This is a genomic window from Actinomadura macra NBRC 14102 (assembly GCF_001552215.1).
Taxonomy (GTDB): domain Bacteria; phylum Actinomycetota; class Actinomycetes; order Streptosporangiales; family Streptosporangiaceae; genus Spirillospora; species Spirillospora macra.
The window spans coordinates 1-57,671 of sequence record NZ_BCQT01000014.1; the positions used below are offsets into that span (position 1 = coordinate 1).

Annotated in this window: 46 protein-coding genes, 1 pseudogene and 1 riboswitch; of the genes and pseudogenes, 32 read left to right on the top strand and 15 right to left on the bottom strand. The window is 71.9% G+C overall.

Translation table 11 applies throughout. From position 1 onward, the window contains the following. Positions 1 to 293 (bottom strand): maltotransferase domain-containing protein (locus tag AMA02S_RS22900; protein WP_169806875.1); only part of this gene is annotated, 293 nt, incomplete at its 3' end. 297 nt (positions 294 to 590) lie between these two features. On the opposite strand from AMA02S_RS22900, the gene glgP reads away from it, so the two are divergent. Then, positions 591 to 3,203 (top strand): alpha-glucan family phosphorylase, encoded by a 2,613-nt coding sequence (gene glgP, locus AMA02S_RS22905; RefSeq protein WP_067461451.1) that lies wholly within the window; start codon positions 591 to 593, stop codon positions 3,201 to 3,203. Here glgP and AMA02S_RS22910 read toward each other — a convergent pair. The 4 genes from AMA02S_RS22910 to AMA02S_RS22925 are packed head-to-tail and all read right to left on the bottom strand — an operon-like array spanning position 3,200 to position 7,907. Continuing rightward, complete coding sequence (locus AMA02S_RS22910; protein ID WP_067461452.1) at positions 3,200 to 3,748, bottom strand: hypothetical protein; 549 nt, start codon at positions 3,746 to 3,748, stop codon at positions 3,200 to 3,202. The two genes, glgP and AMA02S_RS22910, sit on opposite strands and share 4 nt — an antisense overlap. A 26-nt stretch (positions 3,749 to 3,774) precedes the next feature. Next, positions 3,775 to 4,014, bottom strand: a complete 240-nt coding sequence (locus tag AMA02S_RS22915; protein WP_245667752.1) for a helix-turn-helix transcriptional regulator — start codon at positions 4,012 to 4,014, stop codon at positions 3,775 to 3,777. 51 nt (positions 4,015 to 4,065) lie between these two features. Next, on the bottom strand, positions 4,066 to 4,878 hold the full coding sequence (locus AMA02S_RS22920; protein ID WP_067461454.1) for an SWIM zinc finger family protein: 813 nt from the start codon (positions 4,876 to 4,878) through the stop codon (positions 4,066 to 4,068). Continuing rightward, on the bottom strand, positions 4,878 to 7,907 hold the full coding sequence (locus tag AMA02S_RS22925) for a DEAD/DEAH box helicase (protein WP_067461626.1): 3,030 nt from the start codon (positions 7,905 to 7,907) through the stop codon (positions 4,878 to 4,880). Before AMA02S_RS22925 ends, AMA02S_RS22920 begins: the two co-directional genes overlap by 1 nt. Positions 7,908 to 8,209: 302 nt before the next feature. Between AMA02S_RS22925 and AMA02S_RS22930 the strand changes: the two genes are divergently transcribed. Continuing rightward, entirely contained in the window at positions 8,210 to 8,992 is a 783-nt protein-coding gene (locus AMA02S_RS22930; protein WP_067461455.1) for an enoyl-CoA hydratase/isomerase family protein, read from the top strand. Here AMA02S_RS22930 and AMA02S_RS22935 read toward each other — a convergent pair. Then, complete coding sequence (locus tag AMA02S_RS22935) at positions 8,979 to 9,347, bottom strand: winged helix-turn-helix transcriptional regulator (RefSeq protein WP_067461456.1); 369 nt, start codon at positions 9,345 to 9,347, stop codon at positions 8,979 to 8,981. The genes AMA02S_RS22930 and AMA02S_RS22935 overlap by 14 nt on opposite strands. A 97-nt stretch (positions 9,348 to 9,444) precedes the next feature. Here AMA02S_RS22935 and AMA02S_RS22940 point away from each other — a divergent pair, with 97 nt between their 5' ends. The 8 genes from AMA02S_RS22940 to AMA02S_RS22975 all read left to right on the top strand — a co-directional run bounded on the left by AMA02S_RS22940 (position 9,445) and on the right by AMA02S_RS22975 (position 18,632). After that, entirely contained in the window at positions 9,445 to 10,122 is a 678-nt protein-coding gene (locus tag AMA02S_RS22940) for an NADPH-dependent F420 reductase (RefSeq protein ID WP_067461457.1), read from the top strand. 105 nt (positions 10,123 to 10,227) lie between these two features. After that, on the top strand, positions 10,228 to 10,995 hold the full coding sequence (locus AMA02S_RS22945) for an SDR family NAD(P)-dependent oxidoreductase (RefSeq protein WP_067461458.1): 768 nt from the start codon (positions 10,228 to 10,230) through the stop codon (positions 10,993 to 10,995). 204 nt (positions 10,996 to 11,199) lie between these two features. Next, a complete protein-coding gene (locus AMA02S_RS22950) occupies positions 11,200 to 12,150 on the top strand; it encodes an acyl-ACP desaturase (protein ID WP_067461459.1) in 951 nt (316 codons plus the stop codon). A 252-nt stretch (positions 12,151 to 12,402) separates the two neighbouring features. After that, positions 12,403 to 13,227 (top strand): serine/threonine-protein kinase, encoded by an 825-nt coding sequence (locus AMA02S_RS22955; RefSeq protein WP_067461460.1) that lies wholly within the window; start codon positions 12,403 to 12,405, stop codon positions 13,225 to 13,227. A 54-nt stretch (positions 13,228 to 13,281) separates the two neighbouring features. Further along, positions 13,282 to 15,207: a serine/threonine-protein kinase gene (locus tag AMA02S_RS22960; protein ID WP_084265500.1), complete on the top strand. Its 1,926-nt coding sequence runs from the start codon at positions 13,282 to 13,284 to the stop codon at positions 15,205 to 15,207. 72 nt (positions 15,208 to 15,279) lie between these two features. Continuing rightward, entirely contained in the window at positions 15,280 to 16,578 is a 1,299-nt protein-coding gene (locus AMA02S_RS22965; protein ID WP_157430785.1) for a protein kinase domain-containing protein, read from the top strand. A gap of 301 nt (positions 16,579 to 16,879) precedes the next feature. Further along, positions 16,880 to 17,659: an electron transfer flavoprotein subunit beta/FixA family protein gene (locus tag AMA02S_RS22970; protein ID WP_067461463.1), complete on the top strand. Its 780-nt coding sequence runs from the start codon at positions 16,880 to 16,882 to the stop codon at positions 17,657 to 17,659. Positions 17,660 to 17,681: 22 nt separating this feature from the next. Continuing rightward, positions 17,682 to 18,632, top strand: a complete 951-nt coding sequence (locus AMA02S_RS22975) for an electron transfer flavoprotein subunit alpha/FixB family protein (protein ID WP_067461464.1) — start codon at positions 17,682 to 17,684, stop codon at positions 18,630 to 18,632. A gap of 52 nt (positions 18,633 to 18,684) precedes the next feature. On the opposite strand, the gene AMA02S_RS42095 is transcribed toward AMA02S_RS22975, so the two are convergent. From AMA02S_RS42095 to AMA02S_RS22990, 3 genes are all read right to left on the bottom strand, one after another. Beyond that, positions 18,685 to 20,493 (bottom strand): serine/threonine-protein kinase, encoded by a 1,809-nt coding sequence (locus tag AMA02S_RS42095; protein ID WP_067461465.1) that lies wholly within the window; start codon positions 20,491 to 20,493, stop codon positions 18,685 to 18,687. A 64-nt stretch (positions 20,494 to 20,557) separates the two neighbouring features. Beyond that, on the bottom strand, positions 20,558 to 21,763 hold the full coding sequence (locus AMA02S_RS22985) for an MFS transporter (protein ID WP_084265501.1): 1,206 nt from the start codon (positions 21,761 to 21,763) through the stop codon (positions 20,558 to 20,560). 100 nt (positions 21,764 to 21,863) lie between these two features. Beyond that, positions 21,864 to 22,385 carry a TetR/AcrR family transcriptional regulator gene (locus AMA02S_RS22990; protein WP_067461466.1) on the bottom strand — a complete coding sequence of 174 codons (522 nt, stop codon included), beginning with the start codon at positions 22,383 to 22,385 and terminating at the stop codon, positions 21,864 to 21,866. An 84-nt stretch (positions 22,386 to 22,469) separates the two neighbouring features. Here AMA02S_RS22990 and AMA02S_RS22995 point away from each other — a divergent pair, with 84 nt between their 5' ends. Both AMA02S_RS22995 and AMA02S_RS23000 read left to right on the top strand, forming a co-directional pair. Next, positions 22,470 to 23,645 (top strand): cysteine desulfurase family protein, encoded by a 1,176-nt coding sequence (locus AMA02S_RS22995; protein ID WP_067461627.1) that lies wholly within the window; start codon positions 22,470 to 22,472, stop codon positions 23,643 to 23,645. 62 nt (positions 23,646 to 23,707) lie between these two features. After that, on the top strand, positions 23,708 to 24,535 hold the full coding sequence (locus AMA02S_RS23000; protein ID WP_245667754.1) for a DUF1206 domain-containing protein: 828 nt from the start codon (positions 23,708 to 23,710) through the stop codon (positions 24,533 to 24,535). 80 nt (positions 24,536 to 24,615) lie between these two features. Here AMA02S_RS23000 and AMA02S_RS23005 read toward each other — a convergent pair whose 3' ends face one another. Then, positions 24,616 to 25,698 (bottom strand): DUF695 domain-containing protein, encoded by a 1,083-nt coding sequence (locus tag AMA02S_RS23005; protein ID WP_067461468.1) that lies wholly within the window; start codon positions 25,696 to 25,698, stop codon positions 24,616 to 24,618. Positions 25,699 to 25,955: 257 nt separating this feature from the next. On the opposite strand from AMA02S_RS23005, the gene mnmA reads away from it, so the two are divergent. From mnmA to AMA02S_RS23030, 5 genes are all read left to right on the top strand, one after another. Further along, the gene (mnmA, locus tag AMA02S_RS23010; protein ID WP_084265502.1) at positions 25,956 to 27,032 is read left to right on the top strand and encodes a tRNA 2-thiouridine(34) synthase MnmA; all 1,077 of its coding nucleotides are present in this window, start codon (positions 25,956 to 25,958) and stop codon (positions 27,030 to 27,032) included. Positions 27,033 to 27,125: 93 nt separating this feature from the next. After that, entirely contained in the window at positions 27,126 to 28,136 is a 1,011-nt protein-coding gene (locus tag AMA02S_RS23015; protein ID WP_067461470.1) for a methionine synthase, read from the top strand. A gap of 119 nt (positions 28,137 to 28,255) precedes the next feature. Further along, complete coding sequence (gene ligA / locus AMA02S_RS23020) at positions 28,256 to 30,424, top strand: NAD-dependent DNA ligase LigA (RefSeq protein ID WP_067461471.1); 2,169 nt, start codon at positions 28,256 to 28,258, stop codon at positions 30,422 to 30,424. Positions 30,425 to 30,680: 256 nt separating this feature from the next. Next, positions 30,681 to 32,819, top strand: coding sequence for a putative bifunctional diguanylate cyclase/phosphodiesterase (locus AMA02S_RS23025; RefSeq protein ID WP_067461472.1), 2,139 nt, complete (start codon positions 30,681 to 30,683; stop codon positions 32,817 to 32,819). Positions 32,820 to 32,906: 87 nt separating this feature from the next. Continuing rightward, entirely contained in the window at positions 32,907 to 33,248 is a 342-nt protein-coding gene (locus AMA02S_RS23030; protein ID WP_157430786.1) for a hypothetical protein, read from the top strand. Positions 33,249 to 33,410: 162 nt separating this feature from the next. Here the strand turns inward: AMA02S_RS23030 and AMA02S_RS23035 are convergent, their stop codons facing one another. Then, a complete protein-coding gene (locus AMA02S_RS23035) occupies positions 33,411 to 33,668 on the bottom strand; it encodes a DUF6458 family protein (protein ID WP_067461474.1) in 258 nt (85 codons plus the stop codon). A gap of 163 nt (positions 33,669 to 33,831) precedes the next feature. Here AMA02S_RS23035 and gatC point away from each other — a divergent pair, with 163 nt between their 5' ends. From gatC to AMA02S_RS23055, 4 genes are all read left to right on the top strand, one after another. Continuing rightward, positions 33,832 to 34,131 carry an Asp-tRNA(Asn)/Glu-tRNA(Gln) amidotransferase subunit GatC gene (gene gatC, locus AMA02S_RS23040; protein WP_067461475.1) on the top strand — a complete coding sequence of 100 codons (300 nt, stop codon included), beginning with the start codon at positions 33,832 to 33,834 and terminating at the stop codon, positions 34,129 to 34,131. A gap of 5 nt (positions 34,132 to 34,136) precedes the next feature. Continuing rightward, positions 34,137 to 35,633 (top strand): Asp-tRNA(Asn)/Glu-tRNA(Gln) amidotransferase subunit GatA, encoded by a 1,497-nt coding sequence (gene gatA, locus AMA02S_RS23045; protein ID WP_067461476.1) that lies wholly within the window; start codon positions 34,137 to 34,139, stop codon positions 35,631 to 35,633. A gap of 14 nt (positions 35,634 to 35,647) precedes the next feature. Beyond that, a complete protein-coding gene (gatB, locus tag AMA02S_RS23050) occupies positions 35,648 to 37,132 on the top strand; it encodes an Asp-tRNA(Asn)/Glu-tRNA(Gln) amidotransferase subunit GatB (protein WP_067461628.1) in 1,485 nt (494 codons plus the stop codon). 96 nt (positions 37,133 to 37,228) lie between these two features. Further along, positions 37,229 to 37,855, top strand: a complete 627-nt coding sequence (locus AMA02S_RS23055; protein ID WP_067461477.1) for a Uma2 family endonuclease — start codon at positions 37,229 to 37,231, stop codon at positions 37,853 to 37,855. Here the strand turns inward: AMA02S_RS23055 and AMA02S_RS23060 are convergent, their stop codons facing one another. Continuing rightward, positions 37,856 to 38,944, bottom strand: a complete 1,089-nt coding sequence (locus tag AMA02S_RS23060) for a PQQ-dependent sugar dehydrogenase (protein WP_067461478.1) — start codon at positions 38,942 to 38,944, stop codon at positions 37,856 to 37,858. 429 nt (positions 38,945 to 39,373) lie between these two features. Between AMA02S_RS23060 and AMA02S_RS23065 the strand changes: the two genes are divergently transcribed. The 4 genes and pseudogenes from AMA02S_RS23065 (at position 39,374) to ilvC (ending at position 45,784) form a co-directional block, all read left to right on the top strand. Continuing rightward, on the top strand, positions 39,374 to 42,226 hold the full coding sequence (locus AMA02S_RS23065; protein ID WP_067461479.1) for a putative bifunctional diguanylate cyclase/phosphodiesterase: 2,853 nt from the start codon (positions 39,374 to 39,376) through the stop codon (positions 42,224 to 42,226). Positions 42,227 to 42,457: 231 nt separating this feature from the next. Continuing rightward, positions 42,458 to 44,212 (top strand): annotated as a pseudogene (locus tag AMA02S_RS23070) (acetolactate synthase large subunit); the annotation flags it as partial. A gap of 5 nt (positions 44,213 to 44,217) precedes the next feature. Next, positions 44,218 to 44,742, top strand: coding sequence for an acetolactate synthase small subunit (ilvN, locus tag AMA02S_RS23075; protein ID WP_067461481.1), 525 nt, complete (start codon positions 44,218 to 44,220; stop codon positions 44,740 to 44,742). Positions 44,743 to 44,800: 58 nt separating this feature from the next. Next, entirely contained in the window at positions 44,801 to 45,784 is a 984-nt protein-coding gene (ilvC, locus tag AMA02S_RS23080) for a ketol-acid reductoisomerase (RefSeq protein WP_067461482.1), read from the top strand. 181 nt (positions 45,785 to 45,965) lie between these two features. Here ilvC and AMA02S_RS23085 read toward each other — a convergent pair whose 3' ends face one another. Beyond that, positions 45,966 to 46,745, bottom strand: a complete 780-nt coding sequence (locus AMA02S_RS23085) for a hypothetical protein (RefSeq protein ID WP_067461483.1) — start codon at positions 46,743 to 46,745, stop codon at positions 45,966 to 45,968. 139 nt (positions 46,746 to 46,884) lie between these two features. On the opposite strand from AMA02S_RS23085, the gene AMA02S_RS23090 reads away from it, so the two are divergent. The 7 genes from AMA02S_RS23090 (at position 46,885) to AMA02S_RS23120 (ending at position 56,404) form a co-directional block, all read left to right on the top strand. After that, positions 46,885 to 47,472 (top strand): PadR family transcriptional regulator, encoded by a 588-nt coding sequence (locus tag AMA02S_RS23090; protein ID WP_067461484.1) that lies wholly within the window; start codon positions 46,885 to 46,887, stop codon positions 47,470 to 47,472. After that, the gene (locus AMA02S_RS23095) at positions 47,469 to 48,185 is read left to right on the top strand and encodes an ABC transporter ATP-binding protein (RefSeq protein ID WP_067461485.1); all 717 of its coding nucleotides are present in this window, start codon (positions 47,469 to 47,471) and stop codon (positions 48,183 to 48,185) included. Before AMA02S_RS23090 ends, AMA02S_RS23095 begins: the two co-directional genes overlap by 4 nt. After that, complete coding sequence (locus tag AMA02S_RS23100; protein WP_067461486.1) at positions 48,182 to 50,764, top strand: FtsX-like permease family protein; 2,583 nt, start codon at positions 48,182 to 48,184, stop codon at positions 50,762 to 50,764. The genes AMA02S_RS23095 and AMA02S_RS23100 overlap by 4 nt, the downstream gene beginning before the upstream one ends. 39 nt (positions 50,765 to 50,803) lie before the next feature. After that, entirely contained in the window at positions 50,804 to 52,342 is a 1,539-nt protein-coding gene (locus tag AMA02S_RS23105; RefSeq protein ID WP_157430787.1) for a DUF2079 domain-containing protein, read from the top strand. Between the two features lie 381 nt (positions 52,343 to 52,723). Then, complete coding sequence (locus AMA02S_RS23110) at positions 52,724 to 53,362, top strand: thymidylate synthase family protein (RefSeq protein ID WP_067461487.1); 639 nt, start codon at positions 52,724 to 52,726, stop codon at positions 53,360 to 53,362. A 290-nt stretch (positions 53,363 to 53,652) separates the two neighbouring features. Next, the gene (gene serA / locus AMA02S_RS23115) at positions 53,653 to 55,242 is read left to right on the top strand and encodes a phosphoglycerate dehydrogenase (RefSeq protein WP_067461488.1); all 1,590 of its coding nucleotides are present in this window, start codon (positions 53,653 to 53,655) and stop codon (positions 55,240 to 55,242) included. A gap of 460 nt (positions 55,243 to 55,702) precedes the next feature. Next, positions 55,703 to 56,404: a (2Fe-2S)-binding protein gene (locus AMA02S_RS23120; protein WP_067461489.1), complete on the top strand. Its 702-nt coding sequence runs from the start codon at positions 55,703 to 55,705 to the stop codon at positions 56,402 to 56,404. Positions 56,405 to 56,437: 33 nt separating this feature from the next. Here AMA02S_RS23120 and AMA02S_RS23125 read toward each other — a convergent pair whose 3' ends face one another. Further along, a complete protein-coding gene (locus tag AMA02S_RS23125) occupies positions 56,438 to 57,178 on the bottom strand; it encodes a CbtA family protein (RefSeq protein WP_067461490.1) in 741 nt (246 codons plus the stop codon). 10 nt (positions 57,179 to 57,188) lie between these two features. Continuing rightward, positions 57,189 to 57,419 carry a CbtB domain-containing protein gene (locus AMA02S_RS23130; RefSeq protein WP_067461491.1) on the bottom strand — a complete coding sequence of 77 codons (231 nt, stop codon included), beginning with the start codon at positions 57,417 to 57,419 and terminating at the stop codon, positions 57,189 to 57,191. 31 nt (positions 57,420 to 57,450) lie between these two features. Then, positions 57,451 to 57,641: riboswitch (cobalamin riboswitch) on the bottom strand. Between the last annotated feature and the right edge of the window lie 30 nt (positions 57,642 to 57,671).

Below are 57,671 nucleotides of genomic sequence, written 5' to 3' on the forward strand. Positions count from 1 at the left end.
TCGCCCCACGCCTCCACCCGGAACGACCACGCCCCCGGCTCCGTCGGCGTCACCTCCGCCGCCCACCGGTCCAGACCATGACCGATCTCGGCCATCCGCGCGCCCGCGAGCTCCTCGCCACCCGGCGTCCGCAGCACCACCGCCGCCCCCAGCGACTCGTGCCCCTCACGGAACACCGTCGCGGCGACCTCCACCGTCTCCCCCACCACCGCCTTGGCGGGCCATCGACCGCCCCCCACCACCGGCGACACGTCCAGGATCGGTATCCGACCGAGCCTCGGAATGCCGGTCATTTGGGACGTTCCGGACTCGACCTGCATGTGCCACCCCTACCCGTTCGAGAAATCCAAAACGTCCCATGCCCGCGAACCGGCGCTTCCCTTCTCGTCGTTGTCCATAACTTTGCGCTGCGGATCGGATACCGGGAGCAAACACCACAAAACGATCATTTGCCTGGGAGTAGGGGGCGGCCTGGACGGTCCGCGGACGGTCGGGATTCCGTAAACGCCCGGCAGCGGATCGGTCTTCCGGGTGACGGTCCGGTCCCCGGTGTCGCATCCGTCCGAGGGCACCACATAGCGTGGTTCCGCGTGAAGGCAATCCGACGTTTCACGGTACGCACCGTCCTTCCCGAGCCGCTCAGGCAACTGGAGGAGCTCGTCCTCAACCTGCGCTGGTCCTGGCATCACGAGACGCTCGACCTGTTCCGCGCCGTGGACCCGGCGCTGTGGAAGGCCGTCCGCCACGATCCGGTGCGGTTGCTCGGCGAAGTCTCACCGGAACGCCTGGCGGCCCTCGCAGGTGACAGGAGATTCCTGCGCCGCCTCCAGGACACGGCCGACGACCTGCATGAATACCTGACGGCACCGCGCTGGTACCAGACGCGCTCCACGCCCCTCGCAGAGCGCGGGGAGGCTCCGTCCTCCATCGCCTACTTCTCGCCCGAATACGGGATCACCGCCGCGTTGCCGCAGTACTCCGGTGGCCTCGGCATCCTCGCCGGCGATCACCTCAAGACGGCGAGCGACCTCGGCGTCCCGATCATCGGGGTCGGGCTGCTCTACCGGCACGGCTACTTCTCGCAGTCGCTGTCGCCGGACGGCTGGCAGCTGGAGCGCTATCCGCCGCTCGACCCGAACGGGCTGCCGCTCACCCTGCTCCGCGATCACGACGGGACGCCCGTCCGGGTCAGCGTCGCCCTGCCGAAGGACCGCGACCTGCACGCGCAGGTGTGGCTCGCCCGCGTCGGGCGCGTCCCGCAGCTGCTGCTCGACTCCGACGTCGAGGACAACGACCAGGCCGCGCGGGACGTCACCGACCGGCTCTACGGCGGCGGCGGCGACCACCGGCTCCTCCAGGAGATGCTGCTCGGCATCGCGGGGGTGCGGGCGATCCGCGCCTACTGCGACATCACCGGGCACCCGGCGCCGGAGGTGTTCCACACCAACGAGGGTCACGCCGGGTTCCTCGGCCTGGAGCGCATCCGCGAGCTGGTGTCCGAGCAGGGCCTGACATTCGACGAGGCCCTGGAGGCCACCCGCGCGGGGACGGTGTTCACCACGCACACGCCCGTCCCGGCGGGCATCGACCGGTTCCCGCGCGAGCTGATCCAGCGATACTTCGGCGACCCGAACGAGGACGACGTCCCCGTGGAGCGGGTCCTCGCCCTCGGCGCCGAGGATTACCCGGGCGGCGACCGCACCGTCTTCAACATGGCCGTGATGGGTATGCGGTTGGCCCAGCGGGTCAACGGCGTCAGCGCCCTGCACGGCCGTGTCAGCCGGGAGATGTTCGGCGGGCTGTGGGGCGGCTTCGACACCGCCGAGGTCCCCGTCGGGTCGATCACCAACGGTGTGCACGCCGGGACGTGGGTGGCCCGGGAGGTCCTGGAACTGGCCGCCCGCGAGGTCCCGTCGGTCGTGGAGTCGGCGAGCGGCTGGGAGGGCGTGCGCAACGTCCGGAGCGGTGAGATCTGGCGGGTACGGCGGGTGCTGCGCGAGCGGCTCGTCGTGGACGCGCGGCGCCGGCTCCGCGAGTCGTGGCGGCAGCGCGGCGCGAGCGAGGCCGAGACGTCCTGGATCGACCAGGCGCTCGACCCCGATGTGCTGACGATCGGGTTCGCGCGGCGCGTCCCGTCCTACAAGCGGCTGACGCTGATGATGAGCGACCGGCACCGGCTCCGGTCGATCCTGCTGGACCCCGACCGGCCGGTGCAGATCGTCATCGCCGGCAAGGCGCACCCGGCCGACGAGGGCGGCAAGCGGCTGATCCAGGACATCGTGCGGTTCGCCGACTCCGAGGACATCCGGCACCGGATCGTGTTCCTGCCCGACTACGACATGGCGCTCGGGCAGCTCCTCGTCCAGGGCTGCGACGTGTGGATGAACAACCCGCTGCGGCCCCTTGAGGCGTGCGGGACGTCCGGGATGAAGGCGGCGCTGAACGGCGGGCTCAACCTGTCGATCCGTGACGGCTGGTGGGACGAGTGGTACGACGGGCAGAACGGCTGGGCCATCCCGTCCGCCGACGGGCTCGCCACCCCCGACCGTCGCGACGCGCTGGAGGCCGCCGCGCTGTACGAGCTGATCGAGGACCATGTCGCGGTCACGTTCTACGACCGGGACTCGGCGGGGCTGCCGCGCCGCTGGCTGGAGATGGTCAAGCACACGATCGCCACGCTCGGCCCGAAGGTGCTGGCGTCCCGGATGGTCCGCGACTACGTGGAGGGGTACTACGACCCGGCCGCCGCATCCGCCCGCGCCATGTCGACCGACAAGTACGCCGGGGCGCGCGCGCTGGCGGCCTGGAAGCAGCGGGTGTCCTCGGGGTGGCCGCGCGTCGCCGTCGAGCACGTCGAGTCCACCGGGGAGGAGAGCCCGCACGTCGGCGGGCGGCTGACCGTGCGGGTGCTGGTCGATCTCGGCGTCCTCGACCCGGGTGACGTCGCTGTGGAGGTCGCCTACGGCCGCGTCGACGACTCCGATGCGCTGGTTGCGCCGACCTACCTTGAGCTGCGCGGCGGCGAACCGGCCGAGGACGGCCGGCTCCGCTACGCGGGCGAGGTCCCGCTGGCGCGCAGCGGCGCGTTCGGGTACAGCGTCCGCGTCGTGCCGAGCCACCCCATGCTGTCCGGACGGGCGGAGATGGGGCTGGTCGCGCTGCCACCCGCGCCGCCCGGCATGACGAACGGCGACCTGCGCTAGAGGCCGTCCTCGTCGTCGGGCGGCGGGTCCGGCTGCCGCCATCCGGCGACGAGGACGGGCAGCAGCAGGTGCGTCAGGAAAAGCGCGACGACGCCGTCGGCGATGGCCGCCATCGGGATGTGCGCCTCCCGGCCCCCGCCGGTGTTGAGCACAACGGCGGCGACCACGACGATCACCCCGAGCATGATCCGGTGCGCGATCGTGTGGGCGCGGAGCCGCTCGGCCACCTGCCGCTCGTCCAGCCTCCGCTCCGACCGCGACGTCGTGCCGCGCGTCGCGGTGTTCAGCGCGCTGAACACCGGTATCGCCACCACGACCGACAGGCCCAGCAACGCGATCGACGCGTACATCGCGGGATCGCCCGGCGCGAGGTTCCACGACACCACGCAGCCCGCCCACGGCATCGCCACCGCCACCAGCCCGGCCACCACGACCCACCTGCGCCGACGCCGCGTCGCATACCAGGACGGCAGGACCTCGCGCTGGAGGGCCTCGTCCCATGCGCGCGCCCATCGGTCCCTGATGCGGGTGCGCCGCTCGCCCATTCCCCGGGGCTCCCCCCTCGGCGCGCTCATCGGGCGCTGCCCAGCGTGGGAAAGGGCGCCAGCGAGAACACGACCTCGACGGGCACCTCGAAGAACCGGGCGATGCGCAGCGCGAGGTGCAGGCTCGGGCTGTACTCGCCGCGCTCCAGGTAACCGACCGTCTGATAGTGAACGCCCAGCGCCGTGGCGAGCTCGCGGCGTGAGACGCCCCGCTCGGCCCTCAACACCGCGATCCGGTTGTAGACGCTCTCCTTCTCCGCGGACACCGTCACAGTCTTCCGCAGCCGGCGGAAGAAGGTGCGTCACGCGGGGCATTCTCAGGCGGGAGGTGGGGCCGCCAGCGACTCGTAGGCGGGGGCGAGGACGTCGGTCAGGTCCCGGCGGCGGACCCGGACCGGCGGGGGAGTCGCGACCCGCAGGACGAACCCCGGCGGGACGGGCGGGGCGGGCGGACGTTCGCGCAGCCCCGCCAGACCGGACGGCGGCGTCCAGAACCCGGCGGCGGTGAGCGGCTCGTCCGCCATCTCGAACGGGTCGGGCTCGGCGCCGGGGCCCGAGCCGCGCCGCAGCGCCGCGAGCAGCCGGTCCCGGCCGCGCCCGTTCCACTCCAGGATGAGGAACGGGTCGTCATCGAACGCCTCGGCCAGCAGGTACAGGACGGCCGCCGCGTGCTTGCACGGGTCGCCCCAGTCGGGGCAATCGCACATCAGGTGCAGGTCGGAGGCCGTCCCCGGGAACAGCGCCAGCCCCAGTTCGGCGAACACCCACTCGATCTCCGGCGGCATCTCACCCGCGAGCAGCCGCGCCCGGAACACCGCACGGGACGCCAGCTCCGCCTCCGCCGCGCGCCAGCCCGCGTCGTCGATCGCCTCGATGCCGAGCGCGACCTCGTACGGTTCGGGCGCCGACCCCCGCACCTTCGCGGTGACCTCGTACGGGGCGACCCGCAGGTCGAAGACGTTGCCCTTGCGCGCGTAGGTACGGCCGCGCTGGAGCCGGCCCTTGTCGGCGAACGACTCGACGAGGTCGATGAACCGCCGCGACCACCACCGCGCACCGATCGAGCCGCGCTTGGTGCGGGCCCTGACGCCCGTGTCCGCTTCCGCTTCCGCGTCGAAATCCTCGTGCATCAGTCGCTCACCGCATCCGGGGACAGGCGCAGAACGTCACGCAGCTCCGCGACCGACAGCTCGGTCAGCCACTCCTCGCCGGTGCCGACGATCGAGTCGGCCAGGGCCTTCTTGCGCTCGATCATCTCGTCCACCCGCTCCTCCATCGTGCCGATGCAGATGAACTTGCGCACCTGCACGTTGCGGGTCTGCCCGATGCGGAACGCCCGGTCGGTCGCCTGGTCCTCGACGGCCGGGTTCCACCAGCGGTCCACGTGGACGACGTGGTTCGCGGCCGTCAGCGTCAGCCCCGTGCCGGCGGCCTTGAGCGACAGCAGGAAGACCGCGGGCTCCGGGTCGTCCTGAAAGTGCCGGACGAGGTCGTCGCGCGCCTGCTTGGACGTGCCGCCGTGCAGCCACAGGACGGGCCGCTCCAGCCGCGCCGCGAGGTAGGGCTGGAGCATCGAGCCGAACTCGGCGTACTGCGTGAAGACGAGGATCTTCTCGCCCTGTTCCAGGACCTCGGCGCAGACCTCCTCCAGCCGCTCCAGCTTCCCCGACCGGCCGGGCAGCCGCGAGCCGTCCTTCAGCAGCTGCGCCGGATGGTTGCAGACCTGCTTGAGCTTGGCCATCGTCGCCAGGACAAGCCCGCGCCGCTGCTTGTCGTCGGCCTCGGCGATCTGGGCGAGCATGTCGTCCACCGTCGCCTGGTAGAGCGACGCCTGCTCGGTGGTCAGGTTGCAGTAGACCTTGATCTCCTGCTTCTCCGGCAGGTCCGAGATAATCGACTTGTCGGTCTTGAGACGGCGTAGGACGAACGGCTGCGTCGCCCTTTTCAGCGCCAGCGCGGCCTGCTCGTCGCCGTCCCGCTCGATCGGGATCGCGAACCGCTCCCGGAACGCGGCGCGCGGGCCGAGCAGCCCCGGGTTCGCGAACTCCATGATCGACCACAGTTCGGTCAGATGGTTCTCCACCGGCGTGCCGGTCAGCGCGATCCGGCTGCGCGCCGGGATGCTCCGCACCGCCCTGGCCTGCCGTGTCCCGCTGTTCTTGAGGGCCTGCGCCTCGTCGCAGACGACCCGCTCCCAGCCGATCTCCGCGAGCGTCTCGGCGTCGCGCGCGGCCGTCCCGTAGGTGGTCAGCACCAGGTCGGCCCCGGCGACGGCCTGACCCAGCCCCTCGCCGCGGTGCCGTCCCGTCCCGTGGTGGACGTGGACGCGCAGCTTGGGGGTGAACCGCGCCGCCTCACGCTGCCAGTTCCCCACCAGCGACATCGGCAGGATCGCGAGGGTCGGACCGGGGCGCGCGCCGCCCTCCCGCTCGTGGACGAGCAGCGACAGAATCAAGATCGTTTTGCCCAGCCCCATGTCGTCGGCGAGCAGCGCGCCGAGGCCGAGATCGTTCATGAAGGCCAGCCAGGCGAGCCCGCGCTCCTGGTACGGGCGCAACTCGGCGTCGAGCTCGTCGGGGGTCCGTAGCGGGGTGAGGCGGCGGTCGGCCTCGCCGGACAGCAGGTCACCGAGCGTCCCGCCCGCGTCGACCTCGGTGAGCGGAAGCGCGCCGTCGCCGGCGTGGATGATCGCGCGGATCGCCTCCGCGGCGGGCATCCGGCCCTGCCGCGGGTGGCGCAGGAAGTCGAGGGCGGCCTCCAACTGCTGCTCGTCCAGCTCCACCCACCGGCCGCGAAGCCGGACGAGCGGGGTCTTCAGCCGCGCCAGCTCCTCCAGCTCGGCCTCGTCGATGCTCTCGTCGCCGATCGCGAGGTCCCAGCGGAAGCGCACCATGCCCTTCAGGTCGAAACCCGAAGGCGCGGCGGCCCCGGACGAGGTCTCCGGGTCGTCCGGATCGGTGGTGAGCTTCATGCCGAGCCGGGCCTTGCCCGCCCACTGGGGGAGCAGGACCCCGAACCCGGCGGCGGCCAGCAGCGTGGCGGCCTGCCGCAGGAAACGGAACGCGCCCGCCGTATCGAGGACGAGTTCGTCCGGGGTGGGGCCGTCCAGAGCCGGGGCGAGGTCGGGGAACAGGCGCAGCGCGCGGCCGAGACCGGTGAGGAGCGTCTCTTCGGCATCGGGGATCGAGGTGGCCTCGCCCGCCCAGACCAGCGCTGCGGGGACGTAGAGACTCGGGTCGTCGGTGCCCTGCAAGGCGAACTCGACACGCCAGGTGTCCGCGTCCTCAGCCTCGTCCTGCACCTGCCCGGTGAGCTCCCGCAGTTCCGGATCGAACTCCGGCGCGCCCGGCTCGGCCAGCCGGAAGCAGACGCGCAGCGGCCCGGCCGGGCGGCGCGACGCGGCGGCCCAGGCGTCCAGCTCGGTGATCAGCTCGCCCGGGTCGTCACCGGGCTCGCGGGCCACCTCGGCGGACGGGCCGGTCAGCGCCGCGACCCAGCGCTCGGCGAGGGGCAGCCGGTCGGGGACCTTGCCGCGCCGGGGCGGCAGCAGCGGATGCGGCACGACGCCCCGGACCGCCGTGTCGACCAGACCGTGCAGGGCCTCGCGCAGCACCTCGGCGGAGGGACGGCCGCCGTCCGCGGCGCGGCACGCGGCGGGCATCGCCGCGGCGAGCGACCGGAACCGCGCCGGGTCGTCGACGACGGGCCGCCAGCGCGCGACGAGGGCGCCGTCCTCGCGCAGCAGCGCGGGCAGCACCTGGCCGCGCCCGGTGAGGTGCACGGCCTCGGCGGCCAGCAGGCACAGGAACCGCAGGTCGGTGCCGGCGACCACGTCGCCGCGGTTCTCGGCGGCCTGGAGCAGCGCCATCGCCGGGAAGGCTTCCAGTACGAGCGCGGGCACCCGCCACGGGCGCAGCTCGGGCTCGTCGCGCACGGGCTCGGGACCGAGCTCGGCGGACGGCAGCGGACGGTCGCCGAGGGTCGGCAGCGACATCGCCAACTCGACACGGAACGCGCCCCGCACTAGCGGTTCATAGGACGTGCCGGAGAAATCCCGTGTCGCGAACGGATGGACCCCAGGGGCGGGCTCGTCCGGACCCGTGCGTTCGGCCCACAGGCAGAGCGCACCACCATGCCACGTGGCGTGGGCGACAAGCATGGTCATCGAAGCTACCAGCAGCCTCGGACAGTGTTGATTGCAATCCCGGCTGTGTTCACTGCAATCCCGGCCCAAGGGACTCGCCTGGCGGCTCGCCCCTTGACCGTGCTCGGGCGAGCGCGACATCGCTTCGCGATCTTCCCGTTGGGGCTCGCCTTCGGCTTCGCCCCCCCCGGTCAGGTCACGCGCTCGCGTGACGGTTGAGGCCACACCGAGGTTGAGCCCACACGACGGTTGAGGTCCCACCGGAACAGAACACTAGGCTCGGGGCGTCACCGCCGAAGTTCTTCAGGAGGGTCGCCGTGGGAGAGTTCGTACGGGTCGAGGTCGAGGATGGGATCGCGACGATCAGGCTTGACCGTCCCAAGATGAACGCCCTGAACGCCCAAGTGCAGCGGGAGCTGATCGACGCGGCCGCGCAGGTCACCGGAGACGACGCCGTCGCCGCCGTCGTGCTGTACGGCGGGGAGCGGGTGTTCGCGGCGGGCGCGGACATCAAGGAGATGGCGCCGCTCGGCTACGCGCGGATGTCGGCGGGCCCCTCGCGCCTTCTCCAGGACTTCGCCAAGGCGCTCGCCGCCATCCCGAAGCCCGTCATCGCCGCGATCACCGGGTACGCGCTCGGCGGCGGCCTGGAACTGGCGCTGACCGCCGACTTCCGGGTGGCGGGCGAGGGCGCGAAGGTCGGGCAGCCGGAGATCCAGCTCGGCATCATCCCCGGCGCCGGCGGCACGCAGCGGCTGGCGCGTCTCGTCGGCCCCGCGAAGGCGAAGGACCTGGTGTTCTCCGGACGGCATGTCGCGGCGGACGAGGCCCTCGCGATCGGCCTCGTCGACCGGGTCGTCCCGGACACTGACGTCTACGCGGCGGCGAAGGAGTGGGCGGCGACGTTCGTGGGCGGCCCGGCGGTCGCCCTCCGTGCCGCCAAGCAGGCCATCGACGCGGGCCTGGAGGTCGACCTGGACACCGGCCTGGAGATCGAGCGGGTCCAGTTCTCGGCCCTGTTCGCCACCGAGGACCAGGCGAACGGCATGAAGAGCTTCATGGAACAGGGGCCGGGCAAGGCCGAGTTCACGGGTCGGTGAGCGCGCGCGCCTGTGCGTTCAGGATCTCGTCGGCGTAACGCTCGGTCCAACGGCCGAGGACAGCGAGCGGCTCCAGCAGCCCGCGCCCGGGGTCGGTCAGCTCGTACTCCACACGCGGCGGGGCCTCGGCGTAGCGACGGCGCGTCACCAGGCCGTTCTGTTCGAGGCGCCGCAGCGTCCCGTTGAGGACCTTGTGGCGGATGCCGCCGATCCGGGCCTGCAACTCGCCGGGACGGAGCGGGCCGTTGCGCAGCGTCCAGAGCACGACGCCCGTCCAGGTGCCCGCCAGCATGTCGAGGGCGAGCCGGGTCTGGCAGTCGGCGGCGAACTCGTGTGTCTGCACTGTGGTCCTCATGGTGTCGCCTGACATCCTGCCCCTCCCGATACGCACCAGATGGTGCGGAACGGACCGCCTAGCGTCCCGTCCGACGGTAGTCGAACGGGAGGTCGTCATGCGGATCGGAGTGCTGGGTGCGGGGGCCATGGCGGACGCGCTAGCGACGCAGTGGGTACGCGCGGGCCACGAGGTGCGGATCGGGGCGCGCACGCCCGCGAAGGCGGTCGCACTGGCGGAACGGATCGGCGCGGCGACCGGGGGCGCGGTCACCGGCGGCGGGCTGCGGGAGGCGGCGGAGTTCGGCGAGGCGGTGCTGCTCGCCGTCTGGTACGAGGGCGTCCAGGACGTGCTGCGCGCGGCGGGTCCGCTCGCGGGCCGGGTGCTGGTCGACTGCGTCAACCCGATGGAGCCGCCGTTCGAGCGGCTGAAGACGGCGGGCGGCCCCTCGGTGGCGCGGTGGATCGCGGACGCGACGGGGGCGCGCGTGGTCAAGGCGTTCTCCATGTGCCACGAGAGCGTGTGGCGGATGACGCCGCCGACGTTCGGCGGCCGCCCCCTCGGCGTCCCCCTGTGCGGCGACGACGCGGACGCCCTCACCGTCGTGCGCGCACTCGTGGCGGATCTCGGCTGTGTGCCCCTGGACGGCGGGAGCCTGGAGAGGGCCGGGCTGCTGGAGGCCGCGACCGCGTTCGTGGTCGGACTGTGGGTCGCCGGCGAGGACCCGGCCACGATGCTGCCGCCACCCGAGTACGCGGGCGGCGATCCGCGACGCACCTCGGAACCGGCGGGGTGACCGGGGCCAGCGGAATGACCGGGGCCGGCCGTCGCCGTTCTTCTTCGCGGCTTTTTTGGCGATGGCACCCGGCCGGGTGGAGATCCGCCGATAGCATCGGCCGCCATGCGACAGGCGTACCGAACCGCGCTGGTGACCGGCGCGTCCAGCGGGATCGGTGAGAGCTTCGCCCGCCTCCTGGCCGCCCGGGGCATCGATCTGGTGATCGTGGCTCGGCGCGCCGACCTGCTGGACGGGCTGGCGCGCGAGCTGGTCGAGCGGTACCGCGTCGCGGTGGAGGTGCTGGCCGCCGACCTCACCGACCCGGTGGAGCGCGACGAGGTCGAGCGGCGGTTGCGCGCCGAGCCGGTGGAACTCCTGGTGAACAACGCGGGGTACGGCGCGTTTGGAGCGTTCGCGGAACTGCCGCTGGACGAGCAGCTCGCGCAGATCGAGCTCAACATCACCGCGCTGGTGCGGCTCACCCACGCGGCGGTGCCCGGCATGGTCGCCCGGGGCCGGGGCGGTGTGCTCAACGTCGCGTCCATGTCGGGGTTCGCGCCGTCACCGGGCAGCGCGACCTACGGGGCGACCAAGGCGTATGTGATCGCCTTCTCCGAGAGCCTGCACGCGGAGGTCGCGGCCAAGGGCGTGCATGTGACCGCGCTGTGCCCCGGTTTCACCCGCACGGAGGACGAGGAGCCCGCCAACCTGCTGTGGTTGCGCCGCGACGACGTGGCCAGGGCGGGTCTGGTCGCGGTGTCGGCCGGGCGTGCGCTGTGCGTCCCCGGCGCCCAGTACAAGGCGGCGCTGCCCGCGCTGAAGCTCGTCCCGAGGTCGTTGCTCAGGGCGGCCGTCATCCGCATGTGGCAACAGGCCGCCGACAGCCGGTGACGGCGGGCAGCCCTTCTTCGCGCCGTTCTACAAACTGAGCCCCGGGTTGCTTGTGAACCGGGTTACTTGACGGGGTCCCTCTCCACTGGCGACGATCGAACCTACGCTTGAGTAGGTTAGTTGGGCCTGCTGGGCGGCCTGATCAGCGTGCCGCGGGTGCGGCGGCACCGCCCGGTAATCCCTGTCGTCCAGTGAAGGAACGGTATGTCCGTCACCCCCGAAGACAAGTTCCAGACCGGTCTCATGCTCGACCTGGAGCAGGTGGTCGCGAAGGAACTCGACCGGCACCTGTCGATGGCCAAGGAATGGTTCCCGCACCAGTACGTGCCGTGGGGCGAGGGACGCGACTTCGACGGGCCGCTGGGCGGCGAGGCGTGGGCGATCGAGCAGTCGAAGCTGAGCAACGAGGCGCGCGAGGCGCTGATCGTGAACCTGCTCACCGAGGACAACCTGCCCGGCTACCACAACGCCATCGCCACCGTCTTCGGCCGCGACGGCGCCTGGGGCACGTGGGTCAACCGCTGGACCGCCGAGGAGAACCGGCACGGCATCGTCATCCGCGACTACCTCACCGTCACCCGGGCCGTGGATCCCATCGCGCTGGAGCGCGCCAGAATGCTCCACATGGAGACGGGCTACGAGCCCACCCACGGTGAATCGTTCCTGCACGGCGCCGCATATGTGGCCTTCCAGGAGCTCGCGACCCGCGTCTCGCACCGCAACACCGGCAGGGCGTCCGGCGACCCGATCTGCGAGCAGATGATGTCCCGCGTCGCCGCGGACGAGAACCTGCACATGATCTTCTACCGGAACCTGCTCGCCGCCGCGCTGGAGCTCGCGCCGAACGAGACCATGCAGGCCATCACCGACGTCGTCAAGGCGTTCGAGATGCCCGGCGCCGGCATCGAGGGGTTCCTGCGCAAATCCGTCGTGATCGCCAACGCCGGCATCTACGACCTGCGCCTGCACCACGACGACGTGCTGACCCCCGTCCTGCGCAAGTGGGGCGTCTTCGACCTGACCGGCCTGAACGGCGACGGCGAGAAGGCCCGCGAGGATCTCGCCGGATTCCTGGAGCACCTCGACGCCGCCGCCACCAAGTTCGAGACCCGCCGCGAAGAGCGCCGCGCCCGCCAGGCCGCCAAAAAGGGCTGATCCCCGCCCCGGCATGGTCAAACCCCAGCCGGCGGTCACGGGACAGGCACGCGGAGCGAGTGCCAGCGAGCGCAGGGGCATGCCCGGCGCGCCGCGCCCCCGGAGCGAGCGCCAGCGAGCGAGGAGGTGGCGAGCCGCGCACCCGGGGTCTGGGGTCGCCCCCCAGACAAATAGGGAACGCGGATGCGAACCCTCACGTCAAAGAGGGCTCTCCGCGGGAACGCGGAGGGGGGTTTTGGCGTCAAAGGGGTCATGGGAAAGCATCGGCGGCTGGGCGGGTATCGGTTGCTGGGCGAGATCGGCCGGGGGAGCACCTGCGTCGTGTACCTCGCGTTGGACCCCCAGGGGCGCGAGGTGGCGGTCAAGGAGCTGTGCCCCGAACTGGTCGGGGAGCCGGAGGCGATCGGCCGGCTGGCGCGCGAGATGTCCGCTCAGGCCCGGATCCGCAGTTCCTACGTGGCGCGGCTGCTGGACGGTCAGGTCACGGCGGAACGGCCGTACGTGGCCATGCAGTACGTGCCGGGATGCCCGCTCGCCGATCTGGTCCCCGCCTACGGGCCGCTGGGCGGGGAGCGGCTCGTCCGGTTCGCGCGGCGGCTGGCCCTCGCCCTCGCGGACGTGCATGACGCCGGTGTCCTGCACCGGGACGTGGCGCCCGGCAATGTGATCGTGCTCGGCGACCGGCCGACGCTGATCGACTTCGGTATCGCGCACGAGTCGGGCACGGAGCAGATCACCAGGCGCGGGATGGTCGTGGGCACGCCCGCCTACCTGGCGCCCGAGTTGATCGAGGGGGAACGTGCCACCACCGCCTCGGACGTGTTCTCGTGGGCGGCCACCGTCGCCTACGCCGCGACGGGACGGCCGCCGTTCGGGCGGGGGTCGCTGCACGGGGTGTGCTTCCGGATCCTGCGTGGACAGGCCGACTTGGAGGGTGTTTCCGAGCCCGTGGTGGGGTTGCTGCGGCACGCGCTGCGGAGGGATCCGTCCCGCCGTCCGACCGCCCGGTGGCTCGCGGGGGCGCTCGCACGGCGTCCCGAAGAGGTGACCGGCGGTGGCCGCGGGAGGGCTGCCTGACATGCCGGTTGGATCCCTCCCGGCCGGGGGGCGAAGGGTAGGGTTTCGTAAACGATGAAGGGGGTTGTCACGTCCGGGGACCGAATCGGCCACTACAGCGTGCTCCAAACCCTGGGGGAAGGGGGCATGGGCGTCGTCTACCTCGGCGCCGACCCCGAGGGGCGCAAGGTGGCCATCAAGGTGCTGCGGCCGCAGGTGGCCGGGGACGCCACGGCGCGCCGCCGGCTGGCGCGCGAGGTCGACTCGATGCGGCGGGTGCACAGTCCCCACGTCGCCGAGATCCTTGACGCCGACGTCACCGCAGACCAGCCCTACATCGTGACCCAGTACGTGCCGGGGCGGACCCTTGAGGAGATCGTCGAGGAGTCCGGTCCGATCTATGGGCAGGGCCTCCAGCGGCTCGGGGTGGGGCTGGCGTCCGCGTTGTCGGCGATCCACGGCGCCGGGATCGTGCACCGCGACATGAAGCCCGGCAACGTGATGCTGGTCGACGGCGAACCCGTCGTGATCGACTTTGGTATCGCGCAGGGCGCCGATGCGACCCGGCTGACCGCCACCGGCATGGTGATCGGCACGCCCGGCTATCTCGCGCCGGAGATCATCGAGGGTGAGGACGCGGGCCCGCCCTCGGACGTGCACGCGTGGGCGGGCACCTTGGCGTATGCCGCGACCGGGCGGCCGCCGTTCGGCTCGGGCACGTTCGAGTCGATCTTCTACAAGATCATGCAGGGCACGCCCGACCTGGACGGCGTGCCGGACGCGATGCTCCCGGTGTTGCGCTCGGCGATGGCCCGCAACCCGGTCGAGCGCCCGAAGGCGGTCAACCTCGTCCAGCTGACCCGGCGCATCCACCTCGAAGCCACCATCACCGACCAGACCCGGGTCGACCAGCACTACACGCGTCCCGACCGCACATCCCAGCCGATGGCGCAGCCGGACCACATGCGGCAGTTCTCCATGCCCGCGCCCGAGCCGGCGGCGCCGGAGCCGGCCACGCGGACCGACACCCCGCCGCCGACCCCGATGCCCGCACCGGCGCCCACTCCGGCGCCCGTTCACGCGCAGCCCAAGGACTTCGTCGGCCAGCTTCCGCCGGCCGCGCCGCCGCCCGTCCCGCCGCCCGCGCCGGGCCCCTACGACTCCCAGCAGTACGCGCAGCGCGGCTACGGCCAGACCCCCTACGACGGCAGGCAGCCGCAGGGCGGGTATCCGCCTCCCTACGGCCAGCCCCCGCCCGGCTCGTTGCAGCGCGGTCCGGAGCAGCACGGCCCCGAGCAGGGCGGCCCCTACGACCAGCGGGTCCAGGACGTCCGGAGGCAGGCCGAGCGCACGCGCGACGAGCGTGACAAGGGCGGCCGTAAGCCTTATGGCCTGTACCGGGTCCTTAGCCTCATCGTGTTGGTGGCGCTGCTCGGGTTCGCCAACATCGCGCCGCTGTTCGCCCTTGGTGTCACCGTCGCCGGGGTGCTCGTGCTGCGGATGGCCGACAAGGCCGCGAAGGGCATGGAGGACAAGCGGACCCGGCGGGGTCCCCGCTCGGGCGACGCGGTCGCGGCGGCCTTCAAGACCCCGCTGCACCTGCCGGGCGCGGTGCTGATGACCGGCCTGCTCGCGGGGATCAGCCTTGGCGCCGGGCTGATCCTGCTCGGGGTGCTGATCTTCGCCAAGCCCGACATGACCGCCTCCCGGGCCATCGCGTACTCCACCATGGCCGTGATCGGGCTGCTGTGCCTCGCGCCGGGCAGCGGCGCGCCGCGGCGGCAGATGGCCAGGACGTGGGGGGCGCTGCTCCCGCGCACCGAGGTCGCCCTCGCCGCCGTCCTGATTCTCGGGATCTTCGCCGCGGTGCTGGCCGGGTTGTCGCAGAAGCAGCCGCCCGACACCACCCCGCTGGACGGGATGAGCCAGGACCTGGAAGGTCTGCGCGGCGACGTCCGCGACCTCGTCGACTGGCTTCCGGGCATCGGCTCCGGCGCCTGATCTGCGTCGCCATGATGCGTGGCCGTGATCCGGCGCGCGGATCCGCCGCCCGTCGGTAGGGTGGCGACCGATATGAGCGGCGAGACGAGCCACCAGGAGCACATCGGTCCGTATCGGCTGCTGTCCCGGCTGGGCGGCGGCACCGTCCACCGTGCGGCTGGCCCCGACGGCCGCGACGTGGCGATCCGGCTGCTGCCGCCGGGCGCGGATCCCGACCTCGCGCGGATGCGGGAGGTCCTCAGCCCCTACGTGGTGGACGTTCTGGACGGCGAGCCCGCCGGGCCGGCCCCCTACGTCGTCTCCCGCTTCGTCCCTGGACGGCCGATGGCCGAGCACGTCACCGCGCAGGGGGCGATCGGTGGTGCCGAGCTCCGCCGCATGGCCCTCGGCCTGGCCAAGGCACTCGCCGCCATCCACCAGGCGGGCCTTGCACACGGCGACCTCGGCCCGGGCACGGTCCTGGTCGTGGACGGGGCTCCCGTCGTCATCGACTTCGGCCTCGCCCGCGGCGACGCGCCGGGCGACATCGCGGGCTGGGGCGCGGTCGTGGCGTTCGCCGCCACCGGACGCCAGGACGCGCCCGCCGACGCCTTGCCCGTGGAACTGCGCCGTCTCGTGGCCGCCGCCACCGATCCCGACCCTGGTGCCCGACCGTCCGCGGCGGAACTGGCCGAGGCGGCGTCCGGGCTTGACCTTCCGCCCGCCGCGGTGCCCGTGCCCCGTTCCGCGGTGCCTTCACCGCAGCCCTCCCCGCGGCCCGCCGCCCCGGCGGTCTCGACGGTTCCCGAGTGGGCCGGTGCGCCGGGGACCGCCGCCGAGGCGCGTGGGCTCGCCGTGGCGCGGGGGTGGGCGCGGCTGCTCGCCGCCATGGTCGTGGTGATCGGGGTGGGTGTCGCGGTCATGATGCCGATCGTCGGGCTGGTGCTGTCGCTCGCCGCGGTCACGCTGCTGCGCGCCGCCGCCGAGAGGAGCGTCCGCGGCTGGGCGTCGGCGTTCGGGCGGACGCTGCTGACCGTCCCGTACGCGGCGCTGTTCACCGTTGCGGTGCCGCTGGGGCTGGTCGCGGTGTCGGCGGTCGGCGGTGAGATCGACTCGCTCGGTGCCTGCGCGTTCGGGGCCGGAGCCGGGGCGGCCGTGTTGTGGACGGCGCCCGGCGTCCGCGCTCCCCGGCGCCAGATGGAGCGGATGGCCCTTGCCACGGCGCGCCAGCCCCGCGGGATCGCGGTGGCGGGTGCGGTGCTCGGGGTGTTCGCGCTGCTCGCCGTCGTCGGTGCCATGTCACTGACGCCGAGCTTCGCGCCCATGTACGGATTGCAGAGCTCTTTGGAGAGTTCGGTCGACCGGTTGCAGCACGCCGTCGACAGGATGTGAGCCGTCCACAGGGTTCGGGTCGACGCGTGCCTGGTTTGGTCTGGCCCCGCTCAGCGGGACGGGGCGCCGCGGCTCGCCGGGACGTGGGTAATGTCTCACACGCTGGGATTGGCCAGAGGGCTACCCATGGGTAACATTTGGCTGACAAGGCCGAACCGGGGACCCGGCGCCGAAGCGCGTTCGGGCCTTTGGCAGGCTGTGACAGCGAGAACGCGTTTTCCGCGTCGGCCCGGTAGGGGCGGCGCCCCTCTGTCCGCTTACCCCAGCGGCCAATTGAGTGCAGGGAGGTCGGCCCTCGGCCATGAACATCGTCGTCCTGGTGAAGCAGGTTCCCGATACGGAGAGCCCGCGCAAGCTGAAGTCCGATGACAGCACGCTCGACCGCGCTGCCGCGGACGGTGTCATCAACGAACTCGATGAGTACGCCATCGAGGAGGCATTGCGGATCAAGGAGGCCCAGGGCGGCGAGGTGACCGTCCTGACCATGGGTCCCGACAAGGCCGCCGACTCCATCCGCAAGTCCCTCGCCATGGGCGCCGACAAGGCCGTCCACCTCCTCGACGACGCCCTCGCCGGCTCCGACGCGCTGCAGACCTCCTACGCGATCCAGCAGGCGCTCGGCCGCACCGGCTTCGACCTGGTGGTCCTCGGGTCGGAGTCCACCGACGCGCGCACCGGCGTGCTCGCGGCGATGCTCGCCGAGCGGCTCGGCGTCCCGCAGCTCTCGCTGGCCAACAAGGTCGAGATCGACGGGACGTCCATCACGATCCAGCGGCAGACCGACTACGGCTACGACCGGGTCGAGGCGAGCCTGCCCGCGGTGGTGAGCGTCGTCGAGAAGATCAACGAACCGCGCTACCCCTCGTTCAAGGGGATCATGGCGGCCAAGAAGAAGCCGGTGGAGACGCTCGCCGTCACCGACGCCGGTATCGACGCCTCGCAGGTCGGCCTGGCGAACGCCGCCACCGAGGTGGTGGACTTCGCCGAGGCGCCGCCGCGCGCGCAGGGTCAGATCGTCACCGACGAGGGCGACGGCGGCGCGAAGATCGCCGAGTTCCTCGCGTCGAAGAAGTTCGTCTGACCGGGGAAGGGAACGGACAACGATGGCTGAGATCCTCGTCCTCGTCGACCATGTCGACGGTGAGGTCAAGAAGGTCACCCTCGAACTGCTGACGCTGGCCAACCGGCTGGGCGAGGCCGCCGCCGTATGGGTCGGCCCGGGCTACGAGGGTGCGAAGGACAAACTCGGCGAGTACGGCGCCGGGAAGGTGTACGTGGCCGCCGCCGAGGAGCTGACCTCCTACGTCGTCGCGCCCAAGGCGGCGCTGCTGGCGCAGCTCGTGGGCGCGGCATCCCCGGCGGCGGTGCTGGTCTCCGCGACCGCCGAGGGCAAGGAGATCGCCGGCCGCCTCGCGGTCAAGACCGGTTCCGGCGTGCTCACCGATGTGGTGGACGTCGCGGACGGCTTCGTCGCCGAGCACTCGATCTTCGGTGGCGGGATCATCGCGCACGCCAAGGTCCGGACCGGTACGCCGATCATCGCCGTGCGGCCGAACTCCGTGGCCCCCGAGGCGTCCCCGGCGTCCCCGGTGGAGGAGCAGGTCTCGGTGACCCTGTCGGACGCCGACAAGGCCGCGAAGATCGTGGAGAAGGTCGTCCAGGAGAAGGGCGAGCGCCCCGACCTGACCGAGGCCGCGATCGTCGTGTCCGGCGGACGCGGCGTCGGCGGCGCCGAGAACTTCACCATCATCGAGGGCCTGGCCGACTCGCTCGGCGCGGCCGTCGGCGCCTCCCGCGCCGCGACCGACGCCGGCTGGTACCCGCACTCGTTCCAGGTCGGCCAGACGGGTAAGACCGTGTCGCCGCAGCTCTACATCGCGGTCGGCATCTCCGGCGCCATCCAGCACCGGGCCGGCATGCAGACCTCGAAGACCATCGTCGCCATCAACAAGGACTCCGAGGCGCCGATCTTCGAGCTCGTCGACTACGGCGTCGTGGGCGACCTCTTCCAGGTCGCGCCGCAGCTCACCGAGGAGATCAACAAGCGCAAGTGATCTCCCGCGTGGCGCCCCGTCCGGTAGGACCACCGGACGGGGCGTCCCACTCTCAGGTGCGCGCCGGCCGGGGATAGGGCACGGCCGAGAGGACGGCGGGCTTGAGCATGTCGCTGACCTCCGCGTAGGGGACGACGGTGTCCAGTTCGCCGCACGCCGAGGCGTAGCCCAGCACCGAGCCGTAGAACGCCACCCGGAGGCCGGTCGGCGTGAGGGCCATGGTCACGTCGCCGGACTTGACGAACCTGGACGGGTCGTCCGTGCCGTGCAGCTCCACCGGCCCGGTCCCCGGATTCTGGTCGCTGTCGCAGTAGACACCGCCCGGCAGATGCGACTTGATCTTCTTGTCCAGCGGCGCGAGACCGTCGTTGGTCGGGACGCGGAACAGGTCGAGCGGGCGGTAGGACGCGCCGGTCCGCAGATCGACGACGACGGCGGGCGAGTGGTCCCAGCCCGTTCCCCGCTCACCGCGCAGCTCGACCTTGTACCAGACCGAGAGCAGCCTCTCGTTGCGCATGAGGATGGTCGGCGTCACGACGTCGGTGTAGCCGCCCCGGCCGATCCCCGCGAGGCCCTTCCGGGTCTTGGCCCAGCGCTCTTCGAGTGGCGCCCGCAGCGCCTGGTTGATCGTACGGGTGAGCGCGGGCCGCCCGCCCGAGACCGTGACGACCCGGCCCTGAACCTGGAAGGTCATGCCGTTACCAAGGTCCTGCTGCGGGACGCTGAGCGCGACGAGTTCCGGCACGATCGGCTTGGTCTTCGGCTTGTCGTCCGCGACGGCGACATAGGTGGCCGCGCCGCCCGCCGCGACCACGGTCGCCCCGCCGGCGACGGCCACCGCGCCCTTGGCGCCGAGCGTTCCCAGCACCCCCTTGCCGGCGGCGCCGGCGCCCGCCCCGGCGCCCCCGACGCCGGACCCGCTCGCGCCCGCCGCCCCGGCCGCCCCCGCGGCCCCGGCGCTCCCGGCCGCCGCGCCACCCGAGCCGAGGCCGAGCGCGGTGAGGGGGAACAGCATCGACAGCGCGGCCGCCGCGCCGGCGAGGGTCCGCACGCCGCGCCCCTCCCAGTCCGCGCCGTACGCGGCGGCCGCGGCGGACTCCAGCTCCGACACGAACGCCGCCGCGCCCGCCGGACGGTCCCACGGGTTCTTCGCCAGCCCGCGTGAGACGAGCGGGCGCAGCGGTTCCGGGACCTCCTGCGCCGGGACCGTCGCGGTCAGGTGGCGGCCCATCAGCCCGGCCTGGTCCTCGGCGACGTAGGGCCGCCGCCCCGTCACGCACTCGAAGAACACGCACGTCGCCGCGTAGACGTCCGTCGCGGGCGAGGCGGGCTCGTCACGCCACTGCTCGGGCGCCATGTAGACGGGCGTGCCGGACCGTCCCGCCGCGCCCGCGTCCACCGCGATGCCGAAGTCGATGAGCTTGCTCAGCCCGTCACCCCGCACGATCACGTTCGCCGGCTTGTAGTCGCGGTGGACGATCCCGAGGCCGTGCGCCGCCGCCAGCCCCAGCAGCGACCCCTTCAGCACCGCCAGCGCCGCCTCCGGCTCCAGCGGTCCCCGCTCGGCGAGCACCGCCTTGAGCGGCGCGCCGTCCACGGGCTCCATCACGATGGCGGCTCCCTCGGGGGCCTCCACCAGCCCGTACAGCTGGGCGACGTAGGGGTTGCGCAGCCGGCGGAGCAGTTCGGCCTCGCCGCGGAACCGTTCCCGGAACCCCCCGTCCGACCCCAGCCCCTCCGCGAGGTACTTGATCGCCGCGGGCAGTCCGCTCGCGTCGTGCCGCGCCAGCACGACGCGGCCCTGCGCGCCCTCCCCGAGGACGCGCAGCTCGCTGTACCCGGGAACCCGCCATCCGCCCATGTAACCGCCCTCCGCACGACAATCCCGAGGGCGTTATATCGGATGACGACCCGTTACGACCGTGTCAGACGGCCACCGGTTCGGGTTCGGCGGCGGCCACGGCCGCCTCGGAGGAGTGAGCGGTGACGTCGGTGTCCATCCGGAGTGGGACAAATCGGGCGCCGACGGCGATCAGCAGGGCGAGCACGACCACGACGCCCACACCGACCCGCAGGGACGTGGCGTCCGAGAGGAAGCCGACGACCACGGGGCCGAGCAGGAGACCTCCGTAGCCCATCGCGCCGACCTGGGCGACCGCGGCCGCCGGACGGTCCGGGTCGGCCGTGCCGGCCAGCGAGATCGTCGTCGGGACGACGGTGCAGACGACCAGTCCGGTCACGAAGAACCCGGCGATGGCCACGGGCGCGGCGGGCGCCAGCACGACGACGGTCATGCCGAGCGCGGTGCCGACGCCGGCGCCGACCAGCAGCCGCCGGGTGCCGAGCCGCATCCGGACGCGGTCGCCGACGAGCCGTCCGAGCAGCATCGCCAGCTCGAACATGGGGTAGCCGAGCGCCGCCATGGCCTGGGTGGCGCCCATCTCGTCGTGCAGCAGCAGGCCGCTCCAGTCGGCGATCGAGCCCTCGGTCATGAACGCGATGAACGCGAGGATCCCGATCAGGTAGACGGCGACGGGCATCCGGCGCGACCCGCGTCCGGTGCCGTCCGTCGCGGGGACGGCGGGGTCGGGCAGGTAGGTGCGGCCGAGCGCGAGGGCCGCCGGCAGCGTCAGCAGCGCGGCGGCGAGGACGGTCGCGGTGAAGCCCAGCCCGGCGGCGGCGGTGACGACGCCGAACAGGCCGCCGCTCATCGCGCCGACGCACCAGCCGGCGTGCATCCCGCTCATGATCGACCGGCGGTACGCCCGCTCGACGACGCTGCCCTGGGCGTTCATCGCGATGTCGGTGACCCCGAACGCCATGCCGAACACCGCGACGGCGGCCAGTAGCACGGCGTAGGTCGGCGCGAGCGCGACGGCGGCGTAGGACACCGCGGTCAGCGGCAGCGCGAGGCGCAGGACGCCCCGGCTGCCGGCGCGGGCCATCACGGTCCGCAGCGACTGCATGGCGAAGATCGCGCCGAGCCCCCAGACGAGGACGACGATGCCGATCTCGCCCTCGGTGGTCCCGAACTTGGCCGCCAGCGCGGGCATGCGGGCCACCCACACTCCGGTCAGCAGACCAGCCAGAGCGAAGGTCAGAAACGTCCCCGTGCGGGCACGCAACAGCATGATTCACCTCTTTCACGACTCGGTGTGACAGGGGGAGAGAACGTAATGGAACGCTCCAATAGGGCGGGCGATGCTTGAGGGCGCCAGGAGGCGCCCGGCCTTACCGTTCCAGTAGAGCCAGCAGCCGCCGCTTGAGCGCCTGGAGTTGCTCGTCGTCGTACAACTCGGGAGTGTGGCTCATCACTTCCCACAGCCCCTCGGCCGCCAACCGGACGATCGCCGCGGCCTCCGGGTCGGGATCGTCGCCGGAGCCCCGGCCGTGCCAGCGGCGCATCGCCTCGTTCAGCGGCTCGGCCTGTTCCGGATCCGTGGCGGCGGCGCTGATCGCCGACCATCGCCGGTGGGCGCGCGCCTCGCCGGTGAGGATGTCGAACGTGGCCTCGACGTAGGCGCGGCTGTACGAGCCGGGGGTGCCGTCGTCAGAGGCGGCGATCAGATCGTCGAACTCCTCGATGACCCGCGCGACCATGGCCTTGACGAGCGCGTCCTTGGTGGGGAAGTGGTAGAGCAGCCCGCCCTTGCTGACGCCGGCCCGGTCGGCGACCGCGGCGAGCGTCAGCGCCTGCGTCCCCTGCTCGAAGAGCACGGACTCGGCGGAATCGAGCAAGGCGTCCCTTTTCATAGTTTTATACTGTACCGACTGGACGGTACAGCTGTCGAGCCGCGGGATGGACGGGCCCGCCGCGCGGCTAGGGTTGTCCGCGTGGTGACCTACCTCGACCATGCGGCGACGACACCGATGCTCCCGGAGGCCGTCGAGGCGATGACCGCGGAGCTGCGAGGGCTCGGCAATCCGTCCTCACTGCACGCGGCGGGCCGGCGCGCCCGCCGGGTCGTCGAGGAGTCCCGCGAGATCATCGCCGAGGCGTTCGACGCCCGCCCGAGCGAGGTGGTATTCACCTCCGGTGGTACCGAGGCCGACAACCTCGCCGTCAAGGGAGTGTTCTGGGCGCGCCGCCGCGCCGACCCTGCCCGCACCCGCGTGCTGGCCGGCGCCGTCGAGCACCACGCCGTCCTCGACTCGGTGCAGTGGCTCGCCGACCACGAGGGCGCCGAGATCGACTGGATCCCGGTGGACGAGCTGGGACGCGTCCGTCCCGAGGCGCTGCGCGAGGCCCTCGGCACCGGCCGGGACGTGGCACTCGCCACGGTCATGTGGGCCAACAACGAGGTCGGCACCGTCCAGCCGGTCGCGGATCTGGCCGCCGTCGCACGCGAGCACGGCGTCCCGTTCCACACCGACGCCGTCCAGGCCGCCGGGACCCTGCCCGTCGGCTTCGCGGCGAGCGGCGTGCAGTCCCTGGCGATCACCGGGCACAAGCTCGGCGGCCCGATCGGCGTCGGCGCGCTCCTGCTGGCCAAGCCGAAGGAGCCGCTGTTCCTCGACCCGGTCCCGCTGCTGCACGGCGGCGGGCAGGAGCGCGACGTCCGGTCCGGGACGCTCGACGCCCCGGCCATCGCCGGGTTCGCCGCCGCCGTCCAGATCACCTCCCGTCGCCGCGCGGCCGAGGCCGGCCGCCTGGCCGAACTGCGCGACCGGCTGATCGACGCCGTCCGCGCCGCGGTGCCGGACGCGGTCCTCAACGGCGACCCCGCCGACCGGCTCCCCGGCAACGCCCACTTCTCCTTCCCCGGCTGCGAGGGCGACGCCCTGCTCATGCTCCTGGACGCGCGCGGGATCGCCTGCTCGACGGGGTCGGCGTGCTCGGCCGGCGTTTCCCAGCCCAGCCACGTCCTCATGGCGATGAACGCGAGCGCTGAGCGCGCGCGGGGCTCGCTCCGCTTCACCCTGGGCCACACCTCCACGGAGGCGGACGTCAAGGCCCTCGCCGACGCCATCGGCCCCGTAGTGGAACGCGCACGCCGCGCCGGTCTCAGCTGAACCGAGGTTTTACCTCCGCTCTGCCGGGGACAGCGATGCCGGGTCTCAGGAGGGCAGCGAACGTGACGAGCAACAGTGCAGTAGAGCGGGTGGGACGCAAGGCCGCGGGCCACCCGTGGTTCCACCTGATGTCCCGCGTGGGCTTGGTCGCACGCGGGCTTCTTTACCTTCTCATCGGCTGGCTGGCGCTCCAGGTGGCGTTCGGCGACGGCGGCAAGGAGGCCGACCGGAAGGGGGCCCTCCAGGCGGTCGCGGAGAAACCGGGCGGCCCGGCCGTCCTGGTCCTCATGGTGGTGGGCTTCGCCGCGCTCGCGCTCTGGCAGTTCGCCGAGGCGCTGTACGGGCGGCCGGTACCGGACGGGGACAAGGCGACCAAGCGGCTTTCCTCCGCCGCCCGCGGCGTCGTCTACACCGCCGGTTTCGCGGCGACCCTGGGCTTCCTGTTCGGCCACACCGGCAGCTCCAGCGACCAGCAGTCCAAGACCTACACCGCGCGGGCCATGGCCGAGCCCGGCGGCCGCTGGCTGGTGCTGGCGATCGGGATCGGGTTCGTGGTCTGGGGCATTGTCGTCTTGGTGCACGCCGTGCGCCGCAAGTTCCTGGAGGAACTCAAGGGAATGAGCCGGGCGACGCGGCACCTCGTCCAGCCGCTCGGCGTGGCCGGGAACCTGGCGCGCGGACTGGTCGGCAGCGGCGTCGGCGTCTTCCTCGCCTACGCCGCGATCACCTTCAAGCCGGACAAGGCCCAGGGCCTGGACGGCACCCTCCGCGAGTTCGCCTCGACCCCCGCCGGCATGTGGGGACTCGTCGCCGTCGCCGCCGGAGTGCTGCTCTTCGGCCTGTACTCCTTCTGCGAAGCCCGCTGGCGCAAGGTCGAAGCCGTCTCCTAGCGTGCCAGGCGCCGTCCTCAGGCTGGCACGGTCTTACGGCTCACGGTCTTACGGCTCACGGCCTTACGGCTGGTAGGGCCTCACGGCTGGTAGGGGGCGAGGGCACGCCAGCCCGGGTCGTTGGACGAGGCGACCTTGGCCTTGCCCTCCGTCCAGCCCGCGGCGAGCTGGTCCAGCTCGCCGATCACCCCGGAGTCGGGGTCGGCGTACAGGTGGAAGACCCGCAGCCCGTCACCGGTCTCCCGCACCGCGAGGACGGCCCGGTCGCCCAGCTTGGTGAGCTTCTTCTCGAACGCGCGCAGCGCCCCGGACGACGGCTCCACCGGCAGCCGGTCGGGGTTGCTGTGGGCGTACGGGACGGTGATCGCCACGTGCAGGTCGCAGAGCGGGTAGTCCTGCCGGTGCAGCGGGAACCGGGCGCCCAGCCGGGCGGGGTGCCCGCGCGGGGTGCGGCCCTCGCCGGTCAGCCAGGAGGGTTCGGCGAACGGCTCGGCGACCTGCTCCACGACCGCCGACAGCATCGAGGGGGGCAGCGAGTCGATCGGCGCCTCGATGGCGATCGAGACCTCGCCGACCCAGCGGGCCACGTCGTCCTCGCCGAGCGCCCAGTCGAGGACGTGCAGCGCCACCTGAAGCTGCTGCTCCTCGGAGACGAACAGGAAGTCGGGATGGTAGGCGCTGATGTGCACCCGGGCCCGGTCGGCGTCGGCGCGCATGCCGAGCCGCACGTACTCCAGGTCGAACTCGTGATCACCGAGCACGAGGTCCTGGGAGAGCATCTCCGGGTCGGCCTGCCGTGCCGGATGGAACGTCCAGCCGCCGGCAGCGGACCCGGCCGGCGCGGCCCGGAACCAGCGTTCCGCCACCCCGCGCAGCTCGGGGTCGCCGCCGCCGGTCACCGTCAGCGACGGCGCCCGGTCGTCCGCCCCGCCGATCTCCCACTGGAGCTCGGCATGGATCTTGTGGACGCGCCGTGACAGTTCCTCGATCGTCTCCGCCGACAGGCCCTCGCCCGGTGTCCCGGGTTCGGCGGACTCCGCTCCCGGCGCGGCGGCGAGCGACGCCTCGATCGTCGGGCGGGCCTGCGCCCACCACTCCCAGAACTCGCCGATGGCGGGAGGCACCGCGGCGGGCGTGTCACGCGGACGGCGGAAGATTCCCACCTGTCGTCTCTTCCTAGTCGTGGGGTGATGCGGCTCCCCATCCGGAGCCCGCCCCGTCACCTTACGCGAGCCGCCGCCCGTCCCGCCGCGCGGACCGCGCGTCAAGGTTCCGCATCGCCGCGTACATGATCGTTCACGGTGCGTGCCGGGCGCGTGCACCCGCTCCACCCGCATCGGTCTCATCGTCAACACGATGGAGGGCCCACGGCGCCCGTACGCCACGGGGACCACGCCACGGCGCGTACGCTCGGAGGACTATGACTTTGCGTGTACTCGCCGCCATGTCGGGCGGCGTCGACTCCGCGGTGGCCGCCGCACGGGCCGCCGAGGCCGGGCACGACGTCACCGGCGTCCACATGGCCCTGTCCAGCAACCCCCAGTCCTACCGGACGGGCGCGCGCGGCTGCTGCACCCTGGAGGACTCCCGGGACGCGCGCCGTGCCGCCGACGTGATCGGCATCCCGTTCTACGTGTGGGATCTCGCCGAGCGGTTCCACCGGGACGTCGTCGAGGACTTCGTCAGCGAGTACGCGGCGGGCCGTACCCCGAACCCGTGCCTGCGCTGCAACGAGAAGATCAAGTTCGCGGCGCTGCTGGACCGCGCCATGGCCCTGGGCTTCGACGCCGTCTGCACCGGCCACTACGCGCGGCTGGACGGCGGCGTGCTGCGGCGCGGCGTGGACGAGGGCAAGGACCAGTCCTACGTCCTGGCCGTCTGCACGCCCGAGCAGCTCGCGCACGCCCTGTTCCCGCTCGGCGACACCACCAAGGCCGACATCCGGCTGGAGGCGGAGCGGCGCGGGCTCCAGGTGGCCGACAAGCCCGACAGCCACGACATCTGCTTCATCGCCGACGGTGACACGCGCGGCTTCCTCACGGAGCGGCTGGGCACGTCCCCCGGGCCCATCGTCGACACCGACGGCAACCGGGTCGGCGAGCACGAGGGCGCGTACGCCTACACGGTCGGCCAGCGCAAGGGCCTGCGGCTCGGCACCCCGGCGGCGGACGGCCGCCCCCGCTACGTCCTGGACATCTCCCCCGTGAACAACACCGTGACGGTCGGCCCGCGCGAGTCGCTCGACGTCCGCGAGATCACGGGGGAGCGGCCGGTGTGGCTGGGCGAGGTCCCCGCGGGACCGTTCTCCTGTCACGTCCAGCTCCGGGCACACGGCGAGGTCTACGCGTGCACGGCCGAGCGGGACGGCGACGGGCTGCGCGTCTGGCTGGACACTCCGGCACGTGGCGTAGCCGCTGGGCAGGCCGCCGTCCTGTACGACGGCGATCGCGTGCTCGGGTCCGCCACGATCGCCGACACCGCCCGGGTCGCCGCCTAGGGTGCGCGGCCACGGCACCGTTCTGGCGGCACGCGTCCTGTCCGACGGGCTCGCGGAACCAAAGGTGATCGCCGCGTCGGTAGGGTTCCGGACGTGACGAGTTACCCCTGGCAGCCCGGGACGGCCACCGGGATCGGTTCGTGTCCGGGCGAGGATCCGGCGGAGGCGCTGCGGATCGTCCTCGGTGAGCTGCCCGACCTGCCGCACCTGCCCGAGCTTCCCGCGCGTGGCCCCGGCGCCGACTTGACCGGGCGGACGGCGGGCCTGCTGGTGGACATGCCGATCCATCTGGAGCCGTCCGGGTGGCGCTTCTCCGACCGCCCGGGCCGCGACACGCTGCGTTCCCTCGACCATCTCGCCCGGGACCTGGACGTGCTGGAGGAGGTCGCGGGCGCCCATGACGGGCCGTTCAAGGTCCAGGTGTGCGGTCCGTGGACGCTGGCCGCCACGATCGAACTGCGGCACGGCGACCGGGCGGTCAAGGACCCGGGCGCCGTCCGCGACCTGACCGCCTCCCTGGCCGAGGGCGTCGCCGCGCACGTGGCCGACGTCCGGCGGCGCCTGCCGCGCGCGGAGGTCGTCCTCCAGCTGGACGAGCCGAGCCTGCCCGCGGCGCTGGCGGGCACCCTGCCGACCGCCAGCGGCTTCTCGCGGCTGCGGGCGATCGAGGAGCCGGTCGCCGAGGACGCCCTGCGGACGGTGATCGAGACGGCGTGCCGGGACGGCGCGGCGTTCCCGGTCGTGCACTGCTGTGCCCGGAACGTCCCCTACGGGCTGCTGCGCGGCGCGGGCGCCAAGGCGATCTCGGTCGATCTCCATCTGGTGCCCCGGCGCGACGACGACGCCGTCGGAGAGGCGATCGACGCGGGGGTCGGGCTGTGGCTCGGCGCGGTGCCCGCGACCGACGCCGCCCTGCCGGCGCTCAGGACGACCGTCGATCCGGTGCGGGCGCTGTGGCGGCGGTTCGGCTTCCCGCGCGCGCAGCTGTCCCGCCAGGTCGTGATCACGCCGGCGTGCGGGATGGCGGGAGCGTCGCCGGGCTACGTCCGCGCGGCGCTCAAGCGGTGCCGCGACGCCGCCCGGATGCTGCACGAGGCGGACTGACCCAAGCCTCGACCAGGGGATGCGCAACGGCGCTCCCTGTCCCACCGGCGCGGACGATCTGCTCGCCGGGCGGGGCGCGCCGGTGTCGCATTGTCGGTGCCGATGGCGACAATGGGCACATGACCACGAGTGATGGGGTGCCCGGCGAGGCACGGCAGCGGCACCTGGAGCTGAGCGAACGCATCGACGAGGGCAACTACCGCTACTACGTCCTCGACCAGCCGACGCTGACCGACGCCGAGTACGACCGGATGATGCGCGAGATCCGGGAGCTGGAGGAGCGGTATCCCGAGCTCGTCACCCCCGACTCGCCGACACAGAAGGTCGGCGCGCCGATCACGACCGACTTCGCGACGGTCGAGCACCTGGAGCGGATGCAGAGCCTCGACAACGCGATGAACGAGGACGCGCTGCTGGCGTGGGACGAGCGGGTGGTCAAGGAGGTCGGCGAGGTCGCCGGCTACCTGTGCGAGCTGAAGATCGACGGCCTGGCCATCGCGGTGACCTACGAGAAGGGCCGGCTGGTGCGCGGGGTGACCCGCGGCGACGGGCGCACCGGCGAGGACGTCACGAACAATGTCCGCACCATCGCCGACATCCCCGACCGGCTGGCCGGGGAGGGCTGGCCGGACGTCCTGGAGGTGCGCGGCGAGGTCTTCCTCCCGGTGGAGGGGTTCGAGCAGGTCAACACCGTCCAGGTCGAGGCCGGCAAGGACCCGTTCGCCAACCCGCGCAACGCGGCGGCGGGGTCGCTGCGGCAGAAGGACCCGCGGGTCACGGCGCACCGTCCGCTCGGGATGCTGGTACACGGATTCGGCGCGTGGCGTGGCGGGACGCAGCCGGAGAGCCAGTCCGGCGCGTATGAGCTGATGCGCGGCTGGGGGTTGCCGGTCAGCGACCTGTACGAGGTGCTCGGCGGGATGGACGCCGTCCGTAAGTACATCGCGCGGTACGGCGACCACCGGCACGACCCGGCGTACGAGATCGACGGCGTGGTCGTCAAGGTCGACCAGTTCGCCCTCCAGCGCCGGCTCGGGTCGACGAGCCGGGCACCGCGCTGGGCCATCGCGTGGAAGTACCCGCCGGAGGAGGTCAACACCAAGCTCCTCGACATCAAGGTCGGTGTCGGGCGGACGGGGCGCGTCACCCCCTACGGCGTGATGGAACCGACGAAGGTGGCGGGTTCCACGGTCGAGCGGGCCACCCTGCACAACGGCAGCGAGGTCAAACGCAAGGGCGTGCTGATCGGCGACACCGTCGTCCTGCGTAAGGCTGGCGACGTGATCCCCGAGATCGTCGCGCCGGTCGCCGCCCTCCGGGACGGCTCGGAGCGCGAGTTCGAGATGCCCACGCACTGCCCCGAGTGCGGCACGGAGCTGGCGTACGAGAAGGAGGGTGACGCCGACATCCGCTGTCCCAACGCGCGGCTCTGTCCCGCCCAGCTCCGCGAGCGCCTGTCCTTCGTGGCGAGCCGCAACGCGCTCGACATCGAGGCGCTCGGCTATGTCGGGGCGACCGCGCTCACCCAGCCGCTGGAGCCGAGCGACCCGCCGGTCAAGAACGAGGGCGATCTGTTCCATCTGACCGTTGAGCAGCTGCTGCCGATCAGGAGCCTTGTCCTGGACGCCAGGACGGGCACGCCCAAGATCGACCCGCAGACGGGCGAGTCCAAGGTCGTGTCGTTCTTCGCCAACAAGGAGGGCGAACCGAAGAAGACGGTCGAGATCCTCTTCGACGAGCTGGAGAAGGCCAAGAGCCAGCCGCTGTGGCGGGTGCTGGTGGCGCTGTCGATCCGGCATGTGGGGCCCGCCGCCTCCCAGAACCTCGCCCGCGAGCTGCGTTCCATGGACGCCATCGCGAACGCGACCGAGGAGGAGCTGGCGGCGGTGGAGGACGTCGGCCCGACGATCGCGGCCTCGATCAAGGCGTGGTTCGCGGTCGACTGGCACCGCGAGATCGTCGAGAAGTGGCGGGCCGCCGGCGTCCGGATGCAGGACGAGGGCGCGGCGGGACCGCGGCCGCTGAAGGACCTCACCGTGGTGATCACCGGGTCGCTGGAGGGGTACAGCCGCGACTCGGCGAAGGAGGCGGTGCAGGACCTCGGCGGGAAGGTCTCCGCATCGGTCTCCAAGAAAACGGACTTCGTCGTAGTGGGGGACAACCCCGGTTCGAAGTACGACAAAGCCGTCAAGCTGGGCGTACCGGTCCTGGCGGAGGAAGGGTTCCGCATCCTGCTGACCGATGGGCCAGATGCGGCCAAAAACGTGACTTTGCGCGCGGAGGAGTGACCGGTTGTGGTTGTGCGCACCACCACCAGCGCCGCGTTACCCAGCGGTACACTCCAACTACCCACCGACGAGTGGCGGGTACGGAATGGGCATAACGGAACGTACGCAATCGGTTTCGCGAAGTTGAGCAAAGGCCGTACTCTCCCAACCACTACGACCCACTGAATGTTCGGACGTCTCGCCCCGGGGTGCGTCCCCCGCGGTCCGGCGCGTTCCGCTCCCGGGGGACGGCCCCCCCGAACCCCCCGAGGATGTGATGAAGGACCCGAACAACACGCGGAACACGGCGCCCCGCCGTGGTTCCCCGTTGTGGATCTACTTCGTCGTCGTCATCCTGCTCGGCGTCGCCGCGTGCGGCACCGCGTTCTCCGGGCTGAGCGGCGCCGACCTGGACGCGCTCGCCCGCAACCCGGTCTTCTGGATCCTGGCCTGCTTCATCATCTTCGGCGAGCTGCGGCCGATCATCACGCCCGGCTCCACCGAGAACAACGGCGCGAACACCTCCACCACCTTCGCGTTCGCCGCGCTCCTGTACGCGGGGCTCCCGGTCGCCGCCGCTCTCCAGATCGTCGCCGTCGTCACCTGCGGGATCTTCCGCGGGCGCAGCGCGCACCGGATCGCCTTCAACGCCGCGCAGTACACCCTCAGCCTCGCCGCCGCCCAGCTCGTCCTGGCGGTCTCCGGCGACATGGCCACCCCCACGAGCCTCTGGGTTCCCGACGGCGGCGACCTGCCCGTGATCGCCCTCGCCGGCGCCGTCTACTTCGGCTGCAACGACACCCTGGTCGGCGCCGCCATCGCCCTGCACGAGCGGGTCTCGCTGCTCAAGGCGCTGCGCTGGGACCTCGGCTACCAGATCCTCGTCCATATGGCGCTGCTCGGCCTGGCCCCGCTGATGGTCGTCGCGATGGACAGGTCCGCGGTGTTCGTGCCGCTGATCGTGCTGCCGTTCATCGCCGTCTACCTGAACGCCTCGGTGGCCGTCCGCCGCGAGCACCAGGCCCTGCACGACGGCCTCACCGGATTGCCCAACCGCAAGCTGCTGATCGTCCGCACCGAGGAGGCCCTCGCGGAGGCGCGCGGCGCGGCGAAACGCACCAGAGGCGGCGCCGGCCGCCTCGGCCGGCGCCGCCCGGCCGTGATCAAACCCTCCCGCCTCCTCAAGGTCGCCGAGCCGCCGCATCAGCGCGCCGGGCTGTTCCTGCTGGACCTCGACCGGTTCAAGGAGGTCAACGACACTCTCGGGCACCCCACCGGCGACCGGCTCCTCCAACTCGTCGCGCACCGGCTCACGCACAGCGTCCGCCCGGGCGACCTCGTGGCCCGGCTCGGCGGCGACGAGTTCGCGGTGCTGCTGCCCACCGTCCGCGACGAGGCCGCCGCCCGCGAGGTCGCCGCCCGGCTGCGGGCCGCGCTCGGCGAACCCGTCCGGCTGGACGGCATGTCGTTCGACCTGGAGGCCAGCGTCGGGATCGCGCTGTTCCCCGACGACGCGCCCGACTTCGAACTGCTGCTCCAGCGCGCCGACGTCGCGATGTACAACGCCAAGGAGGCCCGCACCGGCGTCGAGGTGTACTCGCCCGGCAAGGACCGCAACTCCCCGGACCGGCTCAGCATGCTCGGCGACCTGCGCCGCGCCATCGACCGCTCCGAGCTGGAGCTGTACTACCAGCCCAAGGTCTCCCTGCGGGACGGGCAACTCGTCGGGATGGAGGCGCTGCTGCGCTGGCGCCACCCCGACAAGGGCCTCCTCGAACCCGAGGCGTTCCTGTCGATGGCCGAGCAGACCTATCTGATGCGCTCGATCACCCGGCATGTCGTGGAGGCGGCGCTCGCGCAGACCGCCGCCTGGTGGCGCGAGGACCTCGCCGTCCAGGTCGCGGTGAACGCCTCCGGCCGCGACCTGCTCGACACCGGCCTCACCGAGACGATCGAGGAGGGACTGCTCGCCCGCGGGCTGCCCGCCGCGGCGCTCCAGCTGGAGATCACCGAGCGGATCCTGATGAACGAGCAGGCCTACGCCTCCGACACCGTGAAGGCGCTCGCCGAGCTGGGCATCCCACTCAGCCTGGACGACTTCGGCACCGGCTACTCCTCCCTCGTCCGGCTCAAGCGCCTCCCGGTCGAGGAGATCAAGATCGACTCCTCCTTCGTGGGCCGGCTCACCGACTCCACCGACGACGCCGTCATCGTCCGCTCCATCGTCGACCTCGTCCGCACCCTCGGGTTGCGATCGGTCGCCGAGGGCGTCGAGGACCCGCAGACCGCACGGATGCTCCGCGACATGGGCTGCGACGCCGCCCAGGGCTGGCACTTCGGCCGCCCCATGGACGCCGCGACCGCCACCGACTGGCTCCGCCGGCGCATGGAACGCGCCCCCGAACCAGCGGCGTGACCATTCGAATCCGGTCTAAAACGACATAGGGCTCAAGTCTGACAATCCCCTTACCGGTCTCTGACAGAGCCGCTACGATCACGCACCATGAACAACGCCGCGCGCGGAGTGATCCTCGGCCTCGCCCTGCTGGGGATGGGGTTCATGTTCGTGTTCACGCTGGAGGCAATGCCCGACAACGACACCGACTTCAAGCTCTACGACCTTGCCGGAGTGGTCTTCGGGGGCTTTCTGATCCTGTCCTGCGCGGTGATGGGCGCAGCCGCCCTCGCGGGAATGCAACCATCGCCGTCAAAACCGGTGACATTCCCCTTCCAGGGCGCCGCGCACCAGCAGCAACCCGCCCCACCGCAAGTCCAGCAGTACCCCCACCAAGCCACAGGCCCCCAACCCGGCGCGGCCCCCCAGATGTACCCCCCACAAGCCTGAGGCCGAATTTCTGGGTCTCCCTACCGTCACGCGAGCGCGCGACCTGACCGGTGGGGCAACGCCGAAGGCAAGCCCCACCGGGAAGATCGCGAAGCGATGACGCGCTCGCCCAAGCACGGTCAAGGAGCGAGCCGCCAGGCGAGCCCCTGGGCCGGGATTGAATTAGTACTGCCGCCGGCGCTCGTATCCCGGCGGGAGATCCTCGTAGTAGTGCTCCTCGCGGACCGCGGGGGGCGGGCGGCGCTCGACCGAGCGACGTGCGGAGGCCAGCCGCACGATGCCGATGACGAGCCCGATCAGCCCGCCCAGCATGAGGATCAGGCCGACCAGCCGAATATCGATGCCGCTGAACTCGTAGTTGACCGCGTAGGCCAGGATCGCGCCGATGATGATCAGGGCGATGCTGCCGCCGATGGTCACGGCGGGCTCCTCTCGTCGTCCTGGGGTGGACGACACATCTCTTCCCGCCACGAGGAAATCAAACGGCGCGGCCGGGCACGCCCCGAGTAAACCGGTCGGGCCGGGCGGGCACGGCCAATAGGATGACCGGTGAAACCACGTCATCGCAGGAACGGTTGTCTACATGTCCGCCATCACCCGTGACGAGGTCGCTCACCTCGCCCGGCTGTCCCGGCTGGCGCTCGGCGACGATGAGCTCGACCATCTCGCCGCCCAGCTCGACCAGATCATCTCCGCGGTCGCGCGGGTGCAGGAGGTCGCCGCGCAGGACATCCCGCCGACCTCGCACGCGCTGCCGCTGACCAATGTCTACCGCGCCGACGAGGTCCGGCCGTCCCTGGCCCCGGGGCAGGCGCTCGCCGCCGCCCCCGCCGCCGAGGAGCAGCGTTTCCGCGTACCGCGGATCCTGGACGAGGAGGCGTGAGCGCCATGGAACTGGTCGGGAAGGGGGCGGCGGAGCTCGGTGAGCTCATCGCCGCCGGCGAGACGTCCGCGGTCGAGGTCGCGCAGGCGCATCTGGATCGCATCGCCGCGGTGGACGGGCAGGTCAAGGCGTTTCTGCACGTCGACCGCGAGACGACGCTGGCACAGGCGCGGAAGGTGGACGAGCGGCGCGCGGCGGGGGAGGAGCTCGGCCCGCTGGCCGGCGTGCCCATCGCGCACAAGGACGTCTTCACCACCGACGACATGCCCACCACCGCGGGCTCGAAGATCCTGGAGGGATGGCGGCCCCCCTACGACGCGACCATCACGGCGCGGCTGCGCGAGCAGGGCCTGGTGATCCTCGGCAAGACGAACATGGACGAGTTCGCCATGGGCTCCTCCACCGAGAACAGCGCCTTCTTCACCACGCGCAACCCGTGGGACCTGGAGCGCGTCCCGGGCGGGTCGTCCGGCGGCAGCTCCGCGGCGGTCGCCGCGTACGAGGCGCCGCTGTCCACCGGAACCGACACCGGCGGGTCGATCCGGCAGCCCGCCGCGGTCACCGGCATCGTCGGGATGAAGCCCACCTACGGCGGCTCGTCCCGCTACGGCGTCATCGCGTTCGCGTCCTCGCTCGACACGCCGGGGCCGTTCGCGCGCAACGTCCTGGACGCGGCGCTCCTGCACGAGGCGTTCAGCGGCCACGACCGGATGGACTCCACCTCCGTCGACGCCGCCGTCCCGCCGGTCGTGGAGGCCGCACGGCACGCCGATGTCGCCGGGCTGCGCGTCGGCGTCGTCAGGGAGTTCGCGGGCGACGGCGCCGAGCCGGGCGTCTCGGCCCGCTTCGACGAGGCCGTCGAACTGCTGGAGTCCCTCGGCGCGAAGGTCGTCGAGGTGTCGTGCCCGCATTTCTCCTACGCGCTGTCCGCCTACTACCTGATCGCGCCATCCGAGGCGTCGTCTAACCTCGCCCGCTTCGACGCCATGCGTTACGGCCTGCGGGTCGGCGACGACGGCACCCGCAGTGCCGAGGAGGTCATGGCGCTGACCCGCGCCGAGGGGTTCGGACCCGAGGTCAAACGGCGCATCATGCTCGGCACCTATGCGCTGTCCTCGGGCTACTACGACGCCTACTACGGCAAGGCGCAGCAGGTCCGCACGCTGGTCAAGCGCGACTTCGACACCGCCTTCGAGCAGGTCGACGTGCTGGTCTCGCCGACCACGCCGACCACGGCGTTCCCGATCGGTGAGCGCGTGGACGACCCGATGGCGATGTACCTGGCCGACCTGTACACCATCCCGGCCAACCTGACCGGCAACGCCGCGATCTCGGTGCCCTGCGGCCTCGCGGACGGACTGCCGGTCGGCCTGCAGATCATGGCGCCCGTCCTCGGTGACGACCGCGCCTACCGTGTGGCCGCCGCCGTCGAGCGCGCCCTGGAGGACCGTTGGGGCGGCCCCCTCCTGGCCAAGGCCCCGGAACTGGTGGAGGCGAAGTGAGCACCCCGACGCTGATGGACTATGACGAGGCGCTGGCCAGGTACGAGCCGGTGCTCGGCATCGAGACGCATATCGAGCTGGGCACCGCGTCCAAGATGTTCTGCGGCTGCCGGACGACGTTCGGCGCCGAGCCGAACACCCAGGTCTGCCCGGTGTGCCTTGGACTGCCGGGGGCCCTGCCGGTGACCAACCAGGCGGCGATCGAGGGCATCATCAAGATCGGCCTCGCGCTGAACTGCGAGATCGTCGAGTGGTGCAGGTTCGCCCGGAAGAACTACTTCTATCCGGACATGCCGAAGAACTTTCAGATCTCCCAGTACGACGAGCCGCTCTGTGTGGACGGGCAGCTGGAGGTCGAGGTCGAGGGCGAGACGTACCGGATCGAGATCGAGCGCGTCCACATGGAGGAGGACACCGGCAAGTCGCTGCACGTCGGCGGCGCGACGGGCCGGATCCACGGCGCCGAGTTCTCCCTGGTCGACTACAACCGGGCCGGGATCCCGCTGGTCGAGATCGTCACCAAGCCGATCCCCGCGACCGGCGAGAAGGCCCCTCTCGTCGCGCGTGCCTACGCCACCGAGCTCCGCGAGCTAGTCCGGTCCCTCGGCGTCTCGGACGTGCGCATGGAGGAGGGCTCCATGCGCTGCGACGTCAACGTCTCCCTGATGCCGCGGGGCGCCGCCGAGTGGGGGACCCGCACCGAGACCAAGAACGTCAACTCGCTGCGGTCCGTCGAGCGCTCCGTCCGTTCGGAGATCGAGCGGCAGGCCGGCGTGCTGTCCGCGGGCGGGCGGATCGTCCAGGAGACCCGCCACTTCCACGAGGACACGGGCCGCACCACCGCCGGGCGCAGCAAGGAGGAGGCGCAGGACTACCGCTACTTCCCCGAACCCGACCTGGTGCCGATGGCGCCGTCCCGCGCGTGGGTGGACGAGCTGCGTGCGGCCCTGCCGGAACTCCCGGCCGCGCGCCGCACCCGCATCCAGCGCGAGTGGAACCTCTCCGACCTGGAGCTGCGCGACGTCGTCAACGCCGGCGCCGTCGACCTCATCGAGGCGACGATCGCGCAGGGCGCCGACGCCGCCACCGCACGCAAGTGGTGGATGAACGAGCTGTCGCGGCGCGCCACCGAGCAGGGGGCCGAGCTCGCGGACCTGCCCATCACGCCGGAGCAGGTCGCCCGCATCCAGGCGATGATCACGACCGGGGAGCTGAACGACAAGCTGGCCCGTCAGGTCTTCGAAGGCGTCCTGGCCGGCGAGGGCACCCCCGACGAGGTCGTCGCCGCCCGGGGGCTGAAGGTCGTCAGCGACGAGGGCGAGCTGGCCTCGATCGTCGACCAGGTCATCGCCGGCAACGCCGCCGTCGCCGACAAGGTCCGCGCCGGCAAGGTCGCCGCCGCGGGGGCCCTGGTCGGCGCCGTGATGAAGGCCACCCGTGGCCAGGCCGACGCGGGCCGGGCCCGTGAACTCATCCTGGAGAAGCTCGGCGCCTCCTGACCGCACCGCCGCGGCCGTCCCGTGCCTCCATGGGACGGCCAGGCGCCTGTAGCCTTGAACAAGCCGGTCGTGTGCTCTGAAACGAGAGGTTCACGGATGACAGCTTTGCCGGCAGGTAGCTGGTTGGCGGCTCTTCGTGCACAGCCTGAGCGGGTCACCGCCGAGGAGTATGAAGCTCTTTCCGAGGACATCTCGAAACTGATCGAAATCGTGGACGGTTACGTCGTCTTCTGCGAAGCACAGACACGCGACCACCAGCGAGCGGGACGTCGACTGGCGAACCTTCTCGAATACCATGCGCGGGCGGCGATGAGCCGGGGGCATGACTGTGTCGAGGTCGACATCGACGTCGATCTGCGGCTTCGTGACGTGCCTCTGTGCAACAGACGGCCCGACGTCATCCTCTACAGGTGCCTTGATCGTGAGGGTAAGGAGCGACTCCGGGCCGAACACGCCCTTCTCGTTGTGGAGATCGTGTCGCCGGGCTCGGAGACCGTGGATACCGCCGACAAGCTCGGTGAGTACGCGAAAGCCGGAATTCCCCACTACTGGGTCGTGCGCCTTGACGGCACCGGTGTCTCGATGATCGAGCGTTACCGGCTGGACCCGGGTGCCATGCTCTACAAGCATCTGGGCACCCTGATGAAGGACGAGGCGGGCGGGCCGCCGGAGATCACCAATCCGCTTCCCATGATGATCGGCTGGGCGGAGCTGGAGTACTGATCAGCGCACCGGGACGACGATGATGCGGTCGTCCTTGGACGTGGGATCGCCTCTGCCGTCCTTGTTGCTGGTGGTGATCCATAGGGAGCCGTCGGGGGCGGTCACGGCGGCGCGGAGCCGGCCGTAGGTGTTCTCGAAGCGGGCGACGGGGCGGCCCGGTTCACCGTTGGTCAGGGGAACCTGCCACAGGCGCCGGCCGCGGAGGGCGGCGGCCCACAGGGAGCCGCCCGCGTAGGCGAGGCCGGACGGGGACGCCTCATCGGTCGTCCAGGTGAGCAACGGGTCGGTGTAGCCCCGGCGGTCTCCGACGCCTTCCACAACGGGCCACCCGTAATTGTCACCTTTCACAATGTGGTTGATTTCGTCGAAGCGGTCCTGACCGAATTCGGTGGCGAAGAGTCGCCTCCCGTCGTCCCAGGCGAGGCCCTGGACGTTGCGGTGGCCGTAGGACCAGACGCGGGTCCCGTAGGGGTTGCCGGGGGCGGGCGCGCCGTCCGGCGTGACGCGCAGGATCTTGCCGCCGAGGGAGTCCTTGTCCTGCGACCGGCTGGTGTCGCCGGTCTCGCCCGTCGTCGCGTACAGCATGCCGTCGGGGCCGAAGGCGAGCCGGCCGCCGTTGTGATTGCCGCCCTTGGGGATTCCGGTGACGATCGGTTTCGGAGTCCCGAGGCGGCCGTCGTAGGTGGCCTTGACCACGCGATTGTCGGACGCGGCCGTGTAGTACAGGTAGATCTGCTGGTCGCGGGCATAGGACGGGGAGACGGCGACGCCCATCAGGCCGCCCTCGCCCTCGGGCTCGACCCCAGGAACCTTGCCGACGTCCGTCTTCTTGCCGGCCGGTGTGACCCGCAGGAGGCGAGCGGTGTCCCGTTCGGTCACCAGCGCGTCGCCACCGGGCAGGAAGGCGATGGCCCAGGGGACGTTCAGGCCCGTGACGAGCTCGCGGGGGTCGCCGGGGGCGGTGCTTCTCGCCGACGCCAAGGGCGTGGGGGTACGGGGTCCACCGTCCGATGAGGAGCCGGACGGGGATGCGGAGCAGGCCGCCAGGACCAGTGCGGTCACGGCAAGGATGAACGGGTGGTGTCGCATGGCATCGCCTCCGGGTACCAGGATGCCAGCAGGGACGAGGCGGACATCACACCCTTCCGAGGCGTGAAAATGGTCACTCAACGTGATGCGGACGAAGGTGACGAGGGCGTTTCGGGTGTCCGAAGTAGGTCAATATCACGGTCGTTTGTCGCCGGGAGGACGCTGAGCCTCAATCGCTCTGTGACCTACGGAACGTACATTGAGCGACACGGTGATCCCGCAGTGCAGCAACGTCGCTGATCTTCGGCCTGCGCAGGCCCATGCGCTCGCCGTCCACCCCGCGCCGAACTCGCGCGGGGCACGATCCATGACCTTCCGGGCGTTACCCGAGCGGCCGGTGAGGTTTCCAGACTCATGCCCTTTCCCGGCGCGACGCCGCGCCCGCGGGGGGCGGGGCGTTCTCATCGGGGCAGAAAGGGACATGGCGCGATGAGCGGCGAGTACGCGAGGCGGATGCCTCCGCGGGTGCTGCCGGTCGCCCTGGCCGCGATCGTCGGCGTGCTGTACGCCATCGGCTCGCTGCTGGGCTGGGGCGGCACGGCCTTCATCGCGTGGGCGGAGGCGGGCGCCGCGGGCGCCGCCGCGATCTCGCTGCTGATGTCGGCCCGGGGCCCGAAGGGCAGGGGTGCGGACGGCGCCGTCTGGCGGGCGTCCTGGCGCTGGTACGGCCTCGCCGCCGCCTGCTGGTTCGTGGGCGCGCTGGGCAGCGCGATGGCGGACGCCCCCAGCCGCAGCGCCCTGTCGCTGTCGGTCTCCGACCTGTTCTACCTGATCGCCGTGGTCGCGCTGGTGACGGGGCTCGTGGTGCCGATCAGGCTGCCCCGGGAGGCCGCGACCTGGCTGCGGTACGCCGCCGACACCTACGTCTGCGCGTGCGGGCTGTTCGTGCTGGGCTGGGTGGGCCTGTTCAGCTCGCTCTACCACCAGACCGAGGAGTCACCGCCCGAGTTCTTCCTCGAACTGTTGTACCCGCTGATCGACATCGTGCTGATGTGCGGGGCGTTGCCGTTCGTCCTCGGCGCCGGGCGGGGGCACCGGCGTCAGGCGTGGATGGGGTACGGGGCGCTCACCGCGTTCGCGATCGCCGACATCGTCACGACGATCGTCCGGCTGGACGGCGGCGTGCCGGCCGACGACCCCGCCGACATCCTGCGCCTCGGCGGGCTGCTGCTCCTGCTGCTGGTGCCGTGGACGGGCCCCGCGCGGGTTCCGGCGGACGAGGAGGTCGACGACATCCCCGAGGACGTCGTGCTGCCGCCGGGGGACGAGTGCGGCCGGATGATCGGGCCGGGCCTCGCGCCCGCCGCGATCGCCGCCGCGGCGGGCATGTTCGTCGCGGGGCACTCGCTGACCGGGAAGAACGGCCTGGAACCCGTGGTGTCGATCGTCGCGGGCTCGGCGGTGCTGGTGCTGCTCGCCCGGCTCGCGGGGCTGCTGCGCGAGAACGAGGCGCTGCGCCGGGCGGTGGGGACGGGGGAGGAGCACTTCCGTGCCCTGTCGGAGAGTATCAACGACGCGGTGCTGATCTGCGATCTGGACGCGACCGTCCAGTACGCCAGCGCGGGGGCCCTGCGCACCTACCGCTACACCCCCGACGAACTGCTCGGACGGCCCCTGCACGAGATCATCCACCCGGAGGACCTACCGCGCGTCGACGCGGTGTTCACCGAGTTCCTCGAAGAGGACACACCGCCCGACTCGCTGCGCGTGTCGTGCCGCGTGCGCGCGGCGGACGGCACCTGGCTGCCCACCGAGTCCACGATCTCCCGGTACGCGGGCACCGGCGAGGCGCCGGGACGGCTGCTGGTCACCACCCGCGACCTCAGCGAGCAGGCGGCATTGCAGCGGCAGGTCGCGCATCTGACGTTCCACGACGGGCTGACGGGTCTGCCGAACCGGTCCTATTTCGAGGAGCGGACCCGGGAGGTGCTGACGCGGCAGCGGGACGGCGGCCGGGTCGCGGTCGTCTTCGTCGACCTGGACGGCTTCACGGCGGTCAACGACTCGGCGGGGCACGCCGCCGGGGACCAGGTCCTCGCGCAGGCCGCGCGGCGGCTCCGCGCGACGGTGCAGGCCGACGACACGGTGGCGCGCTGGGGCGGGGACGAGTTCGCCGTGCTCGTCCAGCTCCCGTCCGACGACCGGGAGACGCAGGCCGCGGTGGAGCTGGCCGGGCGGCTGCTGCGCGTCCTGTCGGTGGACCCCTACCAGGTGGGCAGCAAGCACATCGTGCTGACGGCCAGCGTCGGCATCGCGTTCGCCGGGGACGAGGAGACGCCCGGGGCCACGGGGGCGACCGTGTCCGGCGCGACGTCCAGCGCCGCCGCGGGCACCGGGAAGGAGGCGGGCCGGCGGGTCCGGCGCACGGCCGCCGACCTGATCCGCAACGGCGACCTCGCGATGGCGCGTGCGAAGGAGCTCGGCGGGGGGCGGGTCGAGGTGTTCGCCCCGCACATGCACGCCGACGTCGTGCGGCGGCTGGAGCTCGGCAGCGATCTGCAGCGGGCGCTCGCCGAGGAGCAGTTCGCGGTGGAGTTCCAGCCGGTGGTGGATCTCGCCACGTCCCGGGTGACGGGGGTCGAGGCGCTGCTGCGCTGGTGGCGGGGGAGCGAGTCGGTGCCGCCGGAGGAGTTCATCGGCCCCGCCGAAGAGTCCGGCCTGATGATCCCGCTCGGCGACTGGGTGCTGCGTGAGGCGTGCCGTGAGGTCGCCCGGTGGCGGCGTGACTCCTGGGACGTGGGCGTGTCGGTGAACTTCACCGCCCGGCAGATCGCCGCGCCCCGGTTCGTGGAGTCGGTCGCGGCGGCGCTGGCCGAGACCGGGCTGCCGCCGCAGGCGCTGACGCTGGAGGTGCGGGAGGAGGTGCTCGTCGAGGACGCGGGCCACAATGTGGAACGCCTGTCGGAGCTGCGCGACCTCGGCGTCCGGCTCGCCATCGACGACTTCGGCACCGGGTACGCCTCGCTCGCCTACCTCGGCCAGCTCCCGGTGGACGTCATCAAGATCGATCCGTCGTTCGTGGCCGGGCTCGGCTCGGACGAGACGCTGACGCTGCTGACCCGCACGATCGTCCGGCTGGGCAGCGACCTGGGCATCACCGTGGTCGCGGAGGGCATCGAGCGGCCCGAGCAGCTGGACCTGCTGCGGGGGATGGACTGCCCGCGCGGGCAGGGCTTCCTCGTGGCGCGCCCGATGGCGGCGGGACGGGTGGAGTCGCTGGTCCGGACGAACCTGTCCGCGCAGGGGAGACCGGGTGAGGTCCCACTGCCCCTTCCGGGTTGACTGAAGGCCCGGAACGTCTCACGGTGTGAGACAATGTGTCCAGGGATTTGACCGGCGCCGCGAAGTCGGCGAAAGTGAGTTCCGTGCAGAGCAGTTTCACTATTCTCGTAGTACTTGGTCGGCGCGCAGGCTGACCAAGCTTTCCGACCTGCGCGCCTCCCCTCGACCGCCTCACGGCGGCGGGGGTTTTTTGTTGCCCGGTGAGCCCAGACATCTCTCCCCAAGGAAACGCAGATCATGACGACCGAACAGATGACGGGAGCCCAGGCGCTGGTGCGCGCCCTGGAGAACGTCGGCGTGGACACCGTGTTCGGGATCCCGGGCGGCGCGATCCTCCCCGCCTACGACCCGCTCTACGACTCCGGCAAGCTGCGCCACATCCTCGTCCGGCACGAGCAGGGCGCGGGCCACGCGGCCCAGGGCTACGCGATGGTGACGGGCAGGGTCGGGGTCTGCATGGCCACGAGCGGGCCCGGCGCGACGAACCTCGTCACCGCGATCTCCGACGCCTACATGGACTCGGTGCCGATCGTGGCGATCACGGGGCAGGTCGCGTCCTCCCTCATCGGGACGGACGGCTTCCAGGAAGCCGACATCGCCGGCATCACGATGCCGATCACCAAGCACAACTTCCTGGTGACCAAGGCCGCGGACATCGGGCGCACCATCGCCGAGGCGTTCCACATCGCCGGGACGGGCCGCCCGGGACCGGTCCTCGTCGACATCGCCAAGGACGCCCTCCAGGCCACTGTGGCCTTCGAGTGGCCCGTCCAGCTCCAGCTCCCCGGGTACCGTCCCGTCACCCGACCGCACTCCAAGCAGGTCCGTGAGGCGGCACGGCTGATCGGCGCGGCGCGGCGCCCGGTGCTGTACGTCGGCGGCGGCGTGCTGAAGGCGGGAGCGTCCGCCGAGCTGAAGGTGCTGGCCGAGCTGACCGGCGCGCCCGTCGTCACCACCCTGATGGCCAAGGGCGCGCTGCCCGACAGCCACCCGCTGCACATGGGCATGCCGGGCATGCACGGCGCGGTCGGCGCCGTCGGCGCGCTCCAGCGTGCGGACCTGCTGGTCACGCTCGGCGCGCGGTTCGACGACCGGGTCACCGGCAAGCTCGACGGGTTCGCGCCCGGCGCCAAGGTGGTGCACGCCGACATCGACCCGGCCGAGATCTCCAAGAACCGGCACGCGGACGTCCCGATCGTCGGGGACGCGCGGGAGGTCATCGCCGACCTGATCGTCGCCGTCCAGAACGAGCACGACGCGGGACGCAAGGGCGACTACGGGGACTGGTGGCGGCAGCTCAACGCCTGGCGCGACACCTACCCGCTGGGCTACGACACGCCCTCGGACGGCTCGCTGTCCCCGCAGTACGTCATCGAGCGCATCGGCAGGCTCGCCGGGCCGGAGGCGTACTACGTCGCGGGCGTCGGCCAGCACCAGATGTGGGCCGCACAGTTCATCAAGTACGAGCGGCCGGGCGCGTTCCTCAACTCCGGCGGCGCGGGGACGATGGGCTACGCCGTCCCGGCCGCGATGGGCGCCAAGGTCGGCGCGCCCGACACGCAGGTGTGGGCGATCGACGGCGACGGCTGCTTCCAGATGACGAACCAGGAGCTGGCGACCTGCGCCATCGAGGGGATCCCGGTCAAGATCGCGGTGATCAACAACGGTAACCTGGGCATGGTCCGGCAGTGGCAGACGCTGTTCTACGACGGCCGCTACTCCAACACCGACCTGCATTCCGCCAAGCGCATCCCGGACTTCGTCAAGCTGGCGGAGGCGTACGGTTGCGTCGGGCTGCGCTGCGACCGCGCGGAGGACGTCGACGACGTCATCGCCAAGGCCATGGAGATCAACGACGCGCCGGTCGTCATCGACTTCGTCGTCCACCAGGACGCGATGGTCTGGCCGATGGTCGCCGCCGGCACCACCAACGACGACATCAAGATCGCGCGGGATATGGCCCCCGACTGGGAGAACGGAGACTGACCCCGATGAGCCTGCACACCCTCTCGGTGCTGGTGGAGAACAAGCCCGGCATCCTGGCGCGTGTCGCGGCGCTGTTCTCCCGCCGCGGCTTCAACATCGAGTCCCTCGCCGTCGGCACCACCGAGCACCCGGACATCTCCCGGATGACGATCGTGGTGAACGTCGCCGACCTGCCACTGGAGCAGGTCACCAAGCAGCTCAACAAGCTGATCAACGTGCTGAAGATCGTCGAGCTCGACCAGCCGGCGTCCGTCCAGCGCGAACTGGTCCTGGTCAAGGTGCGCGCCGACGCCGAGACGCGGTCCCAGGTCCTGGAGACCGTCCAGTTGTTCCGCGCCAAGGTGGTGGACGTCGCACCGGACGCGGTCACCATCGAGGTCACCGGGAACCGCGACAAGCTCGACGCCTTCATCCGGGTCCTGGAGCCCTTCGGCATCAAGGAGATGGTGCAGTCGGGCATGGTGGCCATCGGCCGTGGCGCCCGATCCATCACCGACCGCTCGCTGCGCGCCATCGAACGCAGCGCGTGACCCGTGTGAATTCCGGTCTTTATCACCAACACTGAAAGGCAACAGCACTGTGGCTGAGATGTTCTACGACGACGCCGCCGACCTGAGCGTGATCCAGGGCCGGCACGTGGCGGTCATCGGTTACGGCAGCCAGGGGCACGCGCACGCGCTCTCCCTGCGCGACTCCGGCGTCGACGTGCGGGTCGGGCTCCGCGAGGGCTCGGCGAGCCGGGAACTGGCGGAGGCCGAGGGGCTGCGCGTCGTCACCCCGGCGGAGGCGGCCGAGGAGGCCGACCTCATCATGCTGCTGGCCCCCGACCACCACCACCGGGAGATCTTCGAGAAGGACATCAAGCCCGCCCTCGTGGAGGGCGACGCGCTGTTCTTCGGCCACGGCTTCAGCATCCGCTACGACCTCGTCCAGCCGCCGGAGGGCGTGGACGTGGCGATGGTCGCGCCGAAGGGCCCGGGCCACCTCGTCCGCCGTCAGTTCGTCGCGGGCCGCGGCGTGCCGGTGATCGTGGCGGTGGAGAAGGACCCGTCGGGGAACGCCTGGCCGCTGGCGCTGTCGTACGCCAAGGCCATCGGCGGCCTGCGCGCGGGCGGCATCAGGACCACCTTCACCGAGGAGACCGAGACCGACCTGTTCGGCGAGCAGTCGGTGCTGTGCGGCGGTGTCTCCGAGCTGATCAAGACCGGGTTCGAGGTGCTCACCGAGGCCGGCTACCAGCCGGAGGTGGCCTACTTCGAGGTCCTGCACGAGATGAAGCTGATCGTCGACCTCATGTACGAGGGCGGTATCGCCAAGATGTACTGGTCGGTGTCCGACAACGCCGAGTACGGCGGCTACAGCCGGGGCCCGCGCGTGGTCACGCCGGAGACCAAGGCCGCGATGAAGAAGATCCTCGGCGAGATCCAGTCCGGCGCGTACGCCAAGGAACTGGTGGAGGAGTTCGAAGGCGGCCAGGCCCGGTTCGGCAAGTACCGCGAGGAGCTCGCCGAGCACCCGATCGAGAAGACGGGCGCCGAGCTGCGCCCGATGATGAGCTGGCTCAACGACTAGAACGATCTGCAATCCCGGCCCAGGGCGCTCGACTGGCGGCTCGCCCTTGACCGTGCTCGGGCGAGCGCGTCATCGCTTCGCGATCCGCCCTGGTGAGGCTTGCCTTCAGCGTGCCTCACCGGGGCAGATAGCACGCTCGCGTGGTAGTTGGGCCTTTCTGCCGTCCCCCCGCTCGTCTCAGTCAGCGGGGGAGACGGCGGAAGAGGCTCGTGCGCCGGGGCAGCTGGGCGCGGCCGGTCGCCATCAGGAGTGTCAGGTGGCCGTCTTCGGTGAAGTCGACCGTGACCTTCTTCGTGCCGAGCGTGCGGTGCTGGGGTACGGATTTGAGGCGCGGTGCCCGGTTCCTTCCTAGGCGGTCCGCTCTTGTCACGCCCAGCGCCGTGACGGCGATGTGCGCGTCCCAGCGGCCGGGGCCGAGGGTGGCGAGGTCGGCGAGGACCTCGAAACCCGGCTCGCGGTGTTCGGCGGAGAAGCCGTGCTCTTTGCCGGACGTCCGCTCCCGCAGGATCACCTCCACGGTCGCGTGGTGCGTCTCGACGCGTTGGAGGGCCGCCGTGCCGCGGATCCGCAGTCTCCCGCCCTGCCAGCCCAGGGCGTCCAGCCGATGGTCGACACCGACCTCGGTGGTGATGTCGGCGTCCTGTCGCGAGACACCCCTCAGGTAGGGGTAGAGCGCGTAGATCCTCCCGCCGACCACGACGGCGCCCGCGGGGCTGCCCTCCGTCTCGTCGCGGATCAGCCGCTCCAGCTCTTCGCGCAGGCCGTGCTGGATGCAGAACGCGCGGAGCCGGACGGACGCCGGGAGCGCGGCCCGTGCGGCGTCGCTGAGGCCCTCCTCGCCGATCACCCGCCGGGTGCCCTCGACCAGCCGCTCCCGCTGGAGGCGGTCGAGGTCCAGGTAGCGGTGGTCGTACACGCGCAAGACGTCGCGCAGGACGCTGATGGTGCTGTCCGAGCCCACGGGTCCCTCCCTGTCGATCGCTCGCTCCGGTCACGGTAAGCCCCAGGTCGATCGCGGACGGTGAAATTCAGGGAGCGTGTCTCCCAGGATGCATACTCGGTATTGCCAGTAACATACGCGGTATGCATACTTGGTAGGTATGTCGATCCGTCATGGCCTGCTGGCGCTGCTGTCCCAGGGGCCCCGCTACGGCTACCAGCTGCGCGCCGAGTTCGAGTCGTCCACGGGCGCCACCTGGCCGCTGAACATCGGGCAGGTGTACTCCACCCTGTCCCGCCTCGAACGCGACGAGATGGTCACCCGGGTCGGCGCCGACGACGAGGGGCGGTTCGTCTACCGGATCACCCCGGCGGGCGAGACGGACGTGCGGCGCTGGTTCGCCACTCCGATCGCCCGCGCCGACCGGCCCCGCGACGAGCTGGCGATCAAGCTCGCGATGGCCGTCACCACGCCTGGCGTCGACGTCCGGCAGGTCGTGCAGACCCAGCGCACCGCGTCGCTGCGCACTCTGCAGGACCTCACCCGGCTGAAGGCGGACGCACCCGCGACGCCCACCGACCAGGGGGACACCGCGTGGCGGCTCGTCCTGGAATCCATGATCTTCCAGACGGAGGCGGAGGTGCGCTGGCTCGACCACTGCGAGTCCTACGTCGTGCGCGCCCTCCCGGCCTCCGCGCCGCCGGCGCCCGCCCCGGACCCGGCCGACAACGAGGAGGCGCACCGATGAGCGTCCTGGCCATGCACGCCGTCTCCCGCGACCACGGGACGGGCGCGGGGCTCGTCCACGCGTTGCGGGAGATCGATCTGATGGTCGCCGCCGGTGAGTTCGTCGCCGTGATGGGGCCGTCCGGATCGGGCAAGTCGACGCTGCTGACGCTGGCCGGGGGCCTTGACACCCCGACGTCCGGCCAGGTCGTGGTCGAGGGCGCCGACCTCGGCGCGCTGGGGGCGGTCGGGCGGTCGGCGCTGCGCCGCCGCAGCGTCGGCTACGTCTTCCAGGACCTCAACCTCATCCCGAGCCTCAGCGCGGCCGAGAATGTCATGCTGCCGCGCGAGCTGGACGGCGTCCGGGCCCGGCGGGCGCGGCAGGAGGCGGCGCAGGCGCTTCAGGAGGTCGGCGTCGCCGAGCTCGCCGACCGTTTTCCCGACGAGATGTCCGGCGGCCAGCAGCAGCGGGTCGCCATCGCCCGTGCGCTGGTCGGGGACCGGCGGCTCGTCCTGGCCGACGAGCCGACCGGCGCCCTCGACAGCCAGACCGGCGAGGACGTGATGCGCATCCTGCGGGCCCGCTGCGACGCGGGTGCCGCCTGCCTGATGGTCACGCACGAGTCGCGGCACGCCGCCTGGGCCGATCGCGTGGTGTTCCTGCGCGACGGGCGGGTCGTCGACGCCACGCCCGGCCGTCCCGGCCCGGAGACCCTCCTTGAGGAGGCCCGGTGAGGTCCTACGCGCCGTCGCTGCGCATGGCGCGGCGGGACGCGGTGCGCGCCAAGGGCCGCACCGCACTCGTCATGTGCATGATCGGGCTGCCCGTCGCGATGATCGTGGCGGTCGCCGCGCTGGTGACGACCATGGAGTGGTCACCGCGCGAGTCGCTGCCCTACGACCTCGGCGCCGCCGACGCGCGGCTCGCCGGGGGCGGGCATGCCCCGATCCGGCAGGACCCGGTGAACATCGAGATGCAGTTCCCGCAGGACGGGGCATCGTCCGGTGAGCCCTGGACCACCGAGGAGATCGTCCGCCGGGTCACCGCCGAGTACGGCCCGCGCGCCCGCGTCCTGCCCCTGATCCACAAGACGGTGGCGTTGAAGACCCCGCGGGGATACCGGGAGTCGGAGGGCGTCGAGCTGGACGTGCGCGACCCCCTGGCCCGCGGCATGTACACGATCACCGAGGGCCGGGCGCCCGCCGCACCGGACGAGATCGCGCTGTCGCCCTCATTGGCTGGCCGCGAGTTCACGATCGGGTCCGCGGTCGTGATCGACCGCGCGGGCACCGTCCGGCGCGTCGTCGGCCACGTCGAGGATCCCCGCGCCCGCGGCGATCACCTCGCGCTCGCGCCGCCCGGCGGGCTCTCCGCCACCGGCGACTCGGCCCCGGAATGGCTGATCAGCACCGGCCGGCCGGTCACCTGGGCCGACGTCACCAAGCTCAACCAGGACGGGATCGCGGCGCTGTCCCGCGCGGTCGTCGAGCACCCGCCGTCGGTGGCCCTGCCCGCCGACGCCGAGGCGCGCAGCGGCAGCGGCCAGGCGATCGTCGTCATGACGGTCGCGATGATCGTGCTGGAGATCGTGCTGCTGGCCGGGCCCGCGTTCGCCGTGGGCATCCGCCGCCAGCGGCGCCTGCTCGCGCTCATCGCGGTGGCGGGCGGAGACGGGCGGCACCTGCGGGCCGTCGTGCTGGCGGGCGGTCTGGTGATCGGGGGCGCCGCCGCGCTGGCGGGAGGGGCGCTCGGCATGACCGGCGCGGCGGTGACCAAGCTGGTCGCCGAGTCCACCACCGACAACGCGTTCGGCCCGTTCGAGGTGCCCTGGCTCCAGGTCGCCCTGACGATGGCGCTCGGCGTCGGCAGCGGCGTGCTCGCCGCGTACGTGCCCGCGCGGCAGGCCGCGCGGATGGACGTCGTCGCCGCCCTCGCGGGCCGCCGCGAGCGGGGCATGCCGAAGCGTGGCTGGCCGATCGCCGGCGCCGCGGCCGTCGCGGTGGGCGTGTTCCTCAGCCTGGCCGGGGTGCGGGTACTGCGTGAGTTCGGCGCCGCCCTCGGCGCCGTCGTGATCATCGCCGGCTTCGTCATGGCGGGGCCGTGGCTGGTCGGCGCCGCGGGCCGGGTCGCCGGGCGGCTGCCGGTGCCGCTGCGCCTCGCCGTCCGGGACGGCTCGCGCAACCGCGGCCGGTCCGCGCCGGCGGTCGCCGCGATCATGGCGGCGGTCGCGGGGATCACCGCCCTGGCCATCGCCAACGCCAGTGACCTCCGTCAGGCCCGGATGGACTACACGCCCCGGCTGCCGATGGGCTCGGCGATGATCCGCCCGCCGCTGGACCGGGTGGACGCTCTGCGGCCGGTGCTCGCCCGCGAGCTTCCCGGCGGCTCGATGCTCGACCTGCGGGTCCTGCCGGGAGAGAACTCGGTGTGTACCGGGGGCGACACGGCCAAGTGCCCCTCGGTGCGGTTCGCCGGCCGGCGCCTCGGCGAGTCGCTGGAGTACCTGGACGCGGTCGTGGGCGGCGCCCCCGAGGCCCGGATGCTGCTCGGCCGCGACGACCCCGCCGTGAACGCCGCCCTCGCCGAGGGCAAGATCGTGGTGTTCGCGTCCCGGCCGCTGACTGGCGGCACGACGACGGCCACCGTGTCGGTGTGGGTGGACGACCAGCCGCGCGTCCTCAAGGAGGTGCCGGGACTGCCCGCGATCGGCGTCGAGACGGACCCGCACGTGCCGGCGCTGGTGCCCCCGTCCGCCGCCGCGAAGATCGGCGTCCCCGCCCGCGTGGAGGCGTTCGGCGTGGACCGGGCACGGCACCGGCTCACCCGGGCCGAGCAGGCGCGGCTGACCGAGGTGGTCGCCGGAGCCAGCGAACAGCCCGCGGACGGCGCCGTCTACGTCGAGCGGGGCTTCACCCGGACCGGTGAGGTGATGATGCTGCTGCTGGCGGCCGCGGGCGGCGTGCTGGCGCTCGGCGGATCGCTGATCGCCACCGGGCTGTCGTCCGCCGACGCCCGTCCCGACCTCGCCACGCTCGCGGCGATCGGCGCGCGGCCGCGGACCCGCCGGCTGCTGATGATGGGCCAGGCGGGGTTCGTCGCGGTGCTCGGCTGCTGGCTCGGGCTCGCGGCGGGGCTCGTCCCGGGCATCGCCGTGGCGCGGCCCCTCACCCATGACCCATCCCATGGGACGATCGTGGACATACCCTGGCAGGTTCTCCTGCTCATCGGGGTGGTCGTGCCGCTCATGGCGATGCTCGCGGCGGGGATCTTCACCCGATCCCGGCTCCCCCTGTCGCACCGCATCGTCGCCTGATCGCCCGGTCGGTGCCGGCGGGCTGGTAGCGTCCGGCGCGTGGCTGAGGCGGTTGTGGTGGAGGGGCCCGTGGACGAGGCTCCGGTCGGCCGCGGAGGAGGGACGCGTCCGCGGCGACGGCGCGCGGCGCTGTGGGCGCTCGTCACGGCGAGCGCGGCGCTGTACGCGGCGTACTCGCTGATGCGGCTGCGCGCTTTCCGGGCGAGCAGCTATGACCTGGTGATCTTCGACCAGGCGATCCGCTCCTACAGCCGGTTCGAACTGCCCGTGGCCATGGTCAAGGGCGTCCACAACGGATTCGGCCCGCACTTTGCGATCCTGGGTGACCACTTCTCGCCGATCCTCGCCCTGCTGGCGCCGCTGTACTGGCTCCACGACGGGCCGGGGACGCTGCTGGTCGCCCAGGCGGTGCTGTTCGCGCTCGCGATCGTGCCGATCTGGCGCTACGCCGAGCGCCGGTTCGGCGCGGGCGCGGCGTACTGCACGGCCGCTGCGTACGCGTTGTCCTGGCCCGTCGCCGAGGCCCTCGCGTTCGACTTCCACGAGGTCGCGTTCGTGCCGGTGCTGTCGGCGCTCATGGTCGAGCGCTACGACGCCGGGCGGCGCGGTTCGGCGGCGGTCGCCGCGCTGGCCCTGCTCCTCGTCAAGGAGGACATGGGCCTCCTGCTGGTGGGTTTCGGGATCTTCCTGCTCACCCAGCACGAACCCCGCGACGCCGAGGACGGGGGATGGCTGCCGCGCGGCGACCGGCGCGCCGGCCTCGCCTACATCGTCGGCGGCCTCGTCGCGACCTGGGTGTGCTCGCGGCTGATCATCGCGGTCTTCGGTGGCGACAACGACTACTACTGGGCCTACGGGTCGCTCGGCCCCGACCTGCCGCACGCCGCCGTGTACGCCCTGACACACCCGTGGGACGTGCTGGCCGTCCTCGGCACGCCCCCGCACAAGCTCGGCACGATGGCGCTGCTCGTCCTGCCGCTGCTGCTGCTTCCGCTGGCATCGCCGCTGACGCTGACCATCCTGCCGCTGCTGGCCGAGCGGATGCTCGCCAGCCGCTTCGGTAACTGGTGGGAGCCCCACTACCACTACAACGCGTTCATCGTCGCGGTCCTCGTCATGGCGTCCGTGGACGGTGCGGCGCGGCTACGCAAGCGGCTCGGGCCGCAGGTGCGCGTCCGGATTCCGGCCCTGCTGCCCGCCGCGGCGCTCCTGACCGCGGCGGTCGTGTGCGTGCCGTTCTTCGCCTTCGTCCATCTGGCCGACCCCGCACTGTGGCGGCGGAACGAGCGGGCACGCGCCGCCGCGGCCGTCGCGTCCCGGATTCCGGACGGGGCGCTCGTCGAGTCGGCCAACGCGATCGGCCCCGCGCTGACGACCCGCACCCGCGTCCTGCTGTGGGACGGGCAGCCCCGCCGGGCGCCCTGGGTGATCGCCGATGTCGAGCGGCTGGAGTTCCCCTTCCGGACTGTGGCCGAGCAGCGGCGCCGCGTGGAGTCGCTGCTCGCGCTGGGGTATCGGGAGGTCTACCGGCAGGACGGATACGTCGTCCTGCACCGGGACATAGCCGATCCCTGGTGAACGTGGGCTGTACAGCGGATAAATCCAGATCGTTTGGACAAGGCGTCCAATGACAGTCCGTCACAGAGTGGGTCAGAATGTCGGTGAAGGCTGCCAGCCGCAAACATAAACCTACACTTTTGCTCCACTTTGCTGGATACTTGAAGAAAGTCGCGAACGGCCGCGGCCGGCCAGGAGACCTGCCTGCGCTAACACTCATGTGACCGCTGCCGGGCGGCGTTGGGGCGGAGCGCATGAGTGGTGACGAGCTGATCGGGAGCACGGTAAGCCGGCGGTGCGGGCGGACGGCGAAATTTATTCCCCTCGCGACAATGTCGGAGGCAACTAATTCCCCGCTCGGCAAAGCGGGCCGCCGGGTGATATCTGGCGGGGAGTCGTGACATGGCGGCGCCAGAGGGCCATGACGTCCAGCGATGGGAGACCTGCGGGCAGGCGTGGATCGGCGTGCTCCGGCACGTCTGGGCGGCTGGCGAGGCCGGTATGGACGACCGCGGACCCATCATCGAGGGGCCGCCGCTGCTCTTCGAGGTCGCCTCGCTGAGCTGGGAGGACCCGATCCTGCGCGAGCACGGGGACGCCGCGGGCCTCGTCCGGCGGGCGCAGGAGCGCACCCGGCGCGTCGTGCGCGGCCGCTACGGGCCGCGGCTGCGCGACCTCGACGGTGTGGACCAGCTCGCCTGGGTCGTGGACCTGCTGCGGGCCAGGCCGTGGACGACGAGCGCGTGGATCTCGCTGACGCTGCCGGGCGAGGCGTCCGAGGGCCTGCCGAACCTCACCGCCCTGTCGTTCCGCATCCGCGGCTACCGGCTGATCATGACCGGGATGTTCCGGTCGCAGGACGTCTACCCCGGCTACCTGATCTACATCCCGCTGCGCGCCGTCCAGCTCCAGGTCGCCGAGGAGCTGGGGCTGCCGGCCGGGCCGCTGCGGGTGTTCGTGGACGTCCCGCATCTGCTGGTCGCGGACGCCGAACGGGTCGCGTCCGTCCTCACCGCGATGCCCGAGCCCAACGCGGCGTGACGGGTCCGGCCCCGGCCGGACGCGGTGCTGAGCCGGACTTGACCCGACTTGACCAGGCTTGACCAAATCTGGTGTGGGTCGGCCCGGACGGGTTGCCGCGGATGTTCCGGCTGCCGCCGACCCGGCGCCCGGCGGGGGATAGACTCGCCAGCGGGGGCCGAGAGCACGACGAGGTGACTCGCGACTTCACCTGCACACCTTCAGCGGCACACCGTGCTCACCCGCACGCACGCCGACCCGCAGACGTGCACATCCGACCGCGTACATCCGACATCCGAAGGACTGTTTCCTTGAGCAAGCCCGTCGTCCTCGTCGCAGAAGAGCTGTCCCCGGCCGGCATCGCCGTGCTGGAGTCCGATTTCGAGGTCCGTCACGTCGACGGCAGCGACAAGGCGCTCCTGCTGCCCGCGGTCGCCGACGTCGACGCGCTGATCGTCCGTAGCGCGACCAAGGTCACCGCCGAGGTCTTCCAGAACGCCCGGCGGCTGCGGGTCGTCGCCCGCGCCGGCGTCGGTCTCGACAACGTGGACGTGGAGGCCGCCACCAAGGCCGGCGTCATGGTCGTCAACGCCCCGACCTCCAACATCGTCACCGCCGCCGAGCACGCCATCGCGCTGCTGCTGGCCACCGCCCGGAACGTGCCACAGGGCCACGCCGCCCTCAAGCAGGGCGAGTGGAAGCGTTCCAAGTACACCGGCGTCGAGCTCCAGGGCAAGACCGCCGGCGTCCTCGGACTCGGCCGTATCGGCGTGCTGGTCGCCCAGCGCCTCGCCGCGTTCGACATGAACGTGATCGCCTTCGACCCCTACGTGCAGGCCGCCCGCGCCGCACAGCTCGGCGTGAAGCTCGTCACGCTCGACGAGCTGCTCCGCGAGAGCGACTTCATCAGCGTCCACCTGCCGAAGACGCCCGAGACCCTCGGCCTCATCGGCGACCGCGAGCTGCACCAGGTCAAGCCGAGCGTGCGCATCGTCAACGCCGCCCGCGGCGGGATCGTCGACGAGGAGGCCCTCGACCTCGCGCTGAAGGACGGCCGGGTCGCCGGCGCCGGCCTCGACGTGTTCAGCACCGAGCCGTGCACCGACAGCCCGCTGTTCCACCACGACTCCGTCGTCGTCACCCCGCACCTCGGCGCGAGCACCCACGAGGCGCAGGAGAAGGCGGGCACGCAGGTCGCCCGCTCGGTAAAGCTGGCGCTGTCCGGCGAGTTCGTTCCGGACGCGGTGAACGTCCAGGGCGGCGCCGTCGCCGAGGACGTCAAACCCGGCCTGCCGCTCGCCGAGAAGCTCGGCCGGATCTTCACCGCGCTCGCCGGCGGCGTACCCGTCCGGCTGGACGTGGTGGTGCGCGGCGAGATCGCCGAGCACGACGTCAAGGTGCTGGAGCTGGCCGCGCTCAAGGGCGTGTTCGTGGACGTGATCGAGGAGGCCGTGACGTTCGTCAACGCGCCGCTGCTGGCCCGCGACCGCGGCGTCGAGGTCACCCTCACCACCAGCGAGGACAGCCCCGACTGGCGCAACGTCGTGCAGGTGCGCGGCACGATGGCCGACGGCGCCGTGGTGTCGGTGTCCGGCACGCTCACCGGCCCCAAGCACGCCGAGCGGATCATCGAGATCAACGGCTACAACATGGAGCTGGTCCCGACCGAGCACATGGCGTTCTTCTCCTACGTCGACCGGCCCGGCATCGTCGGCGCGGTCGGCAAGCTGCTCGGCGACGCCCAGGTCAACATCGCCGGGATGCAGGTCGGCCGGGACGCCAAGGGCGGCAAGGCGCTGATCGCGCTCACCGTCGACTCGGCCATCGCGCCGCAGCTCGTCGACGCGATCTTCGCCGAGGTCGGCGCCGACATGGGCCGCCGCGTCGACCTGGACGGCTGAGCTGACTGCAGTCCCGGGGTTGGGGTGGCTCTTCGAGGGGTCGTCTCGGATGGTGAGATTTTACGCCACGGGTCGGGACAGTGGTCGGGGCGGCGGGTAACGTGGCGATAGTCATGCGGCGCTTCGTGGTAATCCTTCGCTGCCGCAGCGGGGCCTGATCATCGGCAGGCCGGCACCCGCTGCGGAGGCTCTGCCTGGCCGTGAGTCCGATACGACACCGGTCCGTGCGACCCACGGACTCCCGGCGGCCCTCTGGCCACAGCACAGCGAACCCCGGAGTGAACGGCATGAACCACGTGATGAACACCGCGCCCGCCGACGACGCGCAGGAGGAGGCGGCCCGCGCCCTGCAGACCGCCCTGGACCGCCGCGACAACGGCGGCCACCCGTCCAAGTAGTCGCCCGCCGAGCAGGGGCCGTCCCGTCCAGGGATGGCCCCTGCTCGCACTAGGGTGGGCGGATGCCCCTCGCCGAGTCCTCCGAGGTCGTGGATGTACTGCGCGAGGTCGCGCGGGCCGGTCCCTACTTCGAGATCGTCACCGACCCGGCCGAGGAGGCCGACCCGACCTGGCGGCCGTTCCCCGAGCGTGACCGCGACCGGCTCATCGGCCTCACCGCCAAGTACGCCGAACGGCTCGGCACCCCCGAACAGCGCGTCGCCGCGTCCATCCTCTTCCAGGGGCTCGCGTCGCGGCTCTGGTCGCCCGTGGTCGCGGCGGCGGCGCACGGCGTCGTCCCCGACCTGTCCGGCCTGCACTGGCGTTGGGCGCCCGGCGCGCCCGTCGCGTTGTGGCTCGCCCGCCCGTCCGGATGGCGAGCCGCGGATGTGGGGGAAGCCGCGGGGCTCGTCCACGACGTGGTCGTGACCGCGCAGCTCGAACCGCTGCGCGAGACGATGATCACCTTCGTCGGCCTCGCGGACGGCCTGCTCTGGGGCAACGCGGCGTCGGCGCTCGCCGGGAGCCTGAACGTCGGTTCTCCCACGCCGAGGCGCGCCGCCCTTGTCCGCGAGCTGCTCGCCCGCGAGCCGCTGGCCGGGACGGGGGCGTTCGAGCGCGACGGCTTCGTCCGGCGCAGCTGCTGCCTGTACTACCGGGTACCGCCGGGCGGCGAAATGTGCGGCGACTGCGCCCTGCTACGCCGCCGACCTTCCCGCCGCTGACCGGAACGGCCCGCGGCGGGACGGCAAGGAGGGTCAGGCGCCGGCGGGGACCGCGGCGCGGGACGGGTGACGCGCGAACGCGCGCTCGGTGAGGTATCCGAACAGCAGCCCGATCGTCGACCACAGGACGAGCTGGACGCCGAGCGAGGCGATCCGGAAGTCCCAGAGGACGGTGGCCGGGAAGTGCTCGGGGATGGCGTCGGGCTTCGGTGTGAGCTGGTAGACCACGCCGACCACCAGGGCGAATCCGAGAACCGCCGCGATCGTCGCGTTCCAGACGCCGAACCGCGGGACGAGCCGCCGGCACGCGATCACCGCGGCCGTGGTGGCCAGCAGGCCGAGCGCGACCATGCCGAAGTACAGCGCCGTCCGGCTCCCGATGGTGCCGGGGTCGCCGACCGCGGGCGGCGTCGCCGGGTACTTCAGGAAGGGGACCAGCTCGACCGCCACGAACCCGGCCAGGGCGACCAGCGCCGCCGTGGCGCGGGCGCCGAGGGCCCCGAGCCGTCCGTAGGCGAAGGCGAAGGCGATCGAGAACAGCCCGCCGAGCGCCACCCCGTACACGGCCATCGCCGTGATCAGCCCGCTCGTCTTCTGGACGGTCCGGCTGACCACCTCCGGCTCGTGCCCCTCGTGCGCGGCGTGCGCCTTGGCCTCCTCGAACGCGATGGCGTGGCCGACCTGCGGCTCGCCGTAGAGCCAGGCGATCAGCAGTGCGGCGGCCGCCGCGGCGAGCCCGACGAGCATGCCGCGGACCAGCAGAGATCTCATCATCTGCGGCGGCTCAGTGGCAGGGGAAGCCGAGCAGGTGCCGGCCGTCGTGCGTGAACTCGTGGACCCACGTCCCGCCGAAGAGCGACGTGGCGCCCTGCTCGGCGCCGACGAAGTAGATGAGGACCGCTCCCAGCACGGCGGCGAAGACCGCCCACGGCAGGATCTCGCGGACCGGGACGCGCAGCGGCGCGGGGTCGGTCCGCGGTGACGGTGTCGCGGACGGGATGGCGGACTGGGCCATGGGGGTCTCCTCACGGGGTGCACTCGCCCCGGTAGCGGGAGGACGACGGGTCAGTGTCCTGACTCCCAGATCGGTGCCTCCCTCCGACCTTCCAGCCGGACGCGCGGCCGTGGTCGCAAAGCGGGGGAGACTCCCTGGTCACAGTGGCGGGACCGTCCTGGATTCGCACCAGGTTCCTGCACACCGTCGCCTCGAATGTTGACTTGTCGCTCAGAGCGTCCCCTTTGCCCGCGCCCGCGTCAAGTCGGTGGA

Coding starts and splice junctions, on each gene's coding strand:
- AMA02S_RS22910 (WP_067461452.1), bottom strand. CDS start 3,748: ATGGGCGAGCGGCGCACCCGCATCAGGGACCGATGGGCGCGCGCATGG.
- AMA02S_RS22920 (WP_067461454.1), bottom strand. CDS start 4,878: ATGCACGAGGATTTCGACGCGGAAGCGGAAGCGGACACGGGCGTCAGG.
- AMA02S_RS22925 (WP_067461626.1), bottom strand. CDS start 7,907: ATGCTTGTCGCCCACGCCACGTGGCATGGTGGTGCGCTCTGCCTGTGG.
- AMA02S_RS22935 (WP_067461456.1), bottom strand. CDS start 9,347: ATGAGGACCACAGTGCAGACACACGAGTTCGCCGCCGACTGCCAGACC.
- AMA02S_RS22940 (WP_067461457.1), top strand. CDS start 9,445: ATGCGGATCGGAGTGCTGGGTGCGGGGGCCATGGCGGACGCGCTAGCG.
- AMA02S_RS22945 (WP_067461458.1), top strand. CDS start 10,228: ATGCGACAGGCGTACCGAACCGCGCTGGTGACCGGCGCGTCCAGCGGG.
- AMA02S_RS22950 (WP_067461459.1), top strand. CDS start 11,200: ATGTCCGTCACCCCCGAAGACAAGTTCCAGACCGGTCTCATGCTCGAC.
- AMA02S_RS22955 (WP_067461460.1), top strand. CDS start 12,403: ATGGGAAAGCATCGGCGGCTGGGCGGGTATCGGTTGCTGGGCGAGATC.
- AMA02S_RS22960 (WP_084265500.1), top strand. CDS start 13,282: ATGAAGGGGGTTGTCACGTCCGGGGACCGAATCGGCCACTACAGCGTG.
- AMA02S_RS22965 (WP_157430785.1), top strand. CDS start 15,280: ATGAGCGGCGAGACGAGCCACCAGGAGCACATCGGTCCGTATCGGCTG.
- AMA02S_RS22970 (WP_067461463.1), top strand. CDS start 16,880: ATGAACATCGTCGTCCTGGTGAAGCAGGTTCCCGATACGGAGAGCCCG.
- AMA02S_RS22975 (WP_067461464.1), top strand. CDS start 17,682: ATGGCTGAGATCCTCGTCCTCGTCGACCATGTCGACGGTGAGGTCAAG.
- AMA02S_RS42095 (WP_067461465.1), bottom strand. CDS start 20,493: ATGGGCGGATGGCGGGTTCCCGGGTACAGCGAGCTGCGCGTCCTCGGG.
- AMA02S_RS22985 (WP_084265501.1), bottom strand. CDS start 21,763: ATGCTGTTGCGTGCCCGCACGGGGACGTTTCTGACCTTCGCTCTGGCT.
- AMA02S_RS22990 (WP_067461466.1), bottom strand. CDS start 22,385: ATGAAAAGGGACGCCTTGCTCGATTCCGCCGAGTCCGTGCTCTTCGAG.
- mnmA (WP_084265502.1), top strand. CDS start 25,956: ATGACTTTGCGTGTACTCGCCGCCATGTCGGGCGGCGTCGACTCCGCG.
- ligA (WP_067461471.1), top strand. CDS start 28,256: ATGACCACGAGTGATGGGGTGCCCGGCGAGGCACGGCAGCGGCACCTG.
- AMA02S_RS23025 (WP_067461472.1), top strand. CDS start 30,681: ATGAAGGACCCGAACAACACGCGGAACACGGCGCCCCGCCGTGGTTCC.
- AMA02S_RS23030 (WP_157430786.1), top strand. CDS start 32,907: ATGAACAACGCCGCGCGCGGAGTGATCCTCGGCCTCGCCCTGCTGGGG.
- gatC (WP_067461475.1), top strand. CDS start 33,832: ATGTCCGCCATCACCCGTGACGAGGTCGCTCACCTCGCCCGGCTGTCC.
- gatA (WP_067461476.1), top strand. CDS start 34,137: ATGGAACTGGTCGGGAAGGGGGCGGCGGAGCTCGGTGAGCTCATCGCC.
- gatB (WP_067461628.1), top strand. CDS start 35,648: ATGGACTATGACGAGGCGCTGGCCAGGTACGAGCCGGTGCTCGGCATC.
- AMA02S_RS23055 (WP_067461477.1), top strand. CDS start 37,229: ATGACAGCTTTGCCGGCAGGTAGCTGGTTGGCGGCTCTTCGTGCACAG.
- AMA02S_RS23060 (WP_067461478.1), bottom strand. CDS start 38,944: ATGCGACACCACCCGTTCATCCTTGCCGTGACCGCACTGGTCCTGGCG.
- AMA02S_RS23065 (WP_067461479.1), top strand. CDS start 39,374: ATGAGCGGCGAGTACGCGAGGCGGATGCCTCCGCGGGTGCTGCCGGTC.
- ilvN (WP_067461481.1), top strand. CDS start 44,218: ATGAGCCTGCACACCCTCTCGGTGCTGGTGGAGAACAAGCCCGGCATC.
- ilvC (WP_067461482.1), top strand. CDS start 44,801: ATGTTCTACGACGACGCCGCCGACCTGAGCGTGATCCAGGGCCGGCAC.
- AMA02S_RS23090 (WP_067461484.1), top strand. CDS start 46,885: ATGTCGATCCGTCATGGCCTGCTGGCGCTGCTGTCCCAGGGGCCCCGC.
- AMA02S_RS23095 (WP_067461485.1), top strand. CDS start 47,469: ATGAGCGTCCTGGCCATGCACGCCGTCTCCCGCGACCACGGGACGGGC.
- AMA02S_RS23110 (WP_067461487.1), top strand. CDS start 52,724: ATGGCGGCGCCAGAGGGCCATGACGTCCAGCGATGGGAGACCTGCGGG.
- AMA02S_RS23120 (WP_067461489.1), top strand. CDS start 55,703: ATGCCCCTCGCCGAGTCCTCCGAGGTCGTGGATGTACTGCGCGAGGTC.
- AMA02S_RS23125 (WP_067461490.1), bottom strand. CDS start 57,178: ATGATGAGATCTCTGCTGGTCCGCGGCATGCTCGTCGGGCTCGCCGCG.
- AMA02S_RS23130 (WP_067461491.1), bottom strand. CDS start 57,419: ATGGCCCAGTCCGCCATCCCGTCCGCGACACCGTCACCGCGGACCGAC.